The 57671-nt window shown below is 46.8% G+C and carries 55 protein-coding genes (1 of these 55 cut by a window edge); 34 read left to right on the top strand and 21 right to left on the bottom strand.

The features are described 5' to 3' along the window. Together ABIE27_RS05175 and ABIE27_RS05180 are read right to left on the bottom strand one after the other, a co-directional pair. Window positions 1-230, bottom strand: partial view of a D-alanine--D-alanine ligase gene (locus ABIE27_RS05175; RefSeq protein WP_429350044.1) — the beginning only. 691 nt of this gene lie to the left of the window's left edge; only the first 230 of its 921 coding nucleotides appear in the window; the start codon lies at window positions 228-230; its stop codon lies off the left edge, out of view. Window positions 231-262: 32 nt separating this feature from the next. After that, complete coding sequence (locus ABIE27_RS05180; RefSeq protein WP_123063940.1) at window positions 263-1717, bottom strand: PLP-dependent aminotransferase family protein; 1455 nt, start codon at window positions 1715-1717, stop codon at window positions 263-265. Window positions 1718-2409: 692 nt separating this feature from the next. Here ABIE27_RS05180 and ABIE27_RS05185 point away from each other — a divergent pair. Together ABIE27_RS05185 and ABIE27_RS05190 are read left to right on the top strand one after the other, a co-directional pair. Beyond that, window positions 2410-2766 (top strand): nucleotide excision repair endonuclease, encoded by a 357-nt coding sequence (locus ABIE27_RS05185; protein ID WP_123063941.1) that lies wholly within the window; start codon window positions 2410-2412, stop codon window positions 2764-2766. Between the two features lie 257 nt (window positions 2767-3023). Next, on the top strand, window positions 3024-3770 hold the full coding sequence (locus ABIE27_RS05190) for a Bax inhibitor-1/YccA family protein (RefSeq protein WP_123063942.1): 747 nt from the start codon (window positions 3024-3026) through the stop codon (window positions 3768-3770). Window positions 3771-3882: 112 nt separating this feature from the next. Here ABIE27_RS05190 and ABIE27_RS05195 read toward each other — a convergent pair whose 3' ends face one another. Together ABIE27_RS05195 and ABIE27_RS05200 are read right to left on the bottom strand one after the other, a co-directional pair. Further along, window positions 3883-4587 (bottom strand): 4'-phosphopantetheinyl transferase family protein, encoded by a 705-nt coding sequence (locus ABIE27_RS05195; protein WP_161556897.1) that lies wholly within the window; start codon window positions 4585-4587, stop codon window positions 3883-3885. 82 nt (window positions 4588-4669) lie between these two features. Beyond that, the gene (locus ABIE27_RS05200) at window positions 4670-5542 is read right to left on the bottom strand and encodes an arylamine N-acetyltransferase family protein (RefSeq protein ID WP_429350045.1); all 873 of its coding nucleotides are present in this window, start codon (window positions 5540-5542) and stop codon (window positions 4670-4672) included. A 292-nt stretch (window positions 5543-5834) separates the two neighbouring features. On the opposite strand from ABIE27_RS05200, the gene greA reads away from it, so the two are divergent. The 3 genes from greA to rlmN all read left to right on the top strand — a co-directional run bounded on the left by greA (window position 5835) and on the right by rlmN (window position 9252). Beyond that, window positions 5835-6311: a transcription elongation factor GreA gene (gene greA, locus ABIE27_RS05205; RefSeq protein ID WP_123063945.1), complete on the top strand. Its 477-nt coding sequence runs from the start codon at window positions 5835-5837 to the stop codon at window positions 6309-6311. A gap of 313 nt (window positions 6312-6624) precedes the next feature. Next, a complete protein-coding gene (locus tag ABIE27_RS05210) occupies window positions 6625-7980 on the top strand; it encodes a sodium-dependent transporter (protein WP_123063946.1) in 1356 nt (451 codons plus the stop codon). A gap of 153 nt (window positions 7981-8133) precedes the next feature. Beyond that, entirely contained in the window at window positions 8134-9252 is a 1119-nt protein-coding gene (gene rlmN / locus ABIE27_RS05215) for a 23S rRNA (adenine(2503)-C(2))-methyltransferase RlmN (protein WP_123063947.1), read from the top strand. Window positions 9253-9381: 129 nt separating this feature from the next. On the opposite strand, the gene ABIE27_RS05220 is transcribed toward rlmN, so the two are convergent. Next, window positions 9382-9822, bottom strand: coding sequence for a GNAT family N-acetyltransferase (locus tag ABIE27_RS05220; protein WP_123063948.1), 441 nt, complete (start codon window positions 9820-9822; stop codon window positions 9382-9384). 236 nt (window positions 9823-10058) lie between these two features. Between ABIE27_RS05220 and ABIE27_RS05225 the strand changes: the two genes are divergently transcribed. From ABIE27_RS05225 to ABIE27_RS05250, 6 genes are all read left to right on the top strand, one after another. Then, window positions 10059-10499: a MarR family winged helix-turn-helix transcriptional regulator gene (locus ABIE27_RS05225; RefSeq protein ID WP_123064170.1), complete on the top strand. Its 441-nt coding sequence runs from the start codon at window positions 10059-10061 to the stop codon at window positions 10497-10499. Between the two features lie 85 nt (window positions 10500-10584). Next, entirely contained in the window at window positions 10585-11697 is a 1113-nt protein-coding gene (locus tag ABIE27_RS05230; RefSeq protein ID WP_429350046.1) for a glycosyl hydrolase, read from the top strand. 143 nt (window positions 11698-11840) lie between these two features. Continuing rightward, complete coding sequence (locus ABIE27_RS05235; RefSeq protein WP_123063950.1) at window positions 11841-12716, top strand: diguanylate cyclase domain-containing protein; 876 nt, start codon at window positions 11841-11843, stop codon at window positions 12714-12716. 18 nt (window positions 12717-12734) lie between these two features. Further along, on the top strand, window positions 12735-12878 hold the full coding sequence (locus ABIE27_RS05240; RefSeq protein WP_167375743.1) for a hypothetical protein: 144 nt from the start codon (window positions 12735-12737) through the stop codon (window positions 12876-12878). After that, a complete protein-coding gene (locus ABIE27_RS05245) occupies window positions 12871-14166 on the top strand; it encodes a glycosyltransferase family 2 protein (protein WP_429350047.1) in 1296 nt (431 codons plus the stop codon). The genes ABIE27_RS05240 and ABIE27_RS05245 overlap by 8 nt, the downstream gene beginning before the upstream one ends. A 166-nt stretch (window positions 14167-14332) precedes the next feature. After that, a complete protein-coding gene (locus tag ABIE27_RS05250) occupies window positions 14333-15061 on the top strand; it encodes a class I SAM-dependent methyltransferase (RefSeq protein WP_429350048.1) in 729 nt (242 codons plus the stop codon). A gap of 181 nt (window positions 15062-15242) precedes the next feature. On the opposite strand, the gene ABIE27_RS05255 is transcribed toward ABIE27_RS05250, so the two are convergent. Further along, window positions 15243-16028: an ABC transporter ATP-binding protein gene (locus tag ABIE27_RS05255; protein ID WP_429350049.1), complete on the bottom strand. Its 786-nt coding sequence runs from the start codon at window positions 16026-16028 to the stop codon at window positions 15243-15245. A gap of 86 nt (window positions 16029-16114) precedes the next feature. Then, window positions 16115-17344 (bottom strand): MFS transporter, encoded by a 1230-nt coding sequence (locus tag ABIE27_RS05260; protein WP_429350050.1) that lies wholly within the window; start codon window positions 17342-17344, stop codon window positions 16115-16117. Between the two features lie 115 nt (window positions 17345-17459). On the opposite strand from ABIE27_RS05260, the gene ABIE27_RS05265 reads away from it, so the two are divergent. The 9 genes from ABIE27_RS05265 (at window position 17460) to ABIE27_RS05305 (ending at window position 27545) form a co-directional block, all read left to right on the top strand. Next, complete coding sequence (locus tag ABIE27_RS05265) at window positions 17460-18344, top strand: AraC family transcriptional regulator (protein WP_123063955.1); 885 nt, start codon at window positions 17460-17462, stop codon at window positions 18342-18344. 428 nt (window positions 18345-18772) lie between these two features. Then, entirely contained in the window at window positions 18773-19690 is a 918-nt protein-coding gene (locus ABIE27_RS05270) for an ABC transporter permease (protein WP_418792713.1), read from the top strand. A gap of 29 nt (window positions 19691-19719) precedes the next feature. Continuing rightward, window positions 19720-20601, top strand: a complete 882-nt coding sequence (locus tag ABIE27_RS05275; protein WP_090921438.1) for a carbohydrate ABC transporter permease — start codon at window positions 19720-19722, stop codon at window positions 20599-20601. A gap of 81 nt (window positions 20602-20682) precedes the next feature. After that, the gene (locus ABIE27_RS05280; RefSeq protein WP_429350051.1) at window positions 20683-22278 is read left to right on the top strand and encodes an extracellular solute-binding protein; all 1596 of its coding nucleotides are present in this window, start codon (window positions 20683-20685) and stop codon (window positions 22276-22278) included. Window positions 22279-22316: 38 nt separating this feature from the next. Then, window positions 22317-23285 carry a LacI family DNA-binding transcriptional regulator gene (locus tag ABIE27_RS05285; RefSeq protein ID WP_429350052.1) on the top strand — a complete coding sequence of 323 codons (969 nt, stop codon included), beginning with the start codon at window positions 22317-22319 and terminating at the stop codon, window positions 23283-23285. 121 nt (window positions 23286-23406) lie between these two features. Continuing rightward, complete coding sequence (locus ABIE27_RS05290; protein WP_123063958.1) at window positions 23407-24519, top strand: glycoside hydrolase family 88/105 protein; 1113 nt, start codon at window positions 23407-23409, stop codon at window positions 24517-24519. Next, the gene (locus ABIE27_RS05295) at window positions 24516-25562 is read left to right on the top strand and encodes a pectinesterase family protein (RefSeq protein ID WP_123063959.1); all 1047 of its coding nucleotides are present in this window, start codon (window positions 24516-24518) and stop codon (window positions 25560-25562) included. Before ABIE27_RS05290 ends, ABIE27_RS05295 begins: the two co-directional genes overlap by 4 nt. Window positions 25563-25919: 357 nt before the next feature. Beyond that, window positions 25920-27248 carry a helix-turn-helix domain-containing protein gene (locus ABIE27_RS05300; protein WP_429350053.1) on the top strand — a complete coding sequence of 443 codons (1329 nt, stop codon included), beginning with the start codon at window positions 25920-25922 and terminating at the stop codon, window positions 27246-27248. Window positions 27249-27365: 117 nt separating this feature from the next. After that, complete coding sequence (locus ABIE27_RS05305; protein ID WP_429350054.1) at window positions 27366-27545, top strand: aspartyl-phosphate phosphatase Spo0E family protein; 180 nt, start codon at window positions 27366-27368, stop codon at window positions 27543-27545. A 49-nt stretch (window positions 27546-27594) separates the two neighbouring features. On the opposite strand, the gene ABIE27_RS05310 is transcribed toward ABIE27_RS05305, so the two are convergent. Both ABIE27_RS05310 and ABIE27_RS05315 read right to left on the bottom strand, forming a co-directional pair. Further along, window positions 27595-28437, bottom strand: coding sequence for an aldo/keto reductase (locus ABIE27_RS05310; protein ID WP_429350251.1), 843 nt, complete (start codon window positions 28435-28437; stop codon window positions 27595-27597). A 206-nt stretch (window positions 28438-28643) separates the two neighbouring features. Continuing rightward, window positions 28644-29864: an MFS transporter gene (locus ABIE27_RS05315; protein ID WP_123063963.1), complete on the bottom strand. Its 1221-nt coding sequence runs from the start codon at window positions 29862-29864 to the stop codon at window positions 28644-28646. Between the two features lie 168 nt (window positions 29865-30032). Between ABIE27_RS05315 and ABIE27_RS05320 the strand changes: the two genes are divergently transcribed. The 3 genes from ABIE27_RS05320 to ABIE27_RS05330 all read left to right on the top strand — a co-directional run bounded on the left by ABIE27_RS05320 (window position 30033) and on the right by ABIE27_RS05330 (window position 31710). Then, window positions 30033-30431, top strand: coding sequence for a winged helix-turn-helix transcriptional regulator (locus tag ABIE27_RS05320; RefSeq protein WP_123063964.1), 399 nt, complete (start codon window positions 30033-30035; stop codon window positions 30429-30431). Further along, the gene (locus ABIE27_RS05325) at window positions 30428-31105 is read left to right on the top strand and encodes a TIGR00266 family protein (protein ID WP_123063965.1); all 678 of its coding nucleotides are present in this window, start codon (window positions 30428-30430) and stop codon (window positions 31103-31105) included. Before ABIE27_RS05320 ends, ABIE27_RS05325 begins: the two co-directional genes overlap by 4 nt. Before the next feature lie 143 nt (window positions 31106-31248). Continuing rightward, window positions 31249-31710, top strand: a complete 462-nt coding sequence (locus ABIE27_RS05330; RefSeq protein ID WP_123063966.1) for a MarR family winged helix-turn-helix transcriptional regulator — start codon at window positions 31249-31251, stop codon at window positions 31708-31710. Window positions 31711-31849: 139 nt separating this feature from the next. On the opposite strand, the gene ABIE27_RS05335 is transcribed toward ABIE27_RS05330, so the two are convergent. After that, window positions 31850-32824: an aldo/keto reductase gene (locus ABIE27_RS05335; protein ID WP_429350055.1), complete on the bottom strand. Its 975-nt coding sequence runs from the start codon at window positions 32822-32824 to the stop codon at window positions 31850-31852. 82 nt (window positions 32825-32906) lie between these two features. Between ABIE27_RS05335 and ABIE27_RS05340 the strand changes: the two genes are divergently transcribed. After that, on the top strand, window positions 32907-33998 hold the full coding sequence (locus ABIE27_RS05340; RefSeq protein ID WP_429350056.1) for an LCP family protein: 1092 nt from the start codon (window positions 32907-32909) through the stop codon (window positions 33996-33998). A 176-nt stretch (window positions 33999-34174) separates the two neighbouring features. On the opposite strand, the gene ABIE27_RS05345 is transcribed toward ABIE27_RS05340, so the two are convergent. After that, window positions 34175-34765, bottom strand: coding sequence for an AAA family ATPase (locus ABIE27_RS05345; RefSeq protein ID WP_429350057.1), 591 nt, complete (start codon window positions 34763-34765; stop codon window positions 34175-34177). Window positions 34766-35052: 287 nt separating this feature from the next. Here ABIE27_RS05345 and ABIE27_RS05350 point away from each other — a divergent pair, with 287 nt between their 5' ends. From ABIE27_RS05350 to ABIE27_RS05365, 4 genes are all read left to right on the top strand, one after another. Beyond that, complete coding sequence (locus tag ABIE27_RS05350) at window positions 35053-35850, top strand: IclR family transcriptional regulator (RefSeq protein ID WP_123063970.1); 798 nt, start codon at window positions 35053-35055, stop codon at window positions 35848-35850. Window positions 35851-35945: 95 nt separating this feature from the next. Next, window positions 35946-36590 (top strand): bifunctional 2-keto-4-hydroxyglutarate aldolase/2-keto-3-deoxy-6-phosphogluconate aldolase, encoded by a 645-nt coding sequence (locus ABIE27_RS05355; RefSeq protein ID WP_123063971.1) that lies wholly within the window; start codon window positions 35946-35948, stop codon window positions 36588-36590. Window positions 36591-36883: 293 nt separating this feature from the next. After that, window positions 36884-38200, top strand: coding sequence for an MFS transporter (locus tag ABIE27_RS05360; RefSeq protein WP_123063972.1), 1317 nt, complete (start codon window positions 36884-36886; stop codon window positions 38198-38200). Window positions 38201-38466: 266 nt separating this feature from the next. Then, window positions 38467-41043: a DUF2339 domain-containing protein gene (locus tag ABIE27_RS05365; RefSeq protein WP_429350058.1), complete on the top strand. Its 2577-nt coding sequence runs from the start codon at window positions 38467-38469 to the stop codon at window positions 41041-41043. Window positions 41044-41188: 145 nt separating this feature from the next. Here ABIE27_RS05365 and ABIE27_RS05370 read toward each other — a convergent pair whose 3' ends face one another. Continuing rightward, window positions 41189-41614 (bottom strand): hypothetical protein, encoded by a 426-nt coding sequence (locus ABIE27_RS05370; RefSeq protein WP_123063974.1) that lies wholly within the window; start codon window positions 41612-41614, stop codon window positions 41189-41191. Between the two features lie 116 nt (window positions 41615-41730). Next, the gene (locus ABIE27_RS05375; protein WP_429350059.1) at window positions 41731-41886 is read right to left on the bottom strand and encodes a hypothetical protein; all 156 of its coding nucleotides are present in this window, start codon (window positions 41884-41886) and stop codon (window positions 41731-41733) included. A 241-nt stretch (window positions 41887-42127) separates the two neighbouring features. Here ABIE27_RS05375 and ABIE27_RS05380 point away from each other — a divergent pair, with 241 nt between their 5' ends. Further along, window positions 42128-42808, top strand: coding sequence for an FHA domain-containing protein (locus ABIE27_RS05380; RefSeq protein WP_123063975.1), 681 nt, complete (start codon window positions 42128-42130; stop codon window positions 42806-42808). 128 nt (window positions 42809-42936) lie between these two features. Then, the gene (locus ABIE27_RS05385) at window positions 42937-43512 is read left to right on the top strand and encodes a class I SAM-dependent methyltransferase (protein WP_429350060.1); all 576 of its coding nucleotides are present in this window, start codon (window positions 42937-42939) and stop codon (window positions 43510-43512) included. Window positions 43513-43589: 77 nt separating this feature from the next. Here the strand turns inward: ABIE27_RS05385 and ABIE27_RS05390 are convergent, their stop codons facing one another. The 4 genes from ABIE27_RS05390 to ABIE27_RS05405 all read right to left on the bottom strand — a co-directional run bounded on the left by ABIE27_RS05390 (window position 43590) and on the right by ABIE27_RS05405 (window position 48496). Next, window positions 43590-43904, bottom strand: coding sequence for an ElyC/SanA/YdcF family protein (locus tag ABIE27_RS05390; protein WP_240036757.1), 315 nt, complete (start codon window positions 43902-43904; stop codon window positions 43590-43592). A gap of 644 nt (window positions 43905-44548) precedes the next feature. Then, window positions 44549-46924: a carbohydrate-binding domain-containing protein gene (locus ABIE27_RS05395; RefSeq protein WP_429350061.1), complete on the bottom strand. Its 2376-nt coding sequence runs from the start codon at window positions 46922-46924 to the stop codon at window positions 44549-44551. 65 nt (window positions 46925-46989) lie between these two features. Then, window positions 46990-47670, bottom strand: a complete 681-nt coding sequence (locus tag ABIE27_RS05400; protein ID WP_123063979.1) for a DUF4956 domain-containing protein — start codon at window positions 47668-47670, stop codon at window positions 46990-46992. Continuing rightward, on the bottom strand, window positions 47663-48496 hold the full coding sequence (locus ABIE27_RS05405) for a polyphosphate polymerase domain-containing protein (RefSeq protein WP_429350062.1): 834 nt from the start codon (window positions 48494-48496) through the stop codon (window positions 47663-47665). Before ABIE27_RS05405 ends, ABIE27_RS05400 begins: the two co-directional genes overlap by 8 nt. Window positions 48497-48745: 249 nt before the next feature. Here ABIE27_RS05405 and ABIE27_RS05410 point away from each other — a divergent pair, with 249 nt between their 5' ends. The 3 genes from ABIE27_RS05410 to ABIE27_RS05420 all read left to right on the top strand — a co-directional run bounded on the left by ABIE27_RS05410 (window position 48746) and on the right by ABIE27_RS05420 (window position 51353). Next, the gene (locus ABIE27_RS05410; protein WP_429350063.1) at window positions 48746-49423 is read left to right on the top strand and encodes a response regulator transcription factor; all 678 of its coding nucleotides are present in this window, start codon (window positions 48746-48748) and stop codon (window positions 49421-49423) included. Beyond that, window positions 49423-50901, top strand: coding sequence for a sensor histidine kinase (locus ABIE27_RS05415; RefSeq protein ID WP_429350064.1), 1479 nt, complete (start codon window positions 49423-49425; stop codon window positions 50899-50901). The genes ABIE27_RS05410 and ABIE27_RS05415 overlap by 1 nt, the downstream gene beginning before the upstream one ends. A 197-nt stretch (window positions 50902-51098) precedes the next feature. Continuing rightward, on the top strand, window positions 51099-51353 hold the full coding sequence (locus ABIE27_RS05420; RefSeq protein WP_123064172.1) for a hypothetical protein: 255 nt from the start codon (window positions 51099-51101) through the stop codon (window positions 51351-51353). Window positions 51354-51849: 496 nt separating this feature from the next. Here ABIE27_RS05420 and ABIE27_RS05425 read toward each other — a convergent pair whose 3' ends face one another. Continuing rightward, window positions 51850-52617 (bottom strand): SDR family NAD(P)-dependent oxidoreductase, encoded by a 768-nt coding sequence (locus ABIE27_RS05425; RefSeq protein WP_429350065.1) that lies wholly within the window; start codon window positions 52615-52617, stop codon window positions 51850-51852. A 200-nt stretch (window positions 52618-52817) separates the two neighbouring features. On the opposite strand from ABIE27_RS05425, the gene ABIE27_RS05430 reads away from it, so the two are divergent. After that, complete coding sequence (locus ABIE27_RS05430) at window positions 52818-53453, top strand: TetR/AcrR family transcriptional regulator (RefSeq protein ID WP_161556900.1); 636 nt, start codon at window positions 52818-52820, stop codon at window positions 53451-53453. 67 nt (window positions 53454-53520) lie between these two features. Here ABIE27_RS05430 and cobA read toward each other — a convergent pair whose 3' ends face one another. Genes cobA through nirB form a run of 3 tightly spaced genes read right to left on the bottom strand, consistent with a single transcriptional unit; the run spans window position 53521 to window position 57161 of the window. Continuing rightward, window positions 53521-54336: a uroporphyrinogen-III C-methyltransferase gene (cobA, locus tag ABIE27_RS05435; protein ID WP_240036758.1), complete on the bottom strand. Its 816-nt coding sequence runs from the start codon at window positions 54334-54336 to the stop codon at window positions 53521-53523. A 49-nt stretch (window positions 54337-54385) separates the two neighbouring features. Beyond that, window positions 54386-54703 (bottom strand): nitrite reductase small subunit NirD, encoded by a 318-nt coding sequence (nirD, locus tag ABIE27_RS05440; RefSeq protein ID WP_123063985.1) that lies wholly within the window; start codon window positions 54701-54703, stop codon window positions 54386-54388. A 16-nt stretch (window positions 54704-54719) separates the two neighbouring features. Then, complete coding sequence (nirB, locus tag ABIE27_RS05445; protein WP_123063986.1) at window positions 54720-57161, bottom strand: nitrite reductase large subunit NirB; 2442 nt, start codon at window positions 57159-57161, stop codon at window positions 54720-54722. Between the last annotated feature and the right edge of the window lie 510 nt (window positions 57162-57671).

Genomic DNA, 57671 nt, shown 5'->3' on the forward strand with positions numbered 1-57671 from the left:
AGGGATTCAAGCGTGCCTTGCACCGTACCGTCTTCCCCGTATTTACCGTGCAGGGCAAGCAAGGCTACATCGATTCCGTCCGATTTATCGATCAAATCCCGTTTGGAATTTAACTCAATCGGTACGACCTCGTATTTTCTTTTGTCCAAGTTCGCAATCATCTCCTGTCCAGTGAGCAGGGATATATCCCGCTCTGAAGATGTTCCGCCCATAATAACGCCGACTCTCATGTGAAAATCCTCCCTATAGTTAACTAAATTCCTTACATCATACTCGCAACCGTTTCTCCGATAATACGGATGCCTTTGCGGATGTTCTCGTCACTGACTCTGGAGAATCCAAGCCGCATGGTGTGAAGCCCTTGACCTGGCTCCAGATAAAAGGTATCTCCAGGAGTAAAGGTTACCCCTTTTACCTTACAGGCGGTCAGCAACTCTCTTGTTCGCACCTCTGGTGGAAACTGCACAAACAGATGCAGGCCGCCTGCTCCGGATATTTGGCACATTGGCAGATGCCGTTTCAGACAATGCACAGCGAGTTCATATTTTCGCTTGTACTCGGTACGAGCCCGTTTCAGGTATTTTTCAAAATTGCCGTTGCTCAAATATTGATATAACAGGGACTGATCCAGAGTAGACGTATGAATACTGCGTGCCCGCTTCATGCTTTCGAGATAATCGATCAATGCGACATCGGCGATAATCCAGCCCACACGCAGTCCGGGGAACAATACTTTGGAGAAGCTGCCAAGATAGACAAGGCCATTACCCTTACCCATACTGGAGATCAAGGGCGAGACATGGGAGCCCGAATAACGAAGCTCTTCGTTAAATCCATCTTCAATGATCGGAACTCGATACTCGTTCATTAAACGTATAATTTCAGTTCGTTTTGCGGGTGAAGTCACGATTCCGGTCGGATTGTGATACGAGGGCACAAGATATGCCAGATCATACGCGCTTCCAGCCAGTTCTTGCTCCAGCTGCTTCAGATCAAGGCCATCCGGTTCCATATGGATACCAGTTAACTGAAACTGGTGCAACTTCAGGTTTTTGATGGCTGTGTGATGTGTGGGATTCTCACAGAGTGCTTTGCCGCTCTTCTTGCGCAATGCCCCAAGTACCAGGTCAAATCCCTCCGTAAACCCGTTCGTAATCAAAATATCTTTGCCCGCAAGGTCGACCCCTTTGTTCTCCATATAGTGCAGCAAATAATTCATGAGCGGTCTATATCCTTGCGCGTAGCCGTAATTTAGTAAAACTTCTCCTTCAAGTGACATGCGATCCAAGAAGGCCCGTTTCACATTTTGAAGATCAAACAGTTTTTCATCCGGAGCGATGCTGGTGAAAGAAATTTCACCGCGCTCGGCTCCTGAGCCGTGTTTCATCAGATCATATTGCTCTGCCTGAATTGCATAATCGCTTACCTCTGCTGTCCAGTCTAGTTGCCAGTGTATTGCATTGGTCTGCTGTGTTTCAATAAGTGTGCTGACGTAATTCCCCTTACCTTTGAGCGCATAAATAAGCCCTTCCTCTTCAAGCTCTGCATAGGCGAGCAAAATGGTGCTGCGGCTTACCTTCATCAGCGTGCTCAGCTCACGGGTCGAAGGTAGCTTCTGATTGGGTTGCAGACCGCCTTTTAACATTAATCGTTTTAAATAATCTTTGACTTGTATATATACAGGGCGGTCCTCCGTCAATTGCAGATCGGAATACATCCCATCACTCCCTCTACTGGTATCTTGCCATATTATAAACCCAGCAGAAAGAACCACGATACCTCTGTTTCGCAACTAAGGTGGCCTGAGTTGTACGCACAACGGGAAAAAGCCCTGGCTCATATGCCGGGCTGGAGGTGAAACTTGTTCAATTCTAAGGGTGTAATGCTATCCTGTTCTAGCTACAGTTACGTTTCTGACTAGTCTCTAGAAAATACCTGCTATATAATTCTACGTGGATCTACTTGCTATGCTCTATGCGATCTATATGATTCTAATTCTAGATGATAAACTTGGTGCTGTAATTACAAGAAATCTTTAAAAGGCTAATTATTGCCATTCATTGCTTGCTGCAATAGGTTTTCGTATAGATGGTGATTCTACAATCTACAAAGCTACGGTTCTTACTAACTGTACTCTTCTCGTGTGCACGTCACCGAATTCAGTATGAAAAAGATAAAACATGTTAGGCCTATAAGACGAGTGTGGATACAAAGACATATGTCTCAGTGCCCAAATTCTTCCTCATACCCCTATAGTACCACTTTGAATCAGGGAAGTTAACCTTTTTTTTGAAATATTTGTCGCAAAAGCGAAAATTCCGTGAATTGTACCTCATTTAACTCGAAATGGTGTCGGATTATGATATGTGTTAGGATGTATTTCTAGAGAATATAGAGGAAGTGAAATGGATGATTCAGATTACGGTTCCAACACCAGATGTGACGATTACAAAGCAGGAAAATCCGCAGTTAAGCCACATTTACGGATTTACGGATTTTCACCTGATTACACGGGAGCAAGGCGGAATTTTCATGTTTTATAATGCCGATGATGAGTTGTTATTTGTCGGGAAAGCGCGAAAATTAAGACCGCGAATCAAAAAGCATTTTGAAGATACGGTATCCCCAATCAAGAATCACCGTGAGGAAGTCACGAAGATTGAAGTTTGCTTGGTAGAAGATCCGATGGATCGTGAAATTTACGAGACTTATATCATCAACACAATGCAGGCGAAGTATAATGTAGACAAGGTGCTGTATAAGTAAGCAGGTAAGCTATTTAAGTTATTCAAGTTATTTAAGATGCACAAGCAAGTAAGTAAGCTTGAAATACTTAGGACATATGTCCTAGGTGTGTGTAAAGATGGAAAGGATGTAATCCATGATTGCATCCGATTCCATTCTCTTCGCAAATATAGTTCTACGTAACAAGTTATAGGAGCTGAAAAGTTCACATTTCAAGGAAGTAGCACTAGGCCCTTAGTTTCACAGATATACCAAATACATAAGAAGAGGTGATTGTGTTGATCGGTCGTAGTGGTAATCCTACACTTAAAGACAGCACGTTTGAGAACAGAGGATATGGAGAGGATCGATACCAGAATTACATGACGATTAACGGCACAGTGAACAAAGCGTTCATCACGTTGATCATCTTGCTGGGCAGTGCATTTGCAACCTGGATGATGTTTTTTAACGGACAAGAAGTGATGCCGCTTGCTTATGGCGGATTAATTGTGGGTTTCATTCTGGCGCTGATTATTTCGTTTAAACCGGTGGTATCTCCTTATCTTGTACCGATCTACGCGGTAGCAGAGGGAATGTTCCTAGGTGCACTTTCGGCAAGTTATGAGTCCTTGTATAACGGAATTACCTTGCAAGCGGCTTTGTTGACCATGGCTGTATTCGTTGCTCTGTTAATGGCCTATAAGACAAGATTAATTAAAGCAACGGAGAACTTTAAACTAGGTGTGGTGGCTGCAACAGGCGGCATCATGATTATGTATTTGCTCAGCTTTGTGCTCGGTTTGTTCGGCATTACGGTTCCATATCTGCATGAAAATAGTCTGATTGGGATCGGCATCTCGGTTGTGATCGTCATTGTTGCTGCGCTTAATCTGGTACTGGATTTCGACTTTATTGAAGGTGGTGCAGAGCAAGGAGCACCCAAGTATATGGAGTGGTACGGTGCGTTCGGGTTGATGGTCACATTGGTATGGTTGTACATTGAAATCCTTCGTCTGCTCAGCAAGCTGCGGAGCCGCGACTAATCGTACCGTTACAGTTATATGGGTTTACAAATAAAAGGAGCGAACCGCCGGGGATCTTTACCACCGGATAGATTCGCTCCTTTTTACCCCGTAAGGGGTCCTCTTTTGCAAATTAAACCAATTCAGTGTATAAACTTTCCAGCGTCACGATTTCGGGCTGGTTTGGCAACTCGCCTTCTGCAGCACAGGCAGCGAACATATGCTGTTCATCCAAAGGATGACTGTAGAAGCGATGCCTAACGATTTGCCCGTCATGGTTGCATCGCCAATCAAGTTCTCCATCTTGCTGAACATGGGGAAGAATAGCGAAGGAATCCAGTGGCATGGAGAGCCCCATGCCCACAGCCTTGATATAACTTTCCTTCAGCGTCCACAGACGATAGAAGGTCTCCCGCTTCATTACCTCAGGCTTACCATCCAATAATTGACATTCTGATGAAGAGAAGAAACGCTCTGCGATTTGCAGGTCAATCGGTGCTATTTTCTCCACATCCACACCAAGCTCATCTTTACTTCCGGTAATCAGTGCAACCCAATCGCCGGAGTGCGAGACATTAAATTGTACATCAGCATCGTGAGTGAGGGCAGGTTTGCCATATTTGTTACGGGTAAACGTAATCTCTCCATGCCCTAGGCCAGTCAACTTGCTTAACTTCACACGGGCTAACACTTCACCCATAACAGAGCGGTAAGTGTCCGCCAGATGTATAAAACGAGAAGCCTGTGCCCGCCGCTCCTCAGAGACGGATGACAGAAAAAGATCCCAGCATACTTCGGGTATCACAGAGGGTACTTGCAGTACTTGTATAGTTATCATCATTTATCACCTGACGTTGTATTCGGCATGGATGACAGGCTTTCCTCTATATTTATCCTTATCTCGCGTTTTCCCCAGTGGATCAGGCTAGTTGTGTTTTTTTCCATTCTTCATGCGCAATCTGTATTCGATCCCACATCTCCCTACGTTCTTGTTCCGTATAATTCACTAACGGTTCATAGAAAAGCTTGGTTAGTACGTCTTTCCACTCATTGTAGGTTTGAATTTCCGTCTTGCTAATGCCTTCGATCCCATGCGTGCGAAGCATGCATCCCCTGAGCTCATAGCTGTGGCTGGTATCTCTCTGACGGAGCAAAAATGCATTATGCCAGGGCGAATCCACGGATTGGCTGTAGAATTCATGCTTGGGAATAAACTCTTCCAAGCGGGTAAGCTCCTCGGGATCATAATCGACTCCCTTACTTGGTCCGTTAGGCTCGTATTCAAGCCTCCATCCTCCGAGAACAACGGAAGAAGGCATTAATGTATAAGTAAACGGCGCAGGTCCATAGGTTCCGTAACGAAGAGGGAGAGGTTCAAAAGGCATACCCCCCAGACCGACATCTACAATCCAACGCTCCACATTCGGGTACGCATCTGGCAAAGAGACAGACAGACCGAGATGGAACGAGTTCACACGCGGCTGTTCTCCATGCGGCTGAACGCCTGCCCGGTGCCAATGCAATGTATATCCAAGAGAATGAAGTAAAACACTGAATGCGCCATTCAAATGGAAACAGTAACCGCTGCGTCCTTGTAGAATAAGTTGCACGGATTCTTGCAGATCGATGCCCGCAGGTCTACCTGCAAAAATATCGACCGTTTGCCAAGATAAATGGTGGATATGTGCCTGTTGCAGTTCGGCAAGGAATTCTAAAGTCGGTTTCTTGATCGTATCCAAGCCTATCCGTTTCAGATAAGCGTTTATTTCAGCTGGAGTCAATGTAACATTCATCTCGATCACCTCAAGTCATATGATGGGCTGCAGGTCATTGTCTTGAATGTTGCTGCCCTGAACTCATTGTATAAGTGAACATCTGAAATGCACACATGTGTTTACTCTAATTGTACCGGTACAATATCAACTGATCATAAAGTATAGGAGTTATAAGGTACGCACATCATATTCCCAGTGTGGAGTTATTTCGATATATGGGAGTTTGGTTTCTTTTTCCGGGGTATGTTAACCGTTTGGAGTGGAAATAGGTTAGAATAGAGATAGATAGCAGGATTAGGAGATGGAAAACATGGCTAATGATGAAGTGATTTTGACACAGGAAGGCTTGGAAAAGCTGGAGGAAGAACTGAAGGAACTGAAAACGGTGAAACGCAAGGAACTGGCAGAACGTTTGAAGCTTGCGATCAGTTACGGGGACCTGAAGGAGAACAGTGAGTATCATTCAGCCAAAGATGATCAAGCATTTATGGAGACCCGCATACTGATTCTGGAGAAGATGTTGACCAAAGCAAGAGTCATCAGCGCAGACAATATCGATTCCAACCAGGTAAGCATTGGCTCGACAGTACTGTTGAACGACCTTGAATTTGCTGAAAAGATCGAATATCAACTGGTCGGTCCAGCGGAAGCGGATGTATCGAACAACAAAATTTCGTATGAGAGTCCACTGGGCAAAGAGTTGATGGGCAAAGAAGTGGGCAGTGTGATTCATGTCAATGCTCCGATGGGCGTCATCAAATACGAATTGCTGGAGATCAAAGTATAGTCAGCGTAAAGTAAAAATAGTAAACATATGCGGAGATATCACCCTGCGATATATAGAATTTCTTTAAAAGAGGAGAAGTTTCAGAGGCTGCGCGAAGAGCTGTCTGGAACATCTCCTTTTTTTGTTTTTCCAAGTTAACTCAGGGTTAATTGTTGATGGGTATGGTTAAGCTTCAGGTTATTTTCCCATACTGAATACATCCTGAAATCATCTCCAATTTGGTGAATTTTCGACAAATACTGATTTTTGCATGACCTGACACGCGGACTAGTATATAATTACGGGAAAACTTTAAAGTGATGGAGTAGATACAATGAATTTGAGTAAGTCTGATCTAGACCCGAACAACGCTGGCAAAGGGGAACGCTTCTCGCGTGCCGGTTTTATTTTGGCGGCAATCGGTAGTTCCGTGGGTCTCGGTAACATGTGGAAATTTCCTTATATTACGGGCGAAAATGGGGGGGCGGCTTTTTTCCTGCTCTTTATTGTCTGTCTCTTGCTGATCGGCTTGCCTGTATTGCTTGCCGAACTGGCTATTGGACGCAGTGGGCGGGGGAGCGCAGCGACTGCTTTTATCAAAGCGGGCGGGCATAAAGGCTGGCTGGCAGCTGGTTTACTGCAAGTATTAACACCGTTTATTATTCTGTCCTTCTACGTCATCATCGCAGGCTGGACATTGCAATATGCCGTAACTTCGTTCAGCGGCACGTTGTTTAACAATTCGGATTATGCCGGACAATTCAGCAGTTTCGTCGGAGGCTATATGCCGATTGTATGGCAATTGGTATCCGTTCTGATTACTGGCTGGATTGTAGCGAAGGGTGTATCGAACGGGATTGAGAAGTTTAACAAAATTTTGATTCCAGCGATGCTGGTTCTGTTAATTGTGCTGATGATTCGTGCAGTTACCCTGCCGGGGTCAGGCGCGGGGGTTTCCTTTTTCCTGAATCCAGACTTCTCCCAGCTTACAACGGAGTCGGCATTGGTTGCGCTCGGACATGCTTTCTTCTCGCTGTCACTAGGTATGGGTATTCTCGTAACGTACGGTTCATATGTGGACAAAAGCCAGTCCCTTGGCGCGGCAACAGTTGCAGTTGGTGCAGGTGACTTGCTGTATGCCTTTATCGCGGGTCTGATTATCTTCCCAACGACGTTCTCTTTTGGCATCGCACCTGACCAGGGACCGTCCCTGATTTTCATCGCACTGCCTGCAGCATTTTCGGCGATGCCGCTTGGTTTCCTGTTCGCTGGATTATTCTTTATAATTCTGGCAATTGCGGCGTTAACATCATCAGTATCACTGCTGGAGGTTCCCGTTAAATATTTCATGGAGCGTTTTGCATGGAGTCGTAATCGTGCCGTATGGAGCATCTCTCTCGCTGTCTTCATCGTAGGACTGCCTTCCGTTCTGTCGCTCGGACTGTTCCCGGAGTGGAAGATCGGATCGAAGAGTGTATTCGACTGGATGGATTTTGTGGCGTCCAACATCTTGCTTCCTGTAGGCGGGTTATTGGTTACGATCTTTGCGGGATACTTTTGGAAAACGGCTGCGGAGGCAGCTGGTCTAAGCTCCGGCTGGTTCCGCATCTGGTTGTTCATGCTTCGTTATGTTGCACCTATTCTGGTTCTGCTCGTGCTGCTGCATACGTCTGGCATTATTCACTTTTAGGCCGCCTGCGCAGATTTACCAAGCATAAAACCTCTTGGAAGAAATGCAAAAGCCCTTGTGTTCCCTTCTTAATTTTGGGACAATACAGAGTAGAGGTTTTTTGGGTAAGACGACCGATGAGCCATATGCTTTCTGCGAAAAGAGGTTTATACCATGATTAAATCATCCATATATGGATTAACATTAGAGCAATTACGTACTTGGCTGCCCGAGCATGGGCAGAAAAAATCACGCGCATCCCGCATCTGGGAGTGGTTATACCAAGAGCGGGTGCATGATTTTAACGGCATGTCCGATGTTCGTCAGGAATGTTTGGATGTGCTCACTCAGCATTTCACGATGAATTCACTGAGTGAACATGTGAAGCAGGAGTCGGCGGACGGCACGGTGAAATTCTTGCTCCGTTTGCAAGATGGCAACCTCATCGAGACGGTGCTCATGCGGCAAAAGTATGGCTTGACCGTCTGTGTCACGACACAGGTCGGATGTAATATCGGCTGCAGTTTCTGCGCCAGCGGGCTGATCAAGAAGAGCCGAGATCTCTCCGCAGGAGAGATTGTAGAACAGATCATGCATGTACAGCGGCATCTGGACGCAGCGGGTCAAGGCGAGCGGGTCACCAACGTTGTGGTAATGGGCATTGGCGAACCGTTTGATAACTTTGAGCATATGAGCAATTTTATTGAAGTAATCAAGGATCGCAAAGGGTTAGCCCTCGCAGCGAAGCGAATCACGGTGTCCACAAGCGGATTGCCGGATAAAATCAAGGAGTTTGCAGACAGCAGTCTGCAGGTGAACCTTGCGATCTCCCTGCATGCGCCGAATAATGAGCTGCGTACACATATCATGAAGATCAACCGGGCATTCCCGATTGAACAATTGATGGATGCGGTGGATTATTATCTGGAGAAAACAAATAAACGCATTATGTTCGAATACATTTTGCTTCGGGATGTGAACGATCAGCGCGAGCACGCTGCGGAACTGGCTGAACTGTTGTCCAGCCGCAAGAGCATGGTCAGCGTGAATCTGATTCCATACAATCCAGTGGATGAGCATAGCCAGTACCAGCGCAGTACGGAAGAGAGCATTCTGGGATTCTACGATACGCTGAAGAAGAACAACATCAACTCCACGGTACGTATGGAGCATGGTACAGACATCGATGCGGCCTGCGGACAGCTGCGTAGCAAGCAGATGAAAAATGCGGAAGCTAAAGCAGCTGGAAAAACAGCCGCAACACCAGATGCCAGCCGTCTGGCTATGGGATAAAGCACGCAAATCAGGGATGACTATCTGAATTTAAGAAACACAACAAACGCCTCTATGTATTCACTATGAAGTGAAGATAGAGGCGTTTGTTTGAGTTACAGGCTAATTTCGAGCTGAGTGATATGTATCTTAATTCAGCTTTTTTGTCATCAGCAGATGGGGGATACCATCCTCCATGAATACTTCAGAAGCAGGGGCATAGCCAAGACGTTCATAGAAACCGGAGGCTTGAACCTGTGCGTGCAGCTTGGCTTTCTCTAATCCGTCCTCTTTGGCCATCTCCTCCAGCTTGTTAATTAATACACGGCCTAGACCATGTTTGCGGTAATCGAGCATCACGCAGATGCGTTCCAGCTTGGCAACTTGCTCCACAATGCGTAGTCTGGAGGAAGCTGCAGGTACACCATCCACATAGAGCAGAATATGGCGTGCTTCTGTCCCTAGCGCATCAAATGCATCGAATTCATCGGCTGCAGGTACGCCTTGCTCCTCCACAAAAATGGCCATACGAATGGCAAAGCACGCATCAAGCAGTTCTTGAGTGTTCGCTTCAACAACAGATATATTCATGAATCGTTCTCCTTTAACTAGTCGGATGGAATATCGGAATGGAACTGAAAGTGATACACTAATCTAGTGTAGTTATATCATTAATTATGTTGCGAATGCAACAATTTTATAGGAGTGTGAACTCTGTGACTGAACCGAAAGAACCTAACGTAGCCAAAGAACCGAATCAGCCGAACGACGAATTACAGAAACCGCAAGAACTGAACGAGCCAAGGGAAGTGTTACGCGAGATTGGCATGATCGCCCGCTGTCTGGATTCCATCAGCAATGTGGAATTTCAGCATCTGAACTTGTCCCGAGGGCAATATTTGTATTTGTACCGTATTTGCGAGAACCCTGGCATCATTCCGAACCAGCTGGCTGAACTGATCAAGGTAGATCGTACAACGGCAGCGCGGGCAATTAGCAAACTGGAATCCGACGGATTCATTGTCAAACAGCCAGCATTGGGTAATAAGAAGAATAAGGTGCTGTATCCAACGGAGGCAGGACTCGAAGCTTGGCAGTTTATTCGCAAAGAAGGTGTGCATTCGGATCAGGTAACGTTGAACGGTCTGACACAGGAAGAGATTCAGACAGCGATCCAACTGCTACGAAAGATGAGACATAACATTGAGGTCGATTGGAAATTTGTTAAAAAGGGCGGTCGCCGCCCATACATGGATAACCATGATTAAGCGCACACTGTGGATAAGGCCTGCTTCCAAAAGTATAAGAAGTGGCCCAGTTGCTCCGTCATATATTCCCGTCAGGAGGAATGGTGTGAAGTTTATTTTCCAGAAAAAGCGGTCATGGTACATATTACTTGCGGTTGTTGTATCTGTTGCGATTGTACTGCTATGGAGGGAGCGGTTTGTGATGGAGAAGGTATCGCCAACAGTGGCCTTTGTAGAGGAACATATGACGAATCCGAATGGCACACTTGCAACCTATTTGCAGGAAGCGGCTTCGGAGAGGGCGGACATCGTTGCTGGCCGAGAGGCACTGTCGGAGTCGCTTGGATTGTGGATGCAGTATGCTTTGGCAAGTGATAACGAAGTTATGTTCGAGCAGGCCTACAAACAGCTCCAGAAATACTATGTGATCAGGCCCGACATATACATCGCCTGGAAGCTTGATTTTGAGGGGAAAGCCCATGTGGCAACCAACGCGCTGGGTGACGATCTACGGATTATGGGGGCTCTGTTGCAAGCGGCAGACAGGTGGGAACGAGGCAGGGCAGACAAACTGGCAACCGCATCGGCTCTTTCCCGAACGTTAACACAGCGAACCGAGCAGCAGGGCTACATGGTTGATTTTTATGATTTCAAAAGTGGACATTCCACGGATACCTTAAGTTTGGTCTATGTGGATTTGCTCGCCTTGCAAGCGATGAGAGACCATCGGATGCTGGAGCCGGACGCTTACAGCAGGTACGAGGATGTACTGCATAAAATGCCTGACGATGGATTATTCTATCCGAAAAGCATGAATGTAAATACCAAGGCTTACACCTATGATGACAAAGTCAATCTGATCGATCAGCTCATCGTTGCCAATCATGTGATGGAGATGGGGCGTAAACCCGACAAGCTGATTGCTTTTCTCAAAAAAGAGTTCGGCACTCGGGGCAAGCTCCCCGGACAGTATGATCGTAGAACACAAGCCCCAGCCGTAGATTATGAATCGGCATCGGTGTATGGCTTATCCATCCTGCTTGCTGTTCGCTCAGGTGATCCAAATTGGGCAAAGCAGCTGTATCAACATATGATCGCACTGCGAGGGCAGGACAAACGATATCCGGGCGGTTATGTATTTGATGGAAACACCCACCTGTTTGATAACTTGTTCCCGTTACTGGGTGAAACATATTTGTATAATTTTCTTAAAAAGTAAATTTTTATTTATATAATCCGAGGTTGCATGTTACCATATTATTGTCTTTAATTGTCGAATTTTGTTGAATTTTGCAGTTAATAAAAAGAGGTGTTGGCACCGAGCCATTCTGAAATTCGATGCAGATGCAGAGAAGGAGGACTATGAGAAATAACGCACCTACCCAGCGTCTTGCCTGGGGTTACGCAATCTTGATTAGTCTCGCCATCGTACAGCAGTTCTTTGTATATCTCCACTTGTACATGAATCAAAGTTATACCAAGCTGGATGTAGTATTTAGCATAGCGTCACTAGGGGCGCTAGCCGTGGGACTTCTGCTTCCTGTTGGTGTATCCGTCGTGATGATATTTGTTTATTTGGTCACTTATTTTGTGTGGCTCGTGACTTTTGCAGAGCCCAATGCGCTCGTGTTTTCCTGGTGGCTGCTTATTCCGGCAAACACGGCAATTGCTGCTTATATCAAAAGAAGACTTGTGCGAAGTGCAAGGGTTATTGAACGTCTGGAGCAGATGAAGGATCACAATCCAGAGGTCGATCTGGATACAACGCTGGGTAATAAGGAAGCGCTTGGAGATACATTGGTGAAACAGAGCAACCTTGCCAGACGTTATGCAGACTGCTATGGATTCAGCATCGCCATGTTTAAGATTGAATTTCTGCCGCTTGTGCAGGAGTCACTTGGTTCAGTTCGGTATTCCCAATTTCTGCTTGAGATCTCACAGACAATACAGAAGCAGATTAGATACGAGGATCACAAGTTTTTCGTAGACCGTGGTCGATTTGTCATTTTGTGTCCGATGGTCAATGTGGATTACCTACCTATGTTAACCCGAAGAATAAAAAAAAATATTATGGATTTGGATGTGCTCGATAAAAAAGGGAACCAACTCCAGACCATCATCAAATCAGGTGCACTGGTTTTTCAGAAGGAACAATTCAGCAAGTATGACAATCTGGACGCTGTCCTTGCCGCGCTGGAGCGAAACACGGAAACAGATTTAATCGGGGAATATATTTAACCGAAAGGAGCGAGGCGGATGGATTATATGTCCTGGTTTATCCCGATCTGTATTGCCGTCAGTTGTATTTTTGTGGTGTTTACCATCGGATTAACGATTGCCACGCTCCGATTTCGCTCAAGAGTAATTCGAAGGTATGATCGGAGGAAAACGGATGGCTGATTTCATTCTGATCTTGTCGATATTCAGTATTTGGATCGCTGTGTTCGAATCGATCGTTATTATGGCTGGGGCTATTCGTTTTATCCACAAACAGGAGAAGAAGGGCATTCAGATTCCGGAGAATATGGATCATTACCCGACCGTCACGGTTATGGTACCTGCTCATAACGAGGGTTTGGTCATCGTGGCAACGGTGGAGCATATCTTGCGACTGAACTATCCGGAGGATAAGCTGCAGGTGATTGTCATTGCAGATAATTGTACGGATGACACAGCTGATCGGCTAAAATCGTTCCTTGGACAGACCAGTTATGTGCACCGTAACGTCACTGTACTTGAACGCAAAGGTACGGGTGGCAAGTCCGGTGCGCTGAACGACGGACTGGAACTGGCCACCGGAGAATGGATCTGTATATTTGATGCAGACGCTGCACCGGAGCGAAATTCACTGATGTTTCTCGCGCAAAAATCACTGGAGAATCCCGAACAGTACGGGGTCGTGTTCGGCCGAAACAAAGCACGTAACCGTGGGCAAAACTTCCTCTCCAAGTGTATTAATCTCGAAATTATAACGTCTCAGCGTGTCTACCACACCGGGCTGTGGGAGCTCTTCAAGCTGGGGACAATTCCGGGCACGAATTATATTATTAAGACAAGCCTAATCCGGGAAATCGGCGGCTGGGATGTGACAGCCATTACGGAAGATACGGCATTGTCGTTTGAAATTATGAACCGAGGGCAGTTGGTTGCCCTTGCGCCGCAAGCGGAAGCGTATCAGCAGGAGCCAGAACAGCTTGGTGTATATATGAAACAGCGTGAACGCTGGGCCAAGGGGAATTACCAGGTAGTTCTGGATAACATTCATAACCTGTTCAACCGTTCCAGCTGGCGCAATAAATTGCTTGTTCTCTACTACGCGGTCAGTTACTTCTGGTTTATGCTGGCCATTATTGTGTCGGACATCATATTTGTGGTGAACCTTGTTTATCAGGTTATTGCAATATTCAAACCGGAGGCCATTTCTCCATTCCAGTTTGCCGGGGATGCCTACGTCTATCTGGTCATTGGTTGGGCGCTGATGTATTTTATCTATGTGCTTCAGATCAATCTGGCACTGGCGGCGGATATCGGGCAGAGCAACACCCGTAACTTTATCTATGCGTGCGTATCGTATTTCACTTATGCGCAGCTGTTCATTCTGATCTCAATCCGGGCCTTCTACAATTTGCTGATGGACAAGATTCGTAAACGCGAGAACAAATGGTACAAAACCGAGCGATTTGGCTAGGGATCAAAAATTCAAACCAAAGAAGGCTGTTTGCGGAGTAAGCTCCGGCAAGCAGCTTATTTATTATGGTGAAGGTTGCCTGAATCCGGTATACTTTTACAGATTATAGTGAGTGCAGGGTGAACTACACTAGTGTGTAACTCATAGAATGGAGGTCTGTGCAGGTATGAGTGAAAGAGGTTCTGACTTTTACGATAATGACGCGGTATTTGAGACGTATATGGAACGTCGGCAAGGCCAGGATAACGCCAATGATACGTTGGAGAGACCGGTTATGCTGGAGATGATCGGGGATGTTACTGGTAAAAATATTCTCTATCTCGGCTGTGGAGACGCAAAATTTGCTGTAGAACTGCTCGGCGAGAAGTATAACGGCTTGGCTTATACAGGTATCGAAGGTTCAACGAATATGGTTCGGGCTGCCCGCATATCCGTTCAGGGATTGAATGCCCGGATTGAGCAATCTTATCTCGAAGAGTGGACGTATCCTGTAAATTCATACGACCTTGCCATTTCAAGACTGGCGATCCACTACATCGAGGATGTCGAAAGCCTGTTTCGCAAAGTATATGGTTCGCTTAAAAAGGACGGAACCTTTGTTTTCTCGGTAGAACATCCGGTGATTACTTCAACGCTGCAACCCTCCGGAACACGAACCAATTGGATCGTAGATCAATACTTCGTCGAGGGATATCGGGAGCAGCAGTGGCTTGGCGGTTCCGTCCAAAAAATGCACCGTACCATTGAATCGTATTACATGGCCCTGCAGGAAGCTGGATTCCAAGTGGAGCAATTGCGTGAATCAGCACCTAAGCGTTCAGAATTCGTCAATGAAGAGACGTATCAGCGCAGACGGCGTATTCCGCTTTTTCTGTTTCTCTCCGCACGGAAGTAGGCTAAGGAAGAGGCAAACTTAGAAGCGAAGTTATACTCAGATTGGCGAAAGTTTTACACAGAAAACCGTGGATAACACAATATATAGGAGTAGAAAGCCCAAAAACTATCCACATGTGGATAAGTATTTGGGCTTTGCTGTTTATTCCGCCTCACTCTGTTCCTTTTGGATACAGATAATTCTAACCTTTAGATGCTGCTGCCCGTACATAAACTCGTTCACCATGCTGATCTATTTCTACTTGGGCTTCAAAGAAATCACTTAATACGCCCTGTGTCATGAGATCAGCGGTTAATCCACACCCAAAAACTTCACCCCGACGGAGCAAAAGGCTGTGCCTGAAGACGGGCAAAATTTCCTCGGTATGATGCGTTACATAGATCAGCGAAGGTGAGTCTGAACGTGCTGTCAGTTCACTGATGCTGTCCAGTAGACGCTCTCTGGAAAATAGATCAAGCCCATTACAAGGCTCATCCAAAATGAGCAGCTGTGGATTCGCCATCAGGGCACGGGCAATGAGCAATTTCTGCTTCTCCCCCTGCGAGCAAGTGCGATACTCACGATCCCACAGATGCTGGCAACCCAGCGTTTGCATCCAGTGCATTGCCTGATTCAAATCTTCGTCCGCTAGTTTGTCGTACAGACCGATCGTAGCGTGTTTCCCACTAATCACGACATATTGGGTGCGGTCAGAAGCGTATAGTTTCTCTTGCAAGGAGGAGCTCACCCAACCGATCGACTTCCGAAGCTCCCTCAGGTCTACACTGCCATATTCATGACCGAGTACCGAGATGTTGCCTTCCGTAGGCCACAGGTAGCCGGTAATCATATTGAGGAGCGTTGTTTTGCCAGAGCCGTTCAGGCCAAGCAGCGCCCAATGTTCGCCTTTGTTTACACGCCAGCTGACATCGTTCAGCAGGGTGAGGGATTCTCTTTTCCAAGTCACATGCTGTATATCAATGATCATTGAACCATCCCTTCTCTCTGATAAATATCGTGCCTCCGCTTCTCAACTTATTGTATTGGAACTGTTATGGAAGGTTCAATAGCTTGCTAAGCTTTAGCGGATCGATCACTGCGCAAGAATACAGCACACACGCCGATCAGGGGCAAAAAGGAACACAGCCGGATGACGAATGAAATGCTGGTCACATCGATCAGAGAACCGATGACAACCGAACCCAGTCCAGCCATACCAAATGACAGGCCAAAGAACAGTCCAGATACTGTACCAATGTGATGCGGCAGCAATTCCTGAGCGTAGACAATAATAACACTGAAGCCCGACATCAGGATTAATCCGATGATACCGCATAGCACCATAGACAGGACAGGGCCTGCATAAGGAAGCAGTAGTGAGAACGGAGCGGTACCTGCAATGGAAAACCAGATCATCGGTTTGCGCCCGTAACGATCCGCGAGTGGCCCGCCAAGCAAGGTTCCAATCATGCCTGCGAATTGAAGGATAAACAAGCAGAGCTGTGCCTTCGAGAGTGGCAGATGATGCACAGCCGTGTAATAAAAGGCGTAGTATCCTGTCATAGCTGCGATATAAACAAACTTCGAGAATAACAGCAGGATGAGAACACTCATGGATATGACAATTCGTCTTCGACTCACGGGCTGAGGCGTTGCTTCTGATTCATGTAGCGTGTGCTGTACGGACTGTGTCCGATGGGGGCGTGAGGCGTTCAGCTTATTCTTGTACCAACGGCTGACGGAAGCTTGGATAAGGATGCCGATAAGTGCAAAGGCCATTAGCCACAGAAATTGTAACTGACCATGCGGAAGCAGTACAAAAGCAACCAGTAGGGGGGCAATAGCTTGTCCGGTATTCCCGCCAACCTGAAAGATGGACTGTGCCATGCCGCGCCCTCGACCGGCAGCCAGATGGGCAACACGTGAGGATTCGGGATGAAGAATGGATGAGCCGATACCAATCAGCGACGCGGATATGAGTAGCATCCATAACGATGACGAAAAGGCAAAGCCCAGAATCCCGAACAGGGAAAATATCATGCCGCCGGGCAGCAGAATAGGCATGGGTTTGCGATCGGATATATAGCCGATCAGTGGTTGCAGCACCGAAGCAGTAATGTTTAGTGCAAAGGCAATCCAGCCCATCTGTGCAAAGCTGAGATGCATGGCTTGTTGGAACAGCGGGAAGGCTGACGTAACAACCGTTTGCATGGCATCATTCAGCAGATGGGCGAAACTCACCCCTGCAAGGGCCCAGTTCGCTGCGTGGTTTAGTTGAATTTTGTTTACGGCGGCTTGAGCCATCATAGATCACCTCGGATATTTTTATCCATAATAAAAGATAGCTAGAGAGCTTGTCTTTGTGAAAAGTGCTTGGAATCTAAGCACGATTTGCTATAATGTCAGCAGGTGAGAAACGATGGAATTAAATATGACATTCAATGGTTTAGAGTTATGGAAAGCTTCTGGCGGGTTCGCCAATGAACCTCATATGCATGATGACTGGTATCAGGTAACCCTGCCCATTAGAGGTCAATGCTTGCTGGTGCAGGAACAACAGACGTATACATTACATGCTGGATTCGGAATCATCGCCCATCCCCGGACGGAGCACTTTTTTGAGATCGGTTCGGACGCAGCCGTCATTGTCATCAAGTTTCGTAATCTACCAAGAGGATTAGCAGACCGCGGTTCAAGATCAGTTCATTCTGAATTACAGATCACCCAAGCTTTTGATCCTGCAGAGATCGGCAGACTGTTCCGAGGATGGCATGTGACTGGGCTGGAGGATGAACCGGACCCGTTGCTCATTCAGGAAACCGAGCTGTCTGTAGAGCAGTATCTTGAACGCATATTGTCTGGACCCGAGCATTCGCATAGAGCAGCAAGAGAAGCTGGTTCCATATGGTCCGGGAGCCCAGAGGGGCTATTGCTTTCTGGCAATAATCGTCCACATTTCCTTGGAGTTAACGGAAGTAATTTGGGCATAGATCCTCATATGCAGCGTGTATTAGAGTATATTCACAGTGACTTCACAAACCCGATGGACATCGACTCCATGGCAGCGGTAGCACATCAGAGCAGGTATCATTTTATGCGCTCGTTCAAAATGCTGACAGGTTCAACGCCGTACCAGTATCTACTGAATTTACGTGTGGAGGAAGCCGTTCGTTGTCTGCGCAATACAACCGAATCAGTGACGGAAATAAGCTTTGCATTGGGATTCTCACACGTCAGTCAGTTCTACAGAGCGTTTCAGCGCGTTAAGGGTGTAACACCGATGCAGTTTCGCAATCAGTTATGATACGTCGTTGTAATACATGTTGGGGCGGAATAGCAACGCTATTTCTGCCCTTTTTTCTTTTTCCAATGCGGGTACCATGCAATATTCACGTTTGCTCCTCGGGGCATGGTGTTATAAAAATTAAAGGGTATTCCTGATTTTGTTGTTGCTAAACATTCAAGACTCTGCTAAGATGAGAAAAAGTTTATGAAAGCGTATACATTTAAATTAAAATTACAACGTTGTAATTGGGGGATGTAAGATTTGAAAAGGCATAGTTGAGGCATAAAAGAGACCGAATAAATGCAATTTCTCTTGTAATTATGCGATATAGTATGGGTTGTTACAAAATTGGAGTTAGCCCGATATCAGATGTATTATGGGAAACGAGATTTTTTTTATTAAAAAATTCAAACGTTGTAATTTTGGAACGAAGGGGAGTGTTTACGTTGAAAAAACGCATGTCCACGCTGTTCAGTCTGATTCGGCGGGATAAGTATTTGTTGCTGATGTTCTCACCAATCTTTCTGTATTATCTCATCTTCATGTATCTGCCCATGCCGGGTGTACTGCTTGCTTTTCGCAACTTTATACCGGGTCAAGGCATGTTCAGTGGCGAATGGGTGGGGCTGCGCTGGTTTGAGCAGTTCGTCAACTCGATTTACTTCTGGCGGCTGTTGCGTAATACCTTTTTACTTGCCTTCCTGCCACTCCTGTTCGGTTTCTCCATCCCCATTCTATTTGCAGTCTGCATCGTAGAGATTAAGAATCGAACCTTTAAACGCTTTGCGCAAACCGTAACTTATCTTCCTCACTTTATCTCCACCGTTGTGGTGGCCGGCATTATTATCAACTTCCTATCACCAACAGACGGTATCATCAACACCCTGATCGCAAGACTCGGTATGGAAAAAATAAACTTCATGATGGATGCCAGCTGGTTCCGCACCATCTTCACAAGTTCAGACATCTGGCAGAGCTTTGGTTTCAGCTCGATCATCTACATCGCAGCCATTATGGGAATTGACCCTGAGATGTATGACTCCGGCAAAATCGATGGCGTAAACAAGTTCCAGGAGTTGTGGCATCTTACCCTGCCAAGCATCAAACCAACCATCGTTATTCTGTTGCTGCTGTCGCTTGGCGGCATTATGAGCGTAGGCTTCGAGAAAGTATACCTGCTCTATAACGGAGCCACATATGAAACGGCAGATGTGCTGTCTACTTATGTGTACCGTATGGGGATTGAGGGTCAGAACTATGGCTTCGCTACAGCTATTGGACTATTCAACTCGATCATCACCTTTATCCTTGTTTTTGCAGCCAATACGTTGACTCGCCGCCTGACCAAAATGTCACTCTGGTAAGACACACACTGATCCAAAGGAGAACCTGTATGCAAAAATCGAGAAGTGACCGATTATTCTATGTCTTCGTCTACCTGCTGACCATCCTGGCGGTTGTAGTCACCTTATATCCATTCCTTTACGTGGTCAGCATTTCCTTCAGTTCGGTGGATGCCATCGATAAACAGAAAGTGGTGCTATGGCCTGTAGGGTTCACACTCTCAGGATATAAGATGGTGCTGCAATATAAGGAACTGTGGGTTTCCTTCTATAACACGGTCTGGTACACCGTTGTGGGTACGCTGCTTAACATTGTGGCGACTTGCCTTGCCGCATTCCCGTTGTCGAGACAGCAGTTTTTCCTGCGGCGCAAGCTGAACTTCTTCATTGCTTTCACCATGTATTTCTCAGGTGGACTCATTCCGGTCTACATGCTGATTACATCACTCGGTCTGTACAATACTCGCTGGGTGATGGTGCTGCCTGTGCTGGTCATTACGTTTAACGTCATGATCTGCCGTTCGGCCTTTGAAGGTATTCCGAATGAAATCTTTGAAAGCGCCAGTATTGACGGAGCGAATGAGATGACGATGTTGTATCGTCTGGCCGTTCCGATTATTAAGCCTACACTAGCCGTGCTGACACTATACTACGCCGTATTCCACTGGAACAATTTTTTCTCAGCCTTGCTGTATCTAGGCAAACAGGATATGCAACCGCTCCAGATGTTCCTGCGAAGGGTGCTGATCATGGCTTCGCCAGAGGTGATGCAGAAGATGGGCGGTACGATGACATCCGGCGCACTGGCGGTTTCATCGCTTCAAGTTCGTTATGTATCCATCGTGGTCAGCATTCTGCCGATCGTGATGATCTACCCGTTTATCCAACGGTACTTCGTTAAGGGCATTACCCTCGGAGCCGTGAAAGGATAGATTGCATTACCAAGCACCACAGTCATTCAAGCAAGTCATTCAAGGGAGTTCAAAAGGGTTCATACCAAGGAGGAATGATGGATGAAAGTCAAAGGGGCAGGAAGAAAAAGTGTAATTGCGGCGATACTTGCGATCAGTTTGGCGGGTTGCAGCGGGGGAACAGGTACAGGAAGCGATGCGGGGAAAACACCTGAAAGTACAGAGAAAGCCTTCAATTATACTGGCGCTGGGCCGGTAACGGATCAACCGGATGCGAAGCTGTCCATCCTGGCAACGAACGCATGGACAACCAACGTGGATTTGTCCACTGCAGCGATCGTTAAGAAAATTGAGAGTAATGCAGGTGTAAAAGTCGATTGGGATCTGATTCCTCCTCAGAATTATGCGGATGCGGTCAATCCAAGACTGGCTGCTGGTACAGGACTCCCGGATATCGTTTACCTGCCGGATCAGGATCAATTAATGAAATATATTAACAGCGGTCTGTTTATTCCAATCAATGATCTGGTAGATAAGTACGGCGTCAATCTCAAAAAAATATATGAAAAGTCGCCATCAGTGAAAGCCAGTTTAACGACGCCAGATGGTAAAATGTATTATGTTCCCCAGCAGACGCTGACGCGTAACTACATGCCTGTATTCATGGTGAATGAGCGTTGGCTCAAAAAGCTGGGATTATCTGAGCCAACCACGCTGGATGAGTTCACAGCCATGCTGCGCAAATTTAAAACAGAAGACCCGAACGGCAACGGCAAAGCCGATGAGATTCCATTGTCGATGGAATCAAAGTTTGTGCCGATGGCCTTTGGGCCAACCTTTGGACTTGACCTATCGAACAATTTTTATGCAGACGATCAAGGCAAAGTGCACTTCAGCTATTATGAGCCGGCCTACAAGGAATACCTGACTTACTTGAATGGTCTGTACAAGGAAGGTCTGCTCGGAGTGGACTACGCGAGTACCACAAGCGACCAGGTTACTTCACGGATCTCGCAAGACGTAACCGGAGCGACGTTTAATTTCAGCTGGTATATGTCGATGGTGTACAGCCCACTCTTCAAGGATTACAAGCCGGAAGAGCCAATTATCAAAGGCATTCTGCCATTAAAAGGGCCGCACGGAGACCAGTTCTACATCGGACGTACACCGGTTAGTGGTATCTTCGGCATCAGTAAGGATAGCAAAAATCCGGAACTGGCTTTCCGCTTCCTGGATTATGCAGTGAGTGACGAAGCACAGACATATTACACTTGGGGCATCAAGGATGATACGTATACAGAAGAGAATGGCGTGAAGAAATTCACAGATAAAGGTAAGGACAATGAATATATCCAGAAGCTCGGAATTGGCCCAGTTAACTTGCCAAACATCCAATCCACGGATTCAGCGGATTCGATCGTTGCACCATGGCACGCGAAGCTGGACAAAGAATTAGAGAAATATGTGCGTGAACCGTTCCCGTTTGTGTATGCTCTGCCGGATGAAGCGAGCGTAGAGAGCATGTCTATGCCTGACATTACCACATATGTTGAAGAGATGAACTTCAAGTTTATTAGCGGTGATGCAAGCCTGGATCAGTTCGACAAGTACATCGAGACACTAAAAAGCATGAACGTTGAACAGGTGATCGCAGGCAGACAGGCACAATACGATCGCTATAAAGCTGCACAGAAATAAGAAACAGGTTTCAGGCATATGAGAGGTGTTGATTCAATTTGATTACCATTAAAGATATAGCGAAACTGGCGGGGGTAAGCTACAGCACGGTATCGAAAGCGCTGAATGATGATCCCCGGATCAAACCGGCGACCAAGCAGAAGGTGCTCGCGGTAGCGGAAAAACACCAATACCGGAAAAATATGCTGGCCCGGCAGCTCTCCACCGGCAGAAGCAATATCATCGGCTTTGTGCTGGACGAACTGAGCAATCCATTGTTCTCCAACATATCGGGTAGCCTGCATACCGAGCTGAAGAAGCGAGGATATCAGATGATTCTGGTTGTTGCCGATGACGGGGTGGACGTGTTCAGCCAGCTGCGTGTCGATGGTTGTATTTTGTGGGACTATGCGCTGGACAATCGGGATGTATTCTGGAAAAAGTTCGCAACCCTGAACATGCCGTGTTTTGTACTCGGTACAGATGAAGCCCCGAATTCTCCTTACATCAAGATTGATCGTAAGGAGGGGCTGTACAAGGCCGTGGAGCATCTGAAGTCACTCGGTCACAGCCGAATTGGATTTATCGGTAACTCACAGCATGTGAAGCTGGAGGGATATCGGGAAGCCTTGCAGCGCACAGGACTGACTTTTAATGAGGACGATGTGTTGCCCGCGCATTCTTCGTGGGAGGACGGGTATTTCGCGATCCGGAATTATACGTTTGGTGCGGAGTCTCCCACGGCATTTATCGGCTTGAACAACCTCGTCACACGGGGAGCACTTCGGGCGTTGCTCGAAGCGGGCTACAGCGTGCCGCGTGATATCTCGATTATCGGTTATGACGATCTGCCGGATATGCAGTATGCCGAAGTAGCATTGACCACCATTGGCCCGCCGCTGGATGAACTGGCTGCTCAGGCGGCAGAGCTCATCGTCTCCCTGATTCGTGACGAGCAGGTGGATGTGCCGGTGGTCATCCAGCCGAAGCTGAATCTGCGTAATTCAACAGCAACGTGCCGGCAGTAATGCCGGCTTTATAGAAGCTAGTTAGCTTAGAATGAATACGTAGAATGAGAGCAGTGGCTCGTCACAGATTCGATGCACGGTATTGCATTGGAATTCATATAAACTACTAGGAGGTAACGCGATGCAGGTACAGACGCAGTTATCCTGGTCTGAGCGAATTGCAGCTACGATCATGCAGCAATGTAACGAGGATGGTTTCCATGCATTTCCTTCAGGGCGATGGGCATACGTGGAAGGTATGACGTTAATGGCTATGGCACGAACAGGAGAAGAATACGGCAAGCAGGAATATATCGATTTTATGAAAAGACATATGGATCTGTATGTGCAGCCAGACGGCTCCATCGGTACGTATTCTCTGGAAGAATATAACCTGGACCAGATTAACCAAGGGAAGAACCTGTTTGCGTTGTTGGACGATGCCAAGGATGGACGTTATGCGGAGGCGGCTCATCTGCTCGCTGCGCAACTGGCAGGGCAGCCTCGCACATCCGAGGGTGGTTTCTGGCACAAAAAAATCTATCCGTTCCAGATGTGGCTGGATGGACTGTACATGTCTTCCCCTTTTCTCTCCCAATATGCGAAGACGTTTCAGCGTCCCGAGTTATGGGACGAGGTCGCGCATCAAATATTACTGATTGAACGCCAGACGCGTGATCCGCGTACCGGGCTGTTATACCACGGCTGGGATGAATCTAAAGAGCAGATTTGGGCCGACTCCCTGACTGGATGTTCCCCGCACTTCTGGAGCCGAGCTATGGGCTGGTATGCCATGGCCATCGTGGATAGCGTGGAACATTTCCCGCTGAATCATCCGAAACGAGGGACGATCATTGGTATCTTTGAGCGGATGTGTAACGCCTTGGTACGTGTACAGGAGCAGGAGAGCGGACTATGGTTCCAGGTGCTGGATCAAGGGTTCCGCAAAGGGAATTATTTGGAAGCTTCAGGGTCAAGCATGTTTGTATATGCCATTGCGAAAGGTGTACGTTTGCATTATCTGGAACCTCACTTCAGAGCTGCGGCGGAAAAAGGATGGCAAGGGCTTACCTCCAAGCTGGTGGAGGAGACCACTGAAGGCGTTCGGTTGAACGGCATCTGCCACGGTGCAGGATTGAGTCTGGATCGTGATGGCTCGTACGGCTACTATGTCAGCGAGGCCATTGTAAGCGATTCCTTTATGGGTGTTGCTCCGTTGTTGCTGGCGGCACTGGAAATGGAGCGTTTGCCATGACGGAGAAACGCTCGGCAGCGGATCTCGTGATGGAGTCATCTGCTCCCAGTATTACGGTTGCTTCTGACGGATCAGGAGATTATACAACCATTCAGGCGGCGGTGGATGCTCATCCGGATCATGGTACTCACGGCCTTCCGATTCGAGTGAAGGCAGGCGTATATTATGAGAAGCTGCACATGGATAAGCCGGGCATCCATCTGATTGGTGAGGGCGCCGAGCAGACGATCATCACCTATGATGACCATGCACTCAAGCGATTTCCCGACGGTTCACAGTATCATACATTCCATTCGTACACAGCGTTTATCGGGGCTGATGATTTCAAGGCGGAAGGCATCTCTTTCGTGAATTCGGCTGGGCCAGGCAGCGAGGTAGGACAGGCGCTAGCAGTCTATGTGGATGGGGATCGTGCTGTGTTCCGCGGATGCCGTTTTATCGGTCATCAGGATACGATCTTTACCGGACCGTTGCCTGAGCAACCGCTGGACCGCAGTTATTTCGGTGGGCCTCGTGACGGTGCCGAGCGCAGGAAGTTAAGACAGTACTTCGAGGATTGTTATATCGAAGGGGATATCGACTTTATTTTTGGCTCGGCTACGGTTGTGTTCAAGGGTTGTGAGATCTTCACGAAGAGTCGCTTGACGGAAGCGGAGGTTGCGGAAGGACATGTGAATGGCTGGATTACGGCGGCCTCTACACCAGAAGATATTCGTTACGGGTATGTGTTTATGGAATGTGATCTGACCAGCAATGCCCCTCCGCAATCGGTGTATCTGGGCAGGCCGTGGCGTAATCATTCCAAAGTCTGTTTCCTGAACTGCTGGCTCGGTGCGCATGTGAAACAGGAAGGCTGGCATAACTGGAACAAGGTCGAAGCGGAAACCACGGTTAATTACGCCGAATATAAAAGTGCCGGGCCAGGAGCCGGACGTGCCGATGTGCGCGTGCCTTGGTCTCACATACTGACAGAGGAAGAAGCAGCCGAGTATGCGTTGTCCCTCGTTCTGTCGGGGGAGGATGGCTGGAAGCCATTTGAATAAGCCGAGGCTGCAACTGGAGCGATGCAGGTATCTTCGCTGGGGTGAAGTTTTTTACAAGAAGGTTTTACAAAGTGAGAAGAGGCTGTGTCTAAATTTCGAATCGAATTTAGACACAGCCTCTTTGGTGCTTGTTAATCTCACGATTCCCGGAAATGTTATTTGGGCGATCATAACCCTTAAATAAACAGGGGATGGGATTGTGCTTAAGCCGGTTGTGCTATGATTCGGAATGGATAAATGGAGTATAGAAAATCATGTGTTAGATCATATTTTTTAGACCCATGAATGATTCTTACTTGGTATAGTTATATACAGGAAATTCAACCCATTACTTGTATATTAGCGGAGGTGTGTATGATGGAGTGTACAAATTCAATTCGAGAAAAATTGATGCAGTACATACAAGATAATCATATTAAACATTCACACTTTGCTGTGACATCAGGCATCAATTCAGGTACGCTCAGCCGTATATTACAGGGCAATAAACCCATATCTATGAATCAACTTATAGCGATTACCGCGGGTATGGGATTACCTGAAGATTATTTTTTTGATGATTATATAGACGAGTGTTTTTCAACCCTGATCTCCATCAGACGTATACGGCCGTTTATATTTCGTTGTGCTGATTTGGATCGGGTGGATTGTATCCAGCAAGTTACAAACCGTATTTTAGAAGACCTTGCTTATGTATCCGTATTATTTGATATAGCTGAGGAGTTATTCGAAAATAACCAATATATGGCTGCATCAGTTTTATACAGAGGGGTATGTGAAGCGGAAAAGTATCAGCATTCTGAACGTCTTGCACGTTGCCAATATCGTTTGTTTTTAATTGATCTAGGGGACAATATGGAAAAAAATGTACGAGCGGCAACTCGGTTCGAGACATACGTGAACCGACTGGATGAAGCCGATCAGCTTGAAGCACTAAAGCAACTATCCCATGCATTCGGAATGGCCCATAAGTGGGAGAAAGTGAATACACTAGCCCAAGAGATGCAACGAATCGCAACGATACAATATGAATTGCAACACCGTTCTGTTCGGCCGATAGAAGTAAAGAAAGAGACAGAAAAACCGCTTTATTATTATATTTTATACGCCTATCTGGCCCAAGCTACTGCAAGTGAGAAGTGCGGTGATTACAAAAGAGCACTGGATCTTGTAGGTTTATACGATAAAGGGGAACGCTGGATTCGGGAGAAAGACGAGCAAGCTGAACAGATTATTGGACAATTCTCAGAATGGGCTATTGCGAATACCTACCTGTATCGTCTGATGTCAGGAGAAGTGCAGATTATAGATGAATATGCTGATTATATAGCAACCCGTGAAGGGGAGATATTCATTGCTCTGTGGCACATGATCCAAGCAGCAAATATTTATCATTTCAATATTGACACGATTTTAGAACGATTTGCGGAATATATACCTTATCAATCGGGAAAAGCCGAATTCGGGGAGTATAAACCGACGATAATAAAAGAAAAATACGTCCAGTTCTTAGGGGATTTGGCCGTGTATCGCTTCATTGAGAGTAAGGATATTCTTTCTGCCACAGAGCTTATGTTGGAAGGCTTGAATCTATCCGTAGCTATGGGGAGTAGCACAATTCTTAATTCCTGTTTAGCTATTTTCGAAAAAATTAGAGATCGTTCAGAGTTATATGAAGCTAAGTAAGGCTAAAGTGGAAGTGTATTCGGTCAAATTTCATATAATAGAACTCTTTTTGTGCCTTTAAAACAATATTCTATAATCTGACATCAGATTCTACAATGTTTCAGAGGGGTTAATTTGATGAGAAAAAGTGTACTTATACAGTTGAAAATGGAGCGGGCCAGGGGCCGATTGAACGAACTTACAAAGGAATATAACGGATTTCTACATTCTGAAGTAATCAAGCAGTCCATGATCCTGGATAAACTCATTAACCAGTTTAATCATAAAGAAGAAACCAAAAACAAAGCCGATGGATAAATAATCGACTTTGTTTCATAGGTTAGTGGTGTTATTTTAACGAATTGAATTAAAAATCAAAGTTATCCGGGTCTGGGCCTACCCGCACATTCTCGTTTAACGAGTTGATCTGTTCCATCTCTTCCGTGGACAGCGTGAAGTCAAAAATGGCTGCATTTTCGATAATCCGATGTTCTTTGGTTGATTTCGGAATGGTTACAACGCCATTCTGCAGATCCCAGCGAAGGATAACCTGTGCGATAGATTTACCTTTGGCTGCGGCGATCTCTGCTAGTACTGGGTTATCCAGAAGCTCACCTTGCATCAACGGTGACCAGGCTTCAAGCTGAATGCCATGTTGTTTGCAGAATGCTCGTAAATCTTCCTGCGTTAGACGGGGATGGTACTCCACTTGGTTGACCATCGGTTTCACTTGTGCATCCTGCATCAGATCTTGCAGGTGATGAATCTGAAAATTACTTACGCCAATGGCACGAATTCGGCCTGCTGCGTACAGTTCCTCCATGGCTTTCCATGCACCCTTATATTTACCGGCTTTGGGCCAGTGGATCAGGTATAGATCGAGAACTTCCAGTCCCAGCTTGCTCATCGTGGTTTCAAATGCGGCAAGTGTTTCTGTATAACCAAGATCAGCATTCCATACCTTAGAGGTAATAAACAGGTCTTCGCGCTTTAACCCGTTTTCTTGCAATGCCTCAGCAATGGCCTGTCCAACTCCTGCTTCATTGCCGTAGATCGCCGCCGTGTCGATACTGCGGTAACCTTGTTTGATTGCACTTTTTACCGCCTCAATCAGTTCGGATCCCTCTTCGACCTTGAATACGCCCAGGCCAAACCAAGGCATGTGAACACCGTTGTGTAATGTTGTTGTCGATTGTAGATTTTTTGCTATTGTCATGAGAAATCCTCCTTGAAATCTGTTTATATTTCCATATAGAGTGAAATTGCCAACAATTCATGATACAAAATTAAATCATAGTAGATCAAATAACGTCCAACCTATATAGTAACGTATATAGTATGTCGATATAATATGAGACCAGATATGGATTCGAGCGGTCTCTGATCTATAACAAGAAAGGTTACTTTTCTACTAGATCAAACCTTAACAAAATTTGTATCCAACCTGTCTGAGTTTGTGGTAACTTGCTGTTCAAGATGTTGCGCCCATAACGTCAGGATTGCCGCAATGAGCACCATTAATGCACCGACCCAGGTGGTGTGGATCAAACCGATGGAGTCATTCACGACGCCGCCCAGATAGGCACCTATAGCGATACCTCCGTTAAACGCGGCAATGTTAAAGGCAGACGCGACATCTTTGGCTTGTGGTGCAAACCTTTCTGCGAGTGTAACCACCACCACTTGAAGGCCAGGTACATTCATGAAAGCGAGCAGCCCCATGCCCATAATAGTCACGAGTGCGGCCCATTTGAACGGAACGGTGAAATACAGGATGCCAAGGATGATCGTTTGCACAACGAACATGACAAGAAGTGACTTCAATGGATTGCGGTTGGCTGCTTTACCGCCGATCATGTTACCAATGGCTATGGCCACACCGTATAACAGCAGAATGAAAGCAATCATTTGATCCGAATAACCGCTAATGTCATGCAATAGCGGAGACAAGTATGTGAACACAACAAATGTGCCTCCGTAGCCTACGGCCGTGATGATAAAAGCAAGCATCAAACGACCGCCCGTTACGAGTTTCACCTGATCTCGAAAGGCTGTACGTATACCGCGTTGTAACGTTGAGGGCACAAGCAAGAGGTTAACGATCAAGGCAAGGATGCCAACAGCTGCAATCAGGATAAAGGCGGCTCGCCAGCCAACATGTTGGCCTACGAATGTACCAATAGGCACACCCGTTACCGTTGCAATGGTCAGACCCGAGAACATCGTGGCAATAGCGCTTGCTCTGCGGCCTTCGGGTACCAAATCAGCTGCTATGGTAGAGCCAATCGACATGAACAAGCCATGTGCGAGAGCTGATATCACCCGTGCGATAAGAAGCACAGTAATCCCGGTGGATAAGGATGCCAGGGTATTGCCGGCAATAAAAACCATCATGATGGCCAGCAGCAATGTTTTGCGTGATATAGCAGACGTCAGTGATGTCAGGATCGGTGCACCGAACATGACACCCAGAGCATATATGGTAACGGTCAGCCCCGCTGAAGATACACTAATATGAAAATCATTTGCGATCAGAGGCAAGAGTCCTACACTGATAAACTCTGTTGTACCGATGGCAAAAGCGCTGATTGCTAATGCCAGTAGCGCCCAAGTGCTGTGTTTTGTCTCATGATGCATGTCCTGTTCAACTCCTAGAATGTAGATTTGCTTACCGGCAAATGCTATTATGAATTATTCGGTATATCATGAACAGTACGTACTTTTTAGTACCCTACGTACTTTTTGGTGCCTATACATTAGCATGAACGGAAGCAAATAATAGATGCATCGGGGAGGAAGACAACGATGGAGCGCAAAAAATATAATATATCCGTTGAAGCAACGCTGGAGGTTATTGGCGGCAAATGGAAGTGTGTTATTCTCTGTCACCTGACACATGGAAAGAAACGAACCAGTGATCTAAAGCGTATTATGCCCGCAATCACCCAGAAGATGTTAACGCAGCAACTACGTGAGCTGGAGAATGACGGTATTGTAAAAAGAATCGTGTACAATCAGGTGCCACCCAAGGTAGAGTATGAACTGAGTGATTACGGCCGGAGTTTAGAGCCGATTCTGACCGCACTATGTAATTGGGGTGACCAGCATATCATCAAGGAATATGGTGACAAAGCAGCTGTGCTGGAAGATAACGGACTCAATGACTTTACTACTGACAATGACAGGGAGCTGATGAAACCGTGAGATACGAAATTCTATACGATGGCGCATTTGCTATGCTTAAGGTAGAGTTACAGCGTGGAGAGCGTTTCAAGGCTGAGAGTGGAGCCATGGTGTCCATGTCGCCTACCGTTGAACTCAAAGGATCAGCCGAAGGCGGCATGCTCGCTGGATTTGGCCGCATGCTGAGTGGAGAGAAATTTTTCTTTCAGGAATTGACGGCAGCCGGGGGGAACGCGGAGATTTTGTTATCTCCAACAACACTGGGCAGTGTGGAGGCAGTAGAACTGGATGGTTCGTACTCTCTCTATGTACAGAAGGACGGATTTCTGGCAGGAACAGAAGGCATTCAGGTGAATACCAAAATGCAGAATCTGAAAAAAGGTCTTTTTTCCGGAGAAGGCTTCTTTATTATTGAGATTAGCGGACGAGGCACTGTGTTTCTGTCCTCCTATGGTGCGATACATCCTATACAACTGGCTGCTGGCGAAGAGATTATTGTCGATAATGCCCACTTGGTAGCTTGGCCTCATTACGTTGATTATCGCATCGAAAAAGCATCCCAAGGCTGGTTGTCCAGTGTGACGAGTGGCGAAGGGTTAGTTTGCCGCTTTCGAGGAGAGGGTACCGTCCTAATCCAGAGTCGAAATCCACAGGGATTTGGTCAATGGATAAAACAGTTTATTCCTACACGATAAATCGTTATATTATTTCATAGATGAATGAACAGAGGTGCAACGGAAGTGTATTTCGAAGCGTTATTATAACAGTTTCCTTATACCATGTATGATATATACATACAACTCTGTTGCACAAGATCGTACATCACGGAGGTAGAACAATGAAAAGCTCACGATACACGAATCCGCAAGATAGTCCCGGATACTTGTTATGGCAGGTAACCACAATGTGGCAGAAGGAAGTACGGAGGGTTCTAGAACCGCTTGATCTGACTCAGCCGCAATTTATATTATTGCATACATGTCTATGGCTTAATGAACGCGACTCGGAAGGCAAGGGAGTCACCCAGGTACAGATTGCTCATTTTGCCAATGTAGACGTTAATGTTACCTCCCAAGTGTTACGAGCCCTTGAAAAGAGAGGATACGTTAAGCGTGCGCGTCATCATACGGATACACGGGCGAATATCATTACGACAACGCCAGAGGGGACGAGGCTGGCGATTGAAGGCATGAATCTCGTGGAGGAATCCGATAAAAACTTCTTCGAGCTTTTAGCGGATCGTAGAGAAGGTTATATGGAAATCATGCAGGAATTCATCAGGCACAGAGCGGATCAATAATACAGATACTACTTTTAATTTTCATCAGCGGCTTCCGTTTGCATGAAGTGGATTCATGATATATCTTGCGCGAAAAATGACGAAAAATGGATAAACCTCCTAACCGTGTAAGGTTGGAAGGTTTATTTGTCATTGGAATCTAATCTAGTCTATACGATGCGAATGGCTGACCATGACGGAAGTCCTCGCTGAGTTGATCAAGTTCAGTCAGTAATTCATCTGAAAGTTTTAGATCAAGGCTAGCCAGATTGTGTTCCAGCTGCTCCGTCTGCGTGGCTCCCACGATTACCGTGGATACGGCCGGACGAGTTAGCAGCCATGCCAGCGATAGTGTACTTGGAGAGCAACCGGCAGCCTCTGCCTTGGCGCTTACCTGTTCACTAAGCTGAATATTATGTTCCAGCAGGAAGCGGTTGAAGGAAGGGTCGGTATCTGCTCTGGAGCCAGAAGGTATGCTGGCTTGTCCATTGTATTTCCCCGTCAGGATGCCGCCAGCCAGTGGGAAATATGGGATAATGCCGACACCTTGATCGAGACATAGCGGAACGAGTTCGTTCTCAGGTGTGCGGTCGGCGAGCGAGTAGCTGGTTTGCGTGGAGATATACCGCGCATATCCGCGCATCTCGCTGATGCCGAGGGCTTTCATCAGTTCCCAGGCGGCGTAATTGGAGGCGCCGATGTAGCGCACTTTGCCGGACGTGATCATGTCGTCGAGCGTACGCAACGTTTCATCCAGCGGGGTATGCGGGTCGAAGGTATGGATCTGGTACAGATCAACATAATCCGTCTGCAGACGCCGCAGGCTATGTTCCAGCTCTTGCTGGAGATGGTAGCGCGAGGAGCCGCGCCCATGGGGACCATCATGCCGGGGCAAGCCGGCTTTGGTAGCAAGCACTGCGTTTTCCCGCCGACCGGCTAGTGCCTGTCCGATAATTCGTTCTGATTCTGTGCCAGCATAGATGTTGGCGGTGTCAATAAAGTTGATGCCACGGTCCAGTGCTGCATGAAGAATGCGGGTCGAAGCGGCTTGATCAGCTCTTTTGCCAAATGCATTTGTGCCCAGCCCCAGCGCCGATACACGCAGACCGCTGTTGCCTAAACGTCGATATTCCATCTCTCATCGCTCCTTCTGTGTCCAGTATTTGTATAGCCGATTATATCGTAATCTATTGAAAACGTGTTATTAATATAGTTAAATGAATGAAGAAACCGCAACTAAAGGAGATATGATGGAAAACAGTGCTGCACATTTAACCCGACGGAAGCCGAAAAAACCGAAGAAAAAATGGAAGAAGCCGCTCATCATCATACTGAGCCTATTGATTGTGCTCGGAGGCATCGGATTTATCTATCAGAAGCAACTCGTTGTGCTGGCATTTAACCTGTTCGCCTCAGGTACGGTGAAGGAAGCTTTGGATGATTCGTTTAAACCCGCAGGGGATAAGGATGCGCCTGTTGTTCAGCATACCGATCCTTTTTCACTGTTGCTACTGGGCATCGACCAGCGGGATAATGAACCAAGCCGTTCGGACACGATCATTTATTCTGTCGTGCGTCCAGAGGATAATAAAGTGTTACTGTTATCCATTCCGCGTGACTCCTACACCGAAATTGTGGGTCGTGATGTGAAATCGAAAATTAACTCGGCTTATGCGCACGGCGAAGCCAAGATGGCAATGGACACGGTGGAGAAGCTGTTGGAGAACAAAGTAGACTTCTATGCGGCGATTAACTTTCATGGCTTGAAGGACATTGTCGATGCGGTGGGTGGCGTGGAGCTGCCGATCAAGAAAAACATAGAGAACAAACTTAAGATCCATGAGAAGTTATTCGTAGAGGCTAATAAACCGATCTATAATGGCGAAGAGGCGCTGGGATATGTACGATATCGGGAGGATTCTGATTTCAATCGTACGATGCGTCACCGGATTTTCTTAAGTAGCTTTATGAATCGTGCGCTGGAGGTCAAAAATCTGACCAAAATCCCAGATATCATCAAGATTGCCGGATCGAATTTTACAACAAATATGAAATCGGACTTTATCGTGAATTTTGCCGAGTCTCTATATATGAAAGACAGCATTCCAACTATCAGCAATTACATGCTGAAGGGCGATGGGAAGATGCGCAGTGGTACCTGGTACTACGATCTGTCTGAGGACGATCTGAAATATGTACGCGGTATGATTTCCAGCTGGCTGGACCCGAATACAACACAGCTTATTGAGCCTGAATCGACAGATGAAAGCGGCAAAGCAGATACAAGTGATACAGCAGATAAAAGCTAGATTCACATCAATGGGGAACAGTGGATCTTCGCGGCCTTGATGAATAGATAACTATATGATAAAAAAACACCAAAGTACACAGCAGGGCAGATGCTCTCTGTGTACTTTTTTTGATGCGTATTGATATGGATATTCATACGGGTGTCAGATTCATATGTTTTCGTTTAAGGTCAGTGCTAAGAACCAAGTGAGGTTACAGCTAAGGGCAACTGTGAAGTCAGCTGTTCCAGATCCAAATTTTCTGAACTGTTATCGACAGAGACAAGCTTTACATTTTCCCACGTACAGACGTTGGCTTTCAATCCTTGCACAAAAGTATCCCAATGCTCGAGCTTCCATCTGTCCCTCTCCAACCCTCGATTTCGCAAGCGCTGTTCAAGCACATCCATATTTACATCGACCCGGAGCACAACAGGAATGACCTGATCCCACCCGTATTTGTGAACCAACTCATCAATGTAATCGCTTTTATGAAAATAACCAACAAAAGGCGCATCCAGAATAACCGATCTGCCTAGTTGCAGATTGTCGTTGGCTACGTTTAGTAACGTTTCGTACTCTAGATCCATCACGACATCGCGGTAATAGCCGTTGCCGTCACGATCATGAGGAGAATACCCTTGCGTTTCCAGAAGTTTGCCTGTAAACGTGTTACACAAAACATCTTTATCCAAGTAACAAAAGTGATGCTCGGTGGCTAGTCTCTTGCCGATGGTTGATTTACCCGAGCCAGCGGAGCCAATTAGAAAAATCAGTACAGGTTTCATGTGCTTCCCCCTACAGATGATCAGGATCATATCGATCATGAATAGATTTTACTCTTTATATAGTTCGCATATACGAACTTGATTCGCGTTGGTGAACATTTGCTTCTAGAGTAAACTGTTTCTCTCAGAAAAACAATCCCTTTTGGGGAAAAAGAATTCATAAAAAAATTTTCGGGAAAGCGGTTGATATTTTCTGAAGGCCTGATCTATAATGAGGGCATCGTTCGGTGATGTGAAATAAGTTCACATATGCGAACTTCGACGTCGAAGAATTTGAAGGAGATAACATGGACAATATTCGCATGAATAAATCTGCGGAGCGTGTAGCAGATTTACTCGTTTTATTTGCCAAGAGTGGTGCTCCGTTAACACTGAATGAAATATGCAAACAGATGAACATGCCCAAGAGCAGCGGGTTTGAACTCGTGCAGACGTTGCTGCACAAAGGGTTTATTGAAATGGACGATGCACGTCTCAAGACATATCGCCTGGGTATTGCAGTATTTGAGACAGGTATGGCTTATTTGTCCAATATGGGAGTTCCCCATATGGCCCGGCCTTTGCTTCAGGAATTGAATCGTCAGACAGGCAGTACGGCCTTTCTTGGCATTGAAGACAAGGGAAGGATTGTATATCTGGACAAAGCGGAGAGTTATTCCGTGATGCGTCCAACGGCCAAGCTGGGCTCTCGCCGGTATATGCATACTACCGGACTGGGTAAGGCGTTGCTCGCAGCTCTTCCAACCAGCAAAGTGCTGGAGATTTTGGGAGAAGGCGAGATTCCTTCGCGCACATCCTACTCCAAAGTGACGGTTCCCGATATTTTGCAGGACATGCAGGAGATTCGTGAGCGCGGTTACTCTATCGATGACCGTGAGGATCATCTGGAGATGTACTGCATCGGGTCTGCTGTCTATGATCAGTGGGACGAGCCGGTGGCTGCAATCAGTGTAGCTAGTATGTATTCCGGCATGACCCCGGAACGTGAGGCTAGCATTGTAAAGCTGGTTAAAGAAGCCGCATGGAAGCTCTCAGGTCAGCTGGGCTACAGCGGTGATCGTTTGTATCCGCAAAGACAAGAGTAGGGCGATGTGGAGAGAGGTTATTCTATCATCGGAGTGAATTGTGTAAAGTCTTTAGTTCAATTTATATAGACATATGAGTTAAGGGGGATACAGATATGTGGCGTAAGCTGGAGAACTTGAACACCATTGCCGAAACCGGCATTGTACTGATTATTCGATCAGAAAGTGAAGAAGAGGCACTATCCGTTGCAGAAGCTGCAATTGCAGGAGGAATCCGGGCGCTTGAAATCACGATGAGTGTACCGGGAGCGCTTGATGTTATCAAGGTTTTATCACGTAAATATGCTTCCCAAGGCATTCTGATCGGTGCAGGTACAATTCTCGATGGGGAAACGGCGCGAGCTGCTATACTGGCTGGAGCAGAGATGCTGGTGAGTCCTCAACTCAACCCTGATATGATCAAGGTGGCTAACCGTTACCAGGCCGTAACCGTTAGTGGGGCGTTCACTGCCAAGGAGATCGTAGAGACACTTGAAGCGGGAGCGGATATCGTGAAGCTGTTCCCGGCAGAAGCTGTAGGGCCACAGTATGTAAAAGCGATGTCTGCGCCTTTGCCTCAAGCTGCGATTGCGCCTACGGGTGGAGTTACGCCGCAAAATGTGCATGAGTGGCTTACAGCTGGCTGTGTTGGCGTTGGTGTCGGCAGTTATATCACCAAAGCAGCCAAGGATTCCGGTGATTATGGACGAGTAACAAAGGCTGCCGAAGAGTTTCTGCAGGCGGTAGCTGCTGCGCGTTAATTAACCCAAGAAGATCAGATAACCCGTGCGCGTGTAAACGAAGTTCACAGCGACCAGGGCTTTGCACTACGCTGGTCGTTGTGAGTATGCAGGGGGACGAAGGGCTGGAGCTTGTTGGGACAGCAGCAGAGATATAAAGCGCTTTTACCCAGTTATGAAAACGTATACTTCATTGAAATCTTCCCCTTACTGGGGGAAGAGCAGGGCTTGCTCAAACTTTTAATTTCCATATTTATTCATTATATATAATTTGAGTAATTTAATATTTATGTATGTTGAGGAGAGTGACTTCCATGGCAACATTAAAACCATCGCCATCCCCTGCTTCGGTACCTCAAGCACCGAAAGTAGGTTTGAGATGGGGCATCATTTTACTATTGCTCCTGGGTGCAGTTGTGAATTATTTGGACAGATCCAATCTAAGCATTGCAAATACAACGATAGCAGCAGAATTCGGGCTGTCGTCCACACAGATGGGTTTGCTGTTATCCGCTTTTTTATGGCCTTATGCATTGGCTAATCTACCAGCTGGCTGGCTCGTGGACAAATTTGGACCTAAAAAGATGTTTACTTGGGCGTCTGGACTGTGGTCTGTCGCAACCATACTCAGTGCGTTTACCAATACGTATTCCCTGTTATACGCGATGCGGATGCTGCTTGGTGTATCGGAGTCTCCCTTTTTCACTTCGGGTTTGAAGGTTACCGAGCGCTGGTTTGCCAAGAGTGAGCGGGGACTGCCGACCTCGATCATTAACACGGGTTCACAGATTGCAAATGCCATCGCACCACCGCTTTTGACGGTTCTAATGTTAACGATGACGTGGAGAGGTATGTTTATTTTTGTGGGTGTCATTGGTCTGATTATTATGCTGATCTGGCTTAAAGTGTATCGTGATCCGACATTTGCCGAAAAACAGCTGATCAAAGGGCCGGTGGCTGCAGCTGAACAGAGCACAGATATGGAAAAAGAAAAAACTGCTGATGCTCCGAAAGCAAACTGGGGTTCATTGTTCAAACACAAAAGCACCTGGTTTATGATCATCGGAAACTTCGGTATTATGTTTACGATCTGGGTATACCTGACATGGCTTCCAAGCTATCTGGAGAAGGAGCAGGGCTTTACGCTGAAGGAAACGGGCTGGATTGCCTCGATTCCGTTTGTAGCCGGAATTATCGGCGTACTGTTGGGCGGGTTAATCTCGGACTTTTTCATTCGAAAAGGGGTAAATGCAGTCACCTCACGTAAGGTTCCTATCGTTGGTGGAGCTATTCTGGCCGCAGCGTCGGTAGCGCCTATCCCATTCATCGACAGTACGGTTGTGAGTATCGTTTTATTGTCTGTTGGTTACTTTGCTTCGCAACTACCATCAGGTGTCATATGGACACTGGCTGCAGATATTGCTCCGGGTGAACAAGTAGCCTCCTTGGGTGCAATACAGAACTTTGGCGGATTCTTGGGTGCTGCGCTTGCTCCTGTTGTAACCGGATACATTCTCGATACGACAGGCAGCTTTAATAATGTGTTTTTGCTGGGCGCAGGTTTGCTGCTTCTGGGCGCTTTGTCGTACGGCGTATTTTTGAAAAACCCCATCCCTAAACCGACGCATTGAGTCGATTAACGAAAATGACATTCTATAATTACCTTCCATAGTATATTTGGATCGTTTTTAGATATCTCCACGCTGCTTTTATTAATAAGCATCAGCATCTTCTGGCATCTGTGATATCACAGACCTGGAGTGCTGGTGTTTTTTATGTTTTATATGTAGATCCTCAGAAATGCATCAGATGGAAAGTTATCATGAAAACCTCAATTTTTGCCATAAGTATAGTAAAATATAGGAAAACATCTTATGACAACCAATGGAGGAAGTCCATGAAGGAATTTAAGGATCGGCTTAGGCAGGTTCAGGAGCAGCAGAGGCAACTCGCCAAGGACTATCAGGCCTTACTGCAGGAGTATCAGTCCGATGACCTTACGGTTCGCAATGAACAGTTGCTGGAACAGACGGAAGCGCAACAGCTCAAGCTGCAACAACTGGAACGTCGTGCACGCCAGATGGAAGAGGAAAATGCGCGTCTTCGCATGGCGTTGTCCGAGCAGATGCTGGACGAGAAGCTGAATCTGATCCGGGTATCCCGGGAGAAGATGGAGACCTATTTTCAAGGGAAAACAGCAGTACATAATGACCATATCAGCGAATTAGAGCATCGCACCAAATCTAATCTGAATACTCTCTTCAATCAGGCTTCCCAGCATCTGCAAGAGGATGCGGCTGAGATGAAGGAACAGATTGCCTATCTGGCAACCGAGGTGAATGCGCGGATCGAATCGCACAAGCAGGCAGTATGGGAGAGAGCCGAGGCTGTGCGCGGACAGATGCAGCATAGTTATGACCAGATGGCAGAGGAGGAACTGAGTGAGGAAACGATCCAGCGCCGAATCAAGCAGAACCGGATGGAGATGCGCATTGGACTAAGCTGGATTAACAAAGTAGCCATCCTGCTCATTATTTTGGGGGTAGGAGCAGCCTTCCGATATTCTTATTCAACATGGTTTAGCGATGAGATGAAGGGTGCGGGTTTCTTTCTGCTTGGTGTACTGATGCTCGCAGGTGGGGAATGGCTGTTCCGCCGGAAAAAGAAAACATTTGCAATGGGATTGCTAGGCGGAGGAATCTCCGTGCTGTTCGGTTCGATCTTCTACAGTTACTTTCTGCTTCAGATCATCGGGTTATATACAGGTCTCGGTCTATCCGTTCTGGTGTCGGCCGTGTCCGTGTTGTTGTCGTTGCGGTATCAGTCCAAGACGATCTGTTCCTTTGGTCTTGTGGGTGGATATTTGCCTTTCTTCTCGTACCTTTTTACGTTTGGGCTGGAAGGCACAGCGGTCTATACCGCAATGATCTATCTGTTGTTGCTGAACGGCATCATTGTGTTTATTTCCTTTGGGCAGCGTTGGCCGGTGGTGCACTATATCAGTTTCCTGTTCCACGCGCCGTCCATGCTGATTCTGCTGTGGCTGTCGCCAAGTGAACAGGTGGGTATGCTGTATTCTGTGGTGACTTTTGCTCTGTATCTGGGTATTACGCTTGCGTATCCGTTTAAACATCGGGTGAAGCTGACCTGGTGGGATTTTGCTTTGTTAGCGATGAATACAAGCTTGAGTTGTCTTGTTTTATATGTATTGCTTGATGCGGCGGGCTGGAATGATGCGCAGGGCTTGCTTGCTGTTATTTTTGCACTCGTCTATCTCGGACTTGCGAGGTTCGTTCAGCGTTATATGGCGCTGGAGAAGCAGACAATTCTACTGTTCTATCTTACGTCGCTCACCTTTACCATTCTGTTTGTTCCGTTCCAGTTTGGTTCGAGATGGCTGTCGATGGGCTGGCTGATCGAAGGAGTGCTGCTCGTTACGTTTGGACATTTCAGAAAGTTCAAGGCGGTGGAACGTGCGGGTTGGGGCATTGTGCTCCTATGTATTACAATCTTTGTGCAGTATGATTTGTTATCGTTATTCTTTGTGGGGGAACAATCGTATTTCATGTTAAAATACTCCAGCCTTACGCTGGGCACCCTGCTCATTACGCTTTATTATGCTTGGGCACTGCGCGGAAATGCCTCCGAAGGAATGGGAAGAAGCTTCAACTACGCCCCATGGGAGCGCGGTTTCCTGGAAGGTTTCAGGTACGTGACCCTTGTGAATGTATGGTTATACGTGCTCTATGAATCGAACGAACTGTATGTCAGGGCTGTTGATGAAACGTTCGTCTTGTACATGTTCTACAAGATGCTTATGTTTGCTGCGCTGACGATTGCTTTGGCGTATGGACTGGGCAAAGTGAAATGGCTTCGTGACCCGTTCCTGCGTGGGTATACACTCTTCTTGCATGCGGTTGGATGCTGTATTGCACTGGCTGTCACTTTGACAATGCCTGCATTGCAGCCAGGTGTGGAACAGCATACGGCGGCCGAGATTGTCGGACTGATTGTCCTGATTATTTTCAACGTAGGTGTGTTCTTCGCTGGGCGTGACCTGCTCATTGCAAGCATCCGTGGTCAGTTCAAAAGTGTGGAGTGGTATCCTGTTATTGCAGGGACCTATCTGCTCGGCGTCATAACGGTGTTTCTGACCATTCAATTCCAGTGGGGCGATGTCGGGCTGATGTTTAGCCTGATCTATCTGATGCTGGCGATTCTCTATATTGCGTACGGATTCCGTCGAAAATACGTCATGATTCGGCGTCTCGGTCTGGGCCTGACGCTGTTCGCCACGGGCAAGATGGTGTTCTACGATGTCAGTCTCCTGACCGCAGGCAGCAAAATCTTTGCATATTTCAGTTTTGGTGTGTTGCTGTTGGGTATTTCGTATCTGTATCAGAAGGTGTCCAGCCGGATGGAGGAGATACAGGCGAAGGAGAGCGCGGCGAAGGTCGAAGAAACAGATGATTAACAGAATTGATGCAGGCGTATAACCAGTGTTGTTGTACTAATCATGTTAGAAAACGCTGTGCTTGCTACGTTGCATACTTCGTTGAACGTTGTCAAAGGACTCTGGAATGGAAGTGATTTCAGAGTCCTTTTTAGTGCAATAAGAGCTATGGGATGGCTTCGTAAAGCTCAGTCATGAGGTCTGCCAGTTCACCTTGAGGCTCAATTGGCTGATGGTTCATATGGGTAGGTGTCATATAAAATATGACGTTTTCTTGTTTAAACATGGTCACATGAAACAGAACCCCTGTTGTGTCTTCTGCATCTGGATGCTGAACAATATTTACATGTCGAATCTTTTCAATCCAGTCATGAATCAACTGAAGATTGGTTGTCCTTTTTGTAGAACCGTCACTGCCACTCATGATTTCAATTGAATCTACTTCCGTAATGTTATCCGGATAGAATGACCCCAGCTCTCGTGGAGTTTTATTTAATTCCGCTGGATTGGGCCGATCCGAGCTTTGACAACTGCTAAGGATCAAAGCAGCAAAAAGAGCACATGTGATTGCGTGAATGGTATTTCTTTTCACTGTAATTCCTCCCCTTATATCGTGGAACGTAAGACGTGCTGCAAATGTTACGCATCGATGACATTCGTGAAACGTTTTGCACAGGAGTCGCGTTTATAATAGAGTAGCTGCCACATTTAAGGTTGATTGTTCATACGAAGCCAGGAGATTTCGGAGGCTGATGTCCCTTTTGGTGATACACCGCCATCGTCACTCACGCGTGACAGCACGGTTAGGGTGATCGATAAAGCGAAGGCAAGCAGTACGTATATCAAAATGGTTTTTTTCTTCATGGGAAATACCTCTCTTGTTGAATAAGCTAAAGCGTCCGTCAGGGCGTTATGAGAAAAAAAGCACAACGTCTGGTATAGTAATAGAATGAGTAATGAGTGTTTAAGTCTGTTTAAGTCTATGGTGTTCCTGTATATCACTATATGAAATGGCAGGCATGCAAACAATGGAACAAATCTGATGAATTTATCAGTACTAGAATGAAAAGATAGAGATCGAGTGACATTAAAGGTGGGGAATAACATGCGGGAGACGGCAAAAATCGTCATTCGTACGCCGGGACAGGAGAGCGATGGTTCATTCGCCTATGTGAGCCAGGGGCGCTCGATTACGGTGGGGCGTTACACAGGTGTCAGTGAACTGGACTTGTCCATCTATAATCAGATGATATCGAAGCGGCATTGCCGCATTCATTATGACACGAAAGAACAGCTCTGGATCGAGGATCTGGATAGTAAAAATGGAACCGAACTTAACGGGCAGCGCCTTGTCCCATATGAGAAATATCCGTTTGGCGAAGGGGACAGCCTGACACTGGTCAACGGTTTGATTCACCTTCGAGTGGAAGGCGATCTCGGGGAGACGAGAGAATACCGTATATCGGACTTGCTCGGTGAAGGTGTGCGTTTACAGGATCATTTGCAGACAGTGCAGGTGAACGAGGATGAGATTCCCTTATCGAAAAAGGAGTATCAACTGTTCAAACTGCTGTACAGTGAACTGGATCATTTTGTCACGAGGGAGCAGATCATTGCTCAGGTGTGGCCAGAACGAAGTATGCTGGAGAGTGATCCGGTGGGTATCGATGAGATTAACTCGCTCATCTACCGCACGAATCGCAAGCTGGGTATTCATTTTACGATTAAATCCGTGTACAAAAAAGGGGTATACATGAAATCTCATGTCGGGGAAACTGGCGAATAGTTGCATCATATCCTCTAGACAGAAATACCAAGTAACAACGATCATGCCTTTTATAAGAATATGGACAAAGGGAAGCTTTTGCGCGGTCATAGACCGCCGAAGCTTCCCTTTGTTATGATGAGATCATGATGATTATTCAATTATTTCCATGGCTTATCGCCGTGTTAACTTTGATTGCCGTTATATGGATTGTAATCGTAAGCTGGAAAAATGGAATTTCGCCCATGCCGACATCCCGCCCGGTCAGACAAGTGGTTATACAGGAGGTTAATCGTATATCGGGTTATGCAGATATTATGGAAGCGGGTTCGGGATGGGGAACGCTGGGCATGGATGTAGTGAAATATTGTCCTGGCAAAAGACTGACCGGCATCGAAAACTCACTCATCCCACTGTGGACTTCTCAATGGTTAACATGGCTGAGTATATTGCTCCGCCGGGCGGGAGGACAACAGCATTCGTTGAAGGGGCGCCTGCGCTTCACCCGAGGCAACATCTACACATGCTCCTATGCGCATGCGGACTGTGTGATCTGTTATCTATTTCCCGGTGCAATGAATCGGCTCGTGGACAAGTTCCAACGGGAACTGCCGCCGGGGGCGAAGGTCATTAGCGTCTGCTTTGCATTGCCGGGCAAGGAGCCACTGCGTACCATCACCTGCCGCGATGCACTGCGAACGAAGGTGTATGTGTATGCTTTTTGAGAGTGGGACAGGTGGGTATTTTCAAAAATCGACCATGTGAGGTTGTACTATCGCTACAGCTTAATGAGTATGTACAGCTAGTTTGGACGGTTGACCCAATTCGGGATATGATGGGCAAAGTATTGTCCTACCTTGGTTAGCTCTTTCATCACGGGAGCAATTTTCATATCATCAAGATACCAGTTATCTTTGGTAATCCCACTGTTATCGGTTACAGGTTTCACATAGAAAGTCGTCTCGTTAAAAACAGTCTGATACGTCAGTAAGGCACGGCGTGCATGGACCGATTTATACACTAATATTGCCTTAGCCGGATTGATCCCTTTTTTATGAAGAATATGCTTCGGAAATGTTGAGTTTTCAAAGGTGTTCGTGGCCTGATCTTCACGCAAAATGGTTCCCCACGAATCTAGATTTCGCCTTGACTAATTCTAACGATCCCCAGAGACGCTATTTGGCTGGATTCAGCTATTATAAAAATCTAACGATCCCCAGTGACGCTATTTCGGTAGAAAAGCTATATTTTGGCTGTTTTTTGGCATATTTCCTGGAAATAAGCTCCGTGGTGATCGTTAGAATCTGAAAAGGGTGTTTTCCTGCAAAATAAGGTTCCTAGTGATCGTTAGAATTTAATTTCTGACGTGAAACCTGAGCTTTCGATGCTTTCGATACCCTGATTTCATCCTTGAGCCATATAGTGAATCACGCGGCTTGGTTTCCATACCCGATTGAAGTTGTTCTCAGCTGTTGCCCAATTAAGTATGTTCCTTTATCCAAGAATGTAACTTATCTGCGTAAAAAGAACGCTCCTCCAGTGTCATAGTTAATTGGAAACCAGCTAAGCAACCTTTAGAATATATATCCATATTTGCGTTAAGATGACAGGGTTCTGTTAGATGACTTATTTTCCTATGGGAAAAACAAGCAAAGTCCGGCTCTGATTTCAACTTGATTGTGAAATCAGAGCCGGACTTTTTAATTTACTGAGGTCAGGCAATGGCAACTGCCATCTATTCAAACAGCTTATTGAATTTGGTTACTTTGCCGAATCCGTAGTTCCTGTAGTTCCAGTTGTGCTTGTCGTACCCATTGTATCCGTAGATGTACCGGACTGCGAACGATTTCTCCCACCGCCGAATCCGCCTTGTCCATTGCCGCCACCGAAACCACCCATGCCGGAGCGGGCTGTCGTTACGCCTGATTCATTCACCCAGGTCACATTGCTTGTGGATTGGAAGGCAACGATTTGGGTTCCGCCGCTATAGGTACCGCCAGTATAGAGCCCGTCCACCGCTTTGCCTGTCGATGTTCCGCCAGAGAAGATGACATAAGATCCATCTTTTGCGAGATCAGGTGAGCTAACGACTACGTTTTGGTAATCTTTAGCTGGTGCAAACGTCAGGATATTGTTGCCTTTGCTATCCTGAACATGAACCAGTGTTCCGGCTTTTTGTGTCTCAGGGAAGGTCATCACGATTGTATTTTGCGTTGAAGCATCGGAAGTGCCTTGCGCCATGCCAGAGCTTCCCGCCGCAACAAGATATCCGCCGCTGATTACAAACGTTCCGTCATAATCCAGTGCCCCGTTCCCATTATTCGTTGGGCCATTCACGATAACCGTTCCGCCCGTCATTGTGATGGAACCATTGGCATCGAGGCCGTCACCACCAGCATTTACGGTAAGAGTTCCGCCGTTGATGTGAAGTTCGTTATTGCCTGATGATTCACCTGGCATACCGCCAGGGCCGCGGTTCTGCTGACTTGCATCTGTATCTTGTACCGAGTGATTTGACGTGGATGTGGTACCCGTCGTTCCAGTGGAGTTAGCAGAGTTTGTGTCAGTATCTGTATCTACTGATTTGTTTGTGTCGATAACAGAACTGCTGTTATTTGTATCTTTTCCCGATGTAGTTGCTGTTGTGCTACTTGTTGTTGCCTCATCGCCAGCGGCATTCACCCCATCATCTGATGCTGTTACGTCCACTTCCCCGTCATTCAAGGTGATAATTGCCCCTTCGAGTCCTTCATAACTTTTCACAATCTTGATGGTTCCACCGTTAATAGTCAGCGCCTGATCGGCATGAATACCGTCATCCCCGGACTGAATGTTGAAAGTCCCATCGTTTACTGTCACATTGCTATTGCTGTGCAAGGAATCATCCATAGAATCAATTGTGTATGTTCCGCCATTGACGGTGAGATTGGTTCCTGCTTTAAGCGCTTTGGCGCTTATAGACTCTTCCTCTGTAGTCGTCGTTGCATTCGTACTCTTACCTGTACCTGCTTGTGTACCTGTGTTCGAGCCATTGCTATTTGGCATCGCTGGCATGTCGGCAGGCGGTTCACCATCTGGTGGTGTGCCCATATCGGTTGGAGGCGTTCCGCCATTCATTGCACCATCACCACCGAATCCACCACGGCCTCCGCCGAATCCACCGCCGCCGGGACCTTCTTCGACCTTGGCAGGTGCATTCGCACTGCCGCCAGCCGTCACGATGTTATACGTACCGCCATCGGTGACAAGTGCGGTTTCCGCCTGAATGCCATCGCTGCCGCTCTGAATGTTGAAGGTGCCGTCTGCAATTGCGACAAACCCTTTGCTGGCATCTGTATCATTGGTTGACTTAATGCCGTCACCCGCTGCATCAACCGTAATGGTACCTGACTGAATGGCAACCATATCTTTGCCTTTGATGCCGTCGTCAGCTGCCTTGACGTTAATGGAACCGCTGATGATTTTCAGATCATCTTTGCTTGTGATCCCTTCATTATAGTTGCCTGTGACGGTCAACTGACCTGCACCGTTAAACGTAAGATCGGCTTTGCTAAAGATGGCCGCATCCGGCTCATCGGTGCTGCTGTCGGCATATACGTATGTTTTACCATCAGAAACGGCGTTTTGGGTTCCTTTTTCAAGCGTGATTACCGCTTTTCCTGCCTTTTGAATATAGATTCCTGCACTGTCATTGTCATGAATGGTTGCGCCGTTTAACACTAGATGTACCACGCCTTTATCAGCGACGTTGACCACAATTTGGCCGTTGGTTAGCTCACCGCTCAACACATAAGTGCCTGCTTCGGAGATAGTAACCGAACCGCTCGCTGCCTTCGCACCGGACCCGGTTACGGTTGCTGTCGTACCGTTCAGCTTAATCATGGTCGATTCCGCTTCAGTCCAGCTGACATTTGTATCATCGGCATCGAGTGAGACCAGATCAGCATACTTCACGGACGTAGACTCGCTGAAGGATACGATTTTGGTTGTTCCAGTTGTGGAGACGGCTGCATTTGCTGTGCTGCTTGTCGTTGCTGGAGCACTGCATGCTGCGAGCAAGCTGGTAATCATGGCGATGGACCACAGTTTGCTGCCTGTAATCATGTTTTTACGTTTCTGAGAATTGTTCTTCTTCATATATATCGTTCCTCTCCAAATCATAATGGGTCAATCGAATAAGCGAGCAAGCGAATCTTCCAAATTTAATATTCTGTCGTTGGACTCATCGTTAACGAGATATCCAGGTTGCCGTTCCGTGTACGGATGGCATCCAGAAATTGCTTCTGATTCACGCTCTCGTGAATCGTGACGTTGTAAACCAGTTCATACAGACTACCCAGTTCGGTCGTTCTGATTTTTTTCAGATCAAATGGGACTTTAAAGGTATGGAATACTTCGTTCAGCGCTTCTTCATAGCTCAAATTCTCAGGAATGGTAACCTTGAGTGTCTTCTGCGTACTCTTCTTCCCGCCAAAGTTAAATCGGTTCAGTACAAACATCAGCACACACAGAATAACGGTGAACAGAACAGCGTAACCAAAAGCCCCCACACCACAAGCCAGACCGGATGCCATCGTGAACAAAACGTAAGCAATGTCTTTCGGATCACCAGGTGCGCTGCGGAAACGAATGATGGAGAAGGCTCCCGCCAAGCTGAATGCCCGGGCGATATTGCTGCCGATCAACAGAATAATAATCGCAACGATCACGGGAAGCACAACCATCGTCAGCGTAAAGCTTTGTGAGTAAGTGGCTTGATTGGTTTTCATATAGGTAAAACTGATGATAAGTCCTAGAAGGATGGCAAGTCCGATCGTGATGACAGCACTGCTGAAACTCAAGGTTGAATCGTCTAGGGCGGAGCTGAAAAGGGTATCAAGCATATAATACACGCTCTCTTTCTCGAATTAATTTTTCTTGTGAAGCAGCCGCGGTCGCATCATTAGGATTGAAATCGGTACCTGGGATAAGCCCGCGTTCCGTCTGATAATTCAGATTGGTGGTTCTCACCAGATATCTGTATTCATTGCCGTATTTGGAAAATCCAGTTCGGTACAACCTGTGCTCCGACAGCAATTGGGAGAGCCACATCGGAACGGTTTTTTCGGCTTTGACTTCCATGAGCCAGCGCCCGTCCTTCACGAGCGGTTCACCGTAATCACCTTGTTCCAACTTCAGATCATATCTACGGCTGCGAATGTTAGTGTCAAAGGTAATGCGAAGATCGCGGCTGTTCTTGTCAAACAATGCTTTGCGTTCGTATGCCAGATAAACTTTAGGTTCGAGATCGTAGAGCCTGAGAAAATATTTGATCTCTTCCAGCACCTGCGGGTTCATGTAGTCGGCCAGCTCTGGCGCTAGTCCCGAGCGAACAAAATCATAAGCTTCGTCCAGCTTCAGCGCCGTTCGGCGTTTGTTGACGAGGCCGAACACTTTCTTTTTGATCTCCAGATATACTTTTGCATTCTCTTCGGGTATTCCATAGGCACGTAAGCGCAGCTTTTCTTTGTATTTCGGTTTGGAAAGACTCGCTCGAATCAGAGAATCCTGCGGTGTGTCGAAGTACAGATTACTGATGGAGTAAAACTCATGTGTTTTGTTGTAGGCATCCAGTTCCATGTAATGTAACAGATCGCTGTAAAAATGCTGGTATTGCTCATCGGTCAACAGGTACTTGCTCTCATATCGGTTGAATACTTCAATCGCCATGATGGTTCAGTCCTTTCGGGTATGGATAAGTTGGTGTATGTTTTGATTATGTTTGGTTTGTTGTGTGTTGCTGCCCTGTCTGTATCTTAACGAAGCAACCTTGAATGAATCTTAAATGGTTTTACATTGCGTTAACATTTCTTTGCCTTCATCTATATCGTGCGGGTGTTCCAATTATTAAGGTTGATTCAAGGTTTAATTGATAGAATAAGGACATACAAACCATCGTGAGCAGAGGATGAATAGAGGATGAGAATTTTAATAGCGGAAGATGAGGTTCATCTGGCAGAGGCCGTATCGCAGATTTTGAAAAAAAACAACTACTCCGTGGACATGGTCCACGACGGCAGATCCGGACTGGATTATGCGCAGAGCGGCATCTACGACCTGTTACTGCTGGACATTATGATGCCGGAAATGGATGGCATCAAAGTGCTTCAAACGCTGCGCAGCGAGGGGAATCATACGCCGGTTATTTTGCTGACAGCCAAAGGAGAACTGTCGGATAAAGTATCCGGCCTCGATTACGGTGCCGATGATTATATTGCGAAGCCTTTTGCCACGGAAGAATTGCTTGCCCGGATTCGGGCAGCCTTGAGACGTAAAGGGGAATTGATCCCTGAGGATGGATTAAAGTTTGGTGATATCGAACTGAATACCACGCAGTTGAAGCTGAGTGCACAGGGCAAGGAGATCAAATTAAATCTAAAGGAGAACGAGTTGCTGGAACTGCTGATCACCCGCAAACAAGCGATCACCTCCAAAGAGCAGATCATCGAGAAATTATGGGGATTCGACTCGGATGTCGAGTATAACAACGTGGAGGTTTATATTTCTTTCTTACGCAAAAAACTAATCTTCCTGAATTCGGCTGTTCGCATTAATACGATTCGGGGCGTAGGATACGTACTTGAGGTGACGAGCTGATGTTTAACAAACTCCGTAACCGGTTCCTGATTGTCAATCTGGTGTCGATCTCGATTATGATGCTGGTGGCCTTTGTAACGATCTACACCATTACGTACCAGAATGTGCAACGCGAAACGAATATGGAGCTGTACAAGGTGTCCGATTTCTACCATAGCCCCTTTGGTTTGGGTGCTCAACAGTCACGAGTTGAAGGGCAAAGTGAGGGAGCGGGAGCAGGAACAGGAACGGGAACGAACTCGGGGTCGGGAGTAACAACGGATACAGGTTCTACTTCAAGTTCTAGTTCAGGTACTGGCTCCGATGCTGACGAAGGAGCGAATTCAGGATCGGCAACTGTACCCTCTTCTCCGGGTAGGGGCGGGGGCAACAACGGCATGAACGGTGGGAACTTTGGTGGGTATCGAGGACCGGGTGGAGATCCCAGTGCACCTCCTGCCCGGTCGGTTTCTTTTATGATCCAGACCGATAACGAGTGGAAGATAACCGACACCCATTCGCGGTTTGATATGGAGGACTCTTTTTACACACAAGCGCTACAAAAAGTAGACCAGGAGAAAACCGGCCAAGGTGACAGTAATCGGTGGACTGGACAATTCGCACTGGATGGCACGGACTGGGCCTATGTGGCTGATCCAAGTGGAGACGGACATATGATTGTTTTCATGGACGTGACCGCGCAACAGGGGATCCTGACCAATTTGATTTACACATTCACCGTGGTTGGGCTGATTATGTTGATCGTCATCTACTTCCTAAGTCGTTATTTTGCTAACCGTTCTATTGCACCTGTGCGTGAAGCGTTTGAGAAACAGAAACAGTTTATCGCCGATGCCTCCCATGAGTTGAAGACACCGCTAGCCATCATTCATACGAATACGGATGTGTTGCTGGCGAACCACGAGGAGACCATTGAAAGCCAGGCCAAATGGCTTCACTATATCAAATCAGAAACCGAGCGGATGTCTGGACTAACGAATGATCTGCTGTATCTGACTCAGATGGACGACTCGCGTTCCACCCTCATCCACACCAAGTTTAATATGAGTGATGCGGTGGAAAGTATTATTTTGCCAATGGAAGCCGTGATTTTCGAAAAAAATATTACCCTCGATTACAGCATTGATCCTGATCTGATGGTTCACGGAAACCCGGAGCAGATCAAGCAGGTTGTTCTGATCTTGCTTGATAACGCCGTGAAATATTCTGGGCCAAAAGGGGCTGTGAACATTAAACTCCAGAAGCAGAATCACGATGTCATGCTGACCATCTCCAATACAGGGGAGGGGATCGCGCCGGAGCATTTGGAACGGATCTTTGACCGTTTCTATCGCACGGATGCATCCCGAGCACGCAAACACGGCGGGCATGGCCTGGGTCTGGCAATTGCCAAGTCTATTGTAGAGCAACATAAGGGAGAGATTTACGCCAAAAGTGTTGTGGGCGAGGGGGCGACATTTTACGTGAGGTTATCGTAAAAGGGCATAGGGTGGACTGCTGTTAAGAAGGCCAAGTCTACGATGATGTGCGGCGGGAGTATCGGCTAAGCTCATTTTCAGAGGCTTGGGCATAACTTCCGCCCGTAATGGGATAACCTATGCTACAATGACAGCAAGAAGGATAACCGAGGAGATGAACTATTGTGGCAGACAACAACGAAATTAATGAGCAGGAAATGATGCAATATATCGCAGACAAAACAAAGGCGAGCAAGACAAATATCGAACTCGTATTAAAGCATGAGCAAGCCTACATCAACAAGGCGCATGAGAATGCCAAAGGCAAAGACGTCGATATCGACGGTGACGATCTGGCTGACTACATTTTAAGCCGTAAAGATGTGAAACTCGACGAACTGACTGTAGAAAGTATTTTGGATGCGGAAATGGATTATTTGATGGACAAGGGTCACGCGGGATACGTGGATTAAAAATTCTAACGATCACCAGCGACGCTATTTAGGTGTTTTCGGATGTTTTTAAATCTAACGATCAGGAGAGACGTTATTTTCGGAGTAGAAGGTCATTTTTGTTGAAAATAGGGTGTTTTTACTGACATAAGGTTCCTGGTTATCGTTAGATTAGGAAATGTGCCGAAATGGCCGAAATAAGGTTTCTGGTGATCGTTAGCGTAGTGAATTAGCACCGGATGAGAGCGCAGCTATTGCATATAAGAAAAAGACCTCAACTTCACACAACGGGGATTCCCCTAATGGTGGTGTCGAGGTCTTTTAGCATCAAACAAGCGGTGTGGAAGTAAAAAACTTTGGGCTTGGCCTGATGTCAGTAAAATTTCGCTACACGCTACTCTCTACAAACTATAGGGCATCTCGCCCGAGGACATCGCGTAGAGTACGCACCCGTAGGTTCTACTATACGTCCGCCCATGTGCCAATGATGTTGGTGTTACCAACCATCAATTACCTATTATTGTCCCATCATACCGCCATCTACGGTGTAAAGGGATGCTGTAACGTAGGATGAGTCTTCGGACAGCAGGAAATTCATCACAGCTGCAACTTCTTCCGGTTCACCGTAACGGCCCATTGGAATGGCGGATACTGTAGCGGATTGGTAATCTTCCACGTTGCCGGAGTTAGCTTCGATCTGGCGCATCATACGTGTGTTGATTGTACCTGGCAATACGGCGTTAACACGAATGTTGAAAGGTGCCAGTTCGTTAGCAGCGGTACGTGTGAGACCAACAACGGCATGTTTGGACATAATATATGGAGATACCGCCGGAGCGCCCATCAGACCAGCAAGGGAAGAGGTATTCAGAATCGCACCGGATTTTTGTTTTTTCATCACAGGAATGACGTTTTGCAGACCCAGGAATACCCCGCGAATATTTACGTTGTATACCGTGTCGAGTGCTTCAACGCTGAGGTCTTCGATCAGACCTGTAGGCCCTTCAATACCAGCATTATTGGCAAAATAATCGATACGTCCAAAGGCATCCAGTGCTTTTTGCACATAATTTTTAACATCTGCTTCATCGGATACGTTGGCTTTGACCGCAATGACATGCTCTTGATCGAGATTCAATTCAGCAATCGTTTTGGCAATCGCTTCTTCGTTCAAATCAACCAATACCAGATTAATTTTACGTTCAGCCAGGCGACGTGCAAGCTCTTTACCAATACCTCCGGCAGCTCCTGTAATTACAGCGGTTTGTGTGTAGGATGTACTCATGATTGAATCGTCTCCTTATAATATATAATGGGCAGGTAATCTTCCAAAGCTGAAAACCTGTCGTTTTTAGCTCCTGTCTTAATGTTAAGATATACATAAACATGTGACAATAATCATTGACAGCGTAAATGTCAGCTATTGAACACAGATGTAAGCGTTGTTCATTTAGGTTACAATAATGGACAAAGGAGGCGGAATTGTTGATTATCGAACATCCTCAGGATCGGAGAGCACGAAGAACGCAGGATGCAATCATCGCTGCGGCGGTGTCTTTAATATTGGAGAAGGGGGCCGATGCCCTCACCATACGAGATATCACGGAACGGGCGGATTATAATCGGGGGACTTTTTATTTGCATTTTCCCGGAAAACCGGAGCTGCTGCAATTCCTTCTGGAAGATTTCCTGCAAGGATTAGGACAGGCTTACGCCGTGCCTTATGCTAATCTTACAGAAGTGGATATGACCGGACTGTTACCGTCGACTATGCCTGTGTTTGAATATATTGAAAACCATCAGGATCAATTCAAGGCTTTGATGACGATGCATGGGGATATGGCGCTCAGGATCAACAATGTGTTCCGAAATTACCTTACTCAGGACTTCATTTTGGTGACTGAAGATAGTGAGCAAGTGATCAATTATGACATCATGTTAAGTTATCTCGTATCAGCAACCGTGGGGGTTATTATGCATTGGGCAGAAACAGGGTTCAAATACTCCGCTCATTACATGGGGGAACAGCTGACAGCTCTCATTAACATCAAACCGACCCGTCTGCTGATTGAACCAGGACAGAAGGGCCGGACAATGAATGAGCGAATGCTGCTGGACTAATACATGCAAATACATGCTAATGCTGTGTGAATGCCTTCCGCTACGGGGGCTTACGTACAACTGAAGGTTAGCCCGTCATTGAAGCAGATGCAGCGCGCTGCATCTGGAGCAGTTGTTCGCGAATAAGGACAGACTCTCCAACCATAATTAAAGCTGGATTACAGATACGATGCCTATCTGCTAATGTCTGCAGTTCGGCAAGTGTGCCTGTAACAATTCGTTCTTCGCTTGTCGTTCCGCGCTCAATTAGTGCTGCTGGCGTATGCCCCGCTTTGCCATGACGAAGCAACTCTTGCTGAATCTGTGACAACTGGCTTATCCCCATGTAAATTACAAGTGTATCTACGCTATGGGCAAGCAGGTCCCAGCGAACAGAGGATACAGTTCCATCACTGCCAGTTCCCGTTACGCAGGCAAAAGAAGAAGCGACCCCGCGATGGGTTAGTGGAATGAGCGAAGAAGCGGAGGTGCCAACAGCCGAAGTGATGCCTGGAATAATCTCATACGGGATACCGGATTCCGCCAGCATCAGCGCTTCCTCACCGCCACGGCCGAAGATGAACGGGTCACCACCTTTAAGCCTGACAACGTGTTTGCCTTCTGCTGCATGAGAAGCCAGCATACGTCCAATCATTTCCTGGCTCATGGAGTGAAGCCCAGGAGCTTTGCCACAGTAAATGCGGAGAGCGCCATCCCGCGCCTCAGCAATTAATTCATCTGTGACAAGTCGGTCATACATAATGACATCAGCGGACTGAATACGTTTCAGGGCTTTGACTGTAATCAGTTCGGGATCACCAGGGCCGGCACCAATGATACTTACCAACCCCCGGCTCATGACCGTGTTCCTATAATTGACTTCTGCAGGTTTAACAAAATCCATCGTGCACCCCTCCTTCTGTCAGCATTGCCTTGTCAAGCCAACCATTTAGTTAACCTGCAATCGTAATATAGATATCCCCGCTATCTCCGTCCACTTCTGTTTTGTATGTGTTCAAGCAACCATCGTCCGGTTCGTGTACTTTGCCGCTTCGCAGATCAATCTTCCAGTCATGCAGCGGGCAGTGAACGGCTGTGCCGCAGACCATGCCCTCCGATAGCTTGCCGCCCTTGTGAGGGCAGCGATTCTCTACGGCATGTAGGCTGCCGTCACTCAGTTTGAAAACGGCAATTTCGGTATCCTCGACCAGAAAGGTACGAGCTCCTTTTTCATCAATGTCGGCCAGATGCCCAATTCGAAATTTACTCATCGCTGATCCTCCTCTTCTAGTGAGCTACCGGTTCTGCACCGGACAGTGGGGTGAAGTTTTTACGCAATTTCTCATCTTCAATAATCTCTTTCCAAGGATCTACCGTGTGACCCAATGTCACTTCCAGACGTTCCACCAGTGCGAGACGTACATCGCGGTCCGCCAGAGCCTCCTTCACATGATCCAGACCTACCCGTTCAATCCACGCCGCTGTTCTCTCATTCCATCTTGCGTTCTCTCTATAGTATTGCAGGTAAGCGTAAGTCCACTCTTCGACTTCAGCATCCGTTTTCACCGTGCATAACAGCTCGGCTGCGCGAACCTTCACACCGCCGTTGCCGCCGACATGAAGCTCCCAGGCTCCATCAATGGCTACGACACCGAGGTCCTTGATGGTAGCTTCCGCGCAGTTCCGCGGGCATCCGGAGACTGCCAGTTTTACTTTCGCTGGAGCGACCATCTTGTCGAGTTTTTTCTCCAGGCGAATGCCCATTTCGATCGAATCCTGTGTACCGAAACGGCAGAACGTATTACCGACACATGTTTTTACTGTACGTAATGCTTTGCCGTAACCGAAGCCGGAAGGCATATCGAGCTCTTCCCAAATCTTCGGCAGATTTTCCTTCTGTACGCCAAGCAAATCGAGTCGTTGTCCACCTGTGAATTTGACCATCGGCACATCATATTTCTCTGCAACTGTTGCGATCTTGATCAGTTCTGCCGGGGATGTTACACCACCGTAAATCCGCGGAATAACTGAATAGGTGCCGTCCTTCTGGATATTGGCATGGTAACGTTCATTCGTGAATTTGGATACCCGCTCATCCTCATATTCCGTAGGCCAGATCATGCCAAGGTAGTAGTTAAGGGAAGGGCGACATTTGGAGCAGCCTTCTGGCTCATCCCAGCCCAGTACGTTCATGACTTCTTTGACGGTTTTCAGGCCCATCTCCTTGATTTGTGCTACAATTTCATCCCGGTCATACGAAGTACAGCCGCAAATACCTTCTTTGGTTTGCTCGCCTACGTTGTCCCCTGCATAATAGGTGAGCAATGACTCCACGATTGGTTTACATCCTCCACAGGAAGCAGAAGCTTTCGTACAGGATTTGATAGCACCGACGGTGTTACATCCTTTATTGAGAACAGCATCGCCGATGGCAGCTTTCGTTACACCGTTACAGCCACAGATGATCTCATCATCCGGCATGGCAGCCATGCGTTCTGCTACAGACGGGCCGGATCCGGAACCGCCAGAAGGCGCGCCGAGCAGAATTTCTTTTTCACGGCCGCTGATGTCCTCACCGCTCTTAATTAAGGAAAAGAGAGATGCGCCATCGGTCGTATCACCAAACAACACTGCTCCGACGAGCTTGCCGTCTTTGATCACCATTTTTTTGTATACACCGTCTACATCATCCTGGATGCGAATGCTGCGTGTGTCCGGTGAGTCCTTGAATTGTCCGGCAGAGAATACGTCGACTCCCGAAACCTTCAGCTTGGTTGAAGTGACCGATCCTTCGTATCCTTCGGTTGCTGCACCAGCGAGCCGTTTGGCAAGAACCATACCTTGTTCATATAACGGAGCTACGAGTCCATAGGCAATACCGCGATGTTCCGCACATTCTCCTACAGCAGAGATTCCAGGGATACTGGTATGCATATAGTCATCCACGATGACCCCGCGATTAACGTCCAGGCCGCTGTTTCGCGCCAGTTCAATCTGCGGGCGAATACCGACCGCCATCACGACGAGGTCTGCCTCAAGCACCGTTTGATCGGTGAATCGAAGGGCCTTAACGCGGCCTTTGCCTGTAATCTCTTCGGTATGTTTGTTCAAAAGGAACTTCATGCCTTGCTCCTCAAGCTCTCGCTGAAGCATTAATCCAGCAGGTAGATCCAGATTTCGATCCATCAGATGTCCGTTAATATGAATGACGGTCACGTCCATGCCCAGATTTAATAGTCCGCGGGCAGCTTCCAGACCGAGCAATCCGCCGCCGATCACTGCGGCCTTACGATATTTCTGGGATGCTTGCATCATCGTTTCACAGTCTTTAATATCACGGAAACCGATGACCCCTTCTTTATTCGCGCCTGGGAGAGGCAGAATGAATGCCTGTGAACCTGTCGCCATAATCAGCTCATCATAGGATGCGTGAACTCCATTCTGAGATACAACTTCCTTGCGTACCGTATCAATCTGCACGACAGGGTCACCCGGATAGACATGGATACCGTTATCTTCATACCAGCTCCAGTCGTTAATCACGATATCTTCAATGGATGTTCCGCCTGCGAGAACGGAAGATAGCATGATTCGGTTGTAGTTTGGATGCGGCTCTGCGCCAAAGACGGTAATGTCATACGCATGTGGTGCGAGTTTCACAATATGCTCAATTGTACGAATTCCCGCCATACCATTGCCGACCAGCACCAGTTTTTTCGTTGTACTCATTGTGGTTAGCCCCCTCAGATCCATTTCTGTATTCTGTGTACTACACTGCCTTCGCCTGTTCTTAAAAATCGAAAAAGCCTGTCATGCCTCGGAGGACTGCGCATATACATACGCATCCCTTATCTCCGAATTTGCAAAACAGGCTTCATTGCCGTTTCAACCAGCTACGCCGTTGTAACTGTGAGTGATCCTTCAGTTATAGAGTTCTTATGGGTTAACTATAAAATAATGATCTATTCGTGTCAATATAGTTAACATAAAAAAGTATTTGAAATTTGAAGTTAATTATGTTTACATGAGTTTAAAGAAAATCTGAATCGGAAACGGAGAATATGGCTCTAAATAATAAAAATAAGAAAAAAACTCCATTTTATGCTTCTGAAACGTTATATAATGTAGGAAATATGCCATGGTGAACACAGTGAATCCATGATTTGTTCCACTTTAACCCGTTGAGATTAGACCGAGGATCAAGTTGTATCTCGCGGCGCCTCGCATGAATACTTCAGA

This window comes from Paenibacillus sp. 4624 (assembly GCF_050435065.1).
GTDB lineage: Bacteria > Bacillota > Bacilli > Paenibacillales > Paenibacillaceae > Paenibacillus > Paenibacillus amylolyticus_D.

Bases quoted from the DNA above. Each gene is read 5' to 3' on its own strand.
- ABIE27_RS05180 (WP_123063940.1), bottom strand. From the start codon at position 1,717: ATGTATTCCGATCTGCAATTGACGGAGGACCGCCCTGTATATATACAA.
- ABIE27_RS05185 (WP_123063941.1), top strand. From the start codon at position 2,410: ATGATTCAGATTACGGTTCCAACACCAGATGTGACGATTACAAAGCAG.
- ABIE27_RS05195 (WP_161556897.1), bottom strand. From the start codon at position 4,587: ATGATAACTATACAAGTACTGCAAGTACCCTCTGTGATACCCGAAGTA.
- ABIE27_RS05200 (WP_429350045.1), bottom strand. From the start codon at position 5,542: ATGAATGTTACATTGACTCCAGCTGAAATAAACGCTTATCTGAAACGG.
- greA (WP_123063945.1), top strand. From the start codon at position 5,835: ATGGCTAATGATGAAGTGATTTTGACACAGGAAGGCTTGGAAAAGCTG.
- ABIE27_RS05210 (WP_123063946.1), top strand. From the start codon at position 6,625: ATGAATTTGAGTAAGTCTGATCTAGACCCGAACAACGCTGGCAAAGGG.
- rlmN (WP_123063947.1), top strand. From the start codon at position 8,134: ATGATTAAATCATCCATATATGGATTAACATTAGAGCAATTACGTACT.
- ABIE27_RS05220 (WP_123063948.1), bottom strand. From the start codon at position 9,822: ATGAATATATCTGTTGTTGAAGCGAACACTCAAGAACTGCTTGATGCG.
- ABIE27_RS05225 (WP_123064170.1), top strand. From the start codon at position 10,059: ATGATCGCCCGCTGTCTGGATTCCATCAGCAATGTGGAATTTCAGCAT.
- ABIE27_RS05235 (WP_123063950.1), top strand. From the start codon at position 11,841: ATGAGAAATAACGCACCTACCCAGCGTCTTGCCTGGGGTTACGCAATC.
- ABIE27_RS05240 (WP_167375743.1), top strand. From the start codon at position 12,735: ATGGATTATATGTCCTGGTTTATCCCGATCTGTATTGCCGTCAGTTGT.
- ABIE27_RS05245 (WP_429350047.1), top strand. From the start codon at position 12,871: ATGGCTGATTTCATTCTGATCTTGTCGATATTCAGTATTTGGATCGCT.
- ABIE27_RS05250 (WP_429350048.1), top strand. From the start codon at position 14,333: ATGAGTGAAAGAGGTTCTGACTTTTACGATAATGACGCGGTATTTGAG.
- ABIE27_RS05255 (WP_429350049.1), bottom strand. From the start codon at position 16,028: ATGATCATTGATATACAGCATGTGACTTGGAAAAGAGAATCCCTCACC.
- ABIE27_RS05260 (WP_429350050.1), bottom strand. From the start codon at position 17,344: ATGGCTCAAGCCGCCGTAAACAAAATTCAACTAAACCACGCAGCGAAC.
- ABIE27_RS05265 (WP_123063955.1), top strand. From the start codon at position 17,460: ATGGAATTAAATATGACATTCAATGGTTTAGAGTTATGGAAAGCTTCT.
- ABIE27_RS05275 (WP_090921438.1), top strand. From the start codon at position 19,720: ATGCAAAAATCGAGAAGTGACCGATTATTCTATGTCTTCGTCTACCTG.
- ABIE27_RS05280 (WP_429350051.1), top strand. From the start codon at position 20,683: ATGAAAGTCAAAGGGGCAGGAAGAAAAAGTGTAATTGCGGCGATACTT.
- ABIE27_RS05290 (WP_123063958.1), top strand. From the start codon at position 23,407: ATGCAGGTACAGACGCAGTTATCCTGGTCTGAGCGAATTGCAGCTACG.
- ABIE27_RS05295 (WP_123063959.1), top strand. From the start codon at position 24,516: ATGACGGAGAAACGCTCGGCAGCGGATCTCGTGATGGAGTCATCTGCT.
- ABIE27_RS05300 (WP_429350053.1), top strand. From the start codon at position 25,920: ATGGAGTGTACAAATTCAATTCGAGAAAAATTGATGCAGTACATACAA.
- ABIE27_RS05305 (WP_429350054.1), top strand. From the start codon at position 27,366: ATGAGAAAAAGTGTACTTATACAGTTGAAAATGGAGCGGGCCAGGGGC.
- ABIE27_RS05315 (WP_123063963.1), bottom strand. From the start codon at position 29,864: ATGCATCATGAGACAAAACACAGCACTTGGGCGCTACTGGCATTAGCA.
- ABIE27_RS05320 (WP_123063964.1), top strand. From the start codon at position 30,033: ATGGAGCGCAAAAAATATAATATATCCGTTGAAGCAACGCTGGAGGTT.
- ABIE27_RS05330 (WP_123063966.1), top strand. From the start codon at position 31,249: ATGAAAAGCTCACGATACACGAATCCGCAAGATAGTCCCGGATACTTG.
- ABIE27_RS05335 (WP_429350055.1), bottom strand. From the start codon at position 32,824: ATGGAATATCGACGTTTAGGCAACAGCGGTCTGCGTGTATCGGCGCTG.
- ABIE27_RS05340 (WP_429350056.1), top strand. From the start codon at position 32,907: ATGAATGAAGAAACCGCAACTAAAGGAGATATGATGGAAAACAGTGCT.
- ABIE27_RS05345 (WP_429350057.1), bottom strand. From the start codon at position 34,765: ATGAAACCTGTACTGATTTTTCTAATTGGCTCCGCTGGCTCGGGTAAA.
- ABIE27_RS05350 (WP_123063970.1), top strand. From the start codon at position 35,053: ATGGACAATATTCGCATGAATAAATCTGCGGAGCGTGTAGCAGATTTA.
- ABIE27_RS05355 (WP_123063971.1), top strand. From the start codon at position 35,946: ATGTGGCGTAAGCTGGAGAACTTGAACACCATTGCCGAAACCGGCATT.
- ABIE27_RS05360 (WP_123063972.1), top strand. From the start codon at position 36,884: ATGGCAACATTAAAACCATCGCCATCCCCTGCTTCGGTACCTCAAGCA.
- ABIE27_RS05365 (WP_429350058.1), top strand. From the start codon at position 38,467: ATGAAGGAATTTAAGGATCGGCTTAGGCAGGTTCAGGAGCAGCAGAGG.
- ABIE27_RS05375 (WP_429350059.1), bottom strand. From the start codon at position 41,886: ATGAAGAAAAAAACCATTTTGATATACGTACTGCTTGCCTTCGCTTTA.
- ABIE27_RS05380 (WP_123063975.1), top strand. From the start codon at position 42,128: ATGCGGGAGACGGCAAAAATCGTCATTCGTACGCCGGGACAGGAGAGC.
- ABIE27_RS05385 (WP_429350060.1), top strand. From the start codon at position 42,937: ATGATTATTCAATTATTTCCATGGCTTATCGCCGTGTTAACTTTGATT.
- ABIE27_RS05395 (WP_429350061.1), bottom strand. From the start codon at position 46,924: ATGAAGAAGAACAATTCTCAGAAACGTAAAAACATGATTACAGGCAGC.
- ABIE27_RS05400 (WP_123063979.1), bottom strand. From the start codon at position 47,670: ATGCTTGATACCCTTTTCAGCTCCGCCCTAGACGATTCAACCTTGAGT.
- ABIE27_RS05405 (WP_429350062.1), bottom strand. From the start codon at position 48,496: ATGGCGATTGAAGTATTCAACCGATATGAGAGCAAGTACCTGTTGACC.
- ABIE27_RS05410 (WP_429350063.1), top strand. From the start codon at position 48,746: ATGAGAATTTTAATAGCGGAAGATGAGGTTCATCTGGCAGAGGCCGTA.
- ABIE27_RS05415 (WP_429350064.1), top strand. From the start codon at position 49,423: ATGTTTAACAAACTCCGTAACCGGTTCCTGATTGTCAATCTGGTGTCG.
- ABIE27_RS05420 (WP_123064172.1), top strand. From the start codon at position 51,099: ATGATGCAATATATCGCAGACAAAACAAAGGCGAGCAAGACAAATATC.
- ABIE27_RS05425 (WP_429350065.1), bottom strand. From the start codon at position 52,617: ATGAGTACATCCTACACACAAACCGCTGTAATTACAGGAGCTGCCGGA.
- cobA (WP_240036758.1), bottom strand. From the start codon at position 54,336: ATGGATTTTGTTAAACCTGCAGAAGTCAATTATAGGAACACGGTCATG.
- nirD (WP_123063985.1), bottom strand. From the start codon at position 54,703: ATGAGTAAATTTCGAATTGGGCATCTGGCCGACATTGATGAAAAAGGA.
- nirB (WP_123063986.1), bottom strand. From the start codon at position 57,161: ATGAGTACAACGAAAAAACTGGTGCTGGTCGGCAATGGTATGGCGGGA.